Annotated in this window: 35 protein-coding genes (1 of these 35 cut by a window edge); 17 read left to right on the top strand and 18 right to left on the bottom strand. The window is 63.3% G+C overall.

Annotated features, from left to right (window positions below):
- The 3 genes from K1567_RS05155 to K1567_RS05145 all read right to left on the bottom strand — a co-directional run bounded on the left by K1567_RS05155 (window position 1) and on the right by K1567_RS05145 (window position 1,667).
- Window positions 1-378 carry a type II toxin-antitoxin system VapC family toxin gene (locus K1567_RS05155; protein WP_047882902.1) on the bottom strand — a complete coding sequence of 126 codons (378 nt, stop codon included), beginning with the start codon at window positions 376-378 and terminating at the stop codon, window positions 1-3.
- Window positions 375-593 (bottom strand): hypothetical protein, encoded by a 219-nt coding sequence (locus K1567_RS05150; RefSeq protein WP_080758715.1) that lies wholly within the window; start codon window positions 591-593, stop codon window positions 375-377. Before K1567_RS05150 ends, K1567_RS05155 begins: the two co-directional genes overlap by 4 nt.
- Before the next feature lie 141 nt (window positions 594-734).
- A complete protein-coding gene (locus K1567_RS05145; protein ID WP_047882911.1) occupies window positions 735-1,667 on the bottom strand; it encodes a LysR family transcriptional regulator in 933 nt (310 codons plus the stop codon).
- A 117-nt stretch (window positions 1,668-1,784) separates the two neighbouring features.
- Between K1567_RS05145 and K1567_RS05140 the strand changes: the two genes are divergently transcribed.
- From K1567_RS05140 to K1567_RS05130, 3 genes are all read left to right on the top strand, one after another.
- Window positions 1,785-2,273 carry a DMT family transporter gene (locus K1567_RS05140; protein ID WP_034113053.1) on the top strand — a complete coding sequence of 163 codons (489 nt, stop codon included), beginning with the start codon at window positions 1,785-1,787 and terminating at the stop codon, window positions 2,271-2,273.
- Between the two features lie 4 nt (window positions 2,274-2,277).
- Window positions 2,278-2,730, top strand: coding sequence for a DMT family transporter (locus K1567_RS05135; protein ID WP_034096940.1), 453 nt, complete (start codon window positions 2,278-2,280; stop codon window positions 2,728-2,730).
- An 89-nt stretch (window positions 2,731-2,819) separates the two neighbouring features.
- A complete protein-coding gene (locus K1567_RS05130) occupies window positions 2,820-2,990 on the top strand; it encodes a metallothionein (protein WP_080758716.1) in 171 nt (56 codons plus the stop codon).
- Window positions 2,991-3,051: 61 nt separating this feature from the next.
- Here the strand turns inward: K1567_RS05130 and K1567_RS05125 are convergent, their stop codons facing one another.
- On the bottom strand, window positions 3,052-3,324 hold the full coding sequence (locus K1567_RS05125; protein WP_034113054.1) for a hypothetical protein: 273 nt from the start codon (window positions 3,322-3,324) through the stop codon (window positions 3,052-3,054).
- Window positions 3,325-3,340: 16 nt separating this feature from the next.
- Window positions 3,341-3,583, bottom strand: coding sequence for a DUF6555 family protein (locus K1567_RS05120; protein ID WP_034113055.1), 243 nt, complete (start codon window positions 3,581-3,583; stop codon window positions 3,341-3,343).
- 116 nt (window positions 3,584-3,699) lie between these two features.
- Here K1567_RS05120 and K1567_RS05115 point away from each other — a divergent pair, with 116 nt between their 5' ends.
- The 3 genes from K1567_RS05115 (at window position 3,700) to K1567_RS05105 (ending at window position 5,714) form a co-directional block, all read left to right on the top strand.
- The gene (locus K1567_RS05115) at window positions 3,700-4,464 is read left to right on the top strand and encodes a helix-turn-helix transcriptional regulator (protein ID WP_094066887.1); all 765 of its coding nucleotides are present in this window, start codon (window positions 3,700-3,702) and stop codon (window positions 4,462-4,464) included.
- A gap of 89 nt (window positions 4,465-4,553) precedes the next feature.
- Window positions 4,554-4,727: a DUF1427 family protein gene (locus tag K1567_RS05110; RefSeq protein ID WP_080758717.1), complete on the top strand. Its 174-nt coding sequence runs from the start codon at window positions 4,554-4,556 to the stop codon at window positions 4,725-4,727.
- A gap of 27 nt (window positions 4,728-4,754) precedes the next feature.
- A complete protein-coding gene (locus K1567_RS05105; RefSeq protein ID WP_220698215.1) occupies window positions 4,755-5,714 on the top strand; it encodes a zinc-binding alcohol dehydrogenase family protein in 960 nt (319 codons plus the stop codon).
- A 55-nt stretch (window positions 5,715-5,769) separates the two neighbouring features.
- Here K1567_RS05105 and K1567_RS05100 read toward each other — a convergent pair whose 3' ends face one another.
- The 3 genes from K1567_RS05100 to K1567_RS05090 form a co-directional block, all read right to left on the bottom strand.
- Entirely contained in the window at window positions 5,770-6,792 is a 1,023-nt protein-coding gene (locus K1567_RS05100; protein ID WP_047882905.1) for a purine nucleoside permease, read from the bottom strand.
- A gap of 15 nt (window positions 6,793-6,807) precedes the next feature.
- On the bottom strand, window positions 6,808-7,755 hold the full coding sequence (locus K1567_RS05095; protein ID WP_220698214.1) for a nucleoside-specific channel-forming protein Tsx: 948 nt from the start codon (window positions 7,753-7,755) through the stop codon (window positions 6,808-6,810).
- A 172-nt stretch (window positions 7,756-7,927) separates the two neighbouring features.
- Entirely contained in the window at window positions 7,928-8,848 is a 921-nt protein-coding gene (locus tag K1567_RS05090; RefSeq protein WP_220698213.1) for an AraC family transcriptional regulator, read from the bottom strand.
- Between the two features lie 208 nt (window positions 8,849-9,056).
- Between K1567_RS05090 and K1567_RS05085 the strand changes: the two genes are divergently transcribed.
- Entirely contained in the window at window positions 9,057-10,382 is a 1,326-nt protein-coding gene (locus K1567_RS05085) for a sugar ABC transporter substrate-binding protein (protein ID WP_220698212.1), read from the top strand.
- Between the two features lie 16 nt (window positions 10,383-10,398).
- Window positions 10,399-11,172, top strand: a complete 774-nt coding sequence (locus K1567_RS05080; RefSeq protein ID WP_220698211.1) for an L-iditol 2-dehydrogenase — start codon at window positions 10,399-10,401, stop codon at window positions 11,170-11,172.
- Window positions 11,173-11,190: 18 nt separating this feature from the next.
- Here the strand turns inward: K1567_RS05080 and K1567_RS05075 are convergent, their stop codons facing one another.
- Window positions 11,191-11,883 carry an NUDIX hydrolase gene (locus tag K1567_RS05075; RefSeq protein ID WP_034096950.1) on the bottom strand — a complete coding sequence of 231 codons (693 nt, stop codon included), beginning with the start codon at window positions 11,881-11,883 and terminating at the stop codon, window positions 11,191-11,193.
- A 146-nt stretch (window positions 11,884-12,029) separates the two neighbouring features.
- Between K1567_RS05075 and K1567_RS05070 the strand changes: the two genes are divergently transcribed.
- Genes K1567_RS05070 through nadE form a run of 3 tightly spaced genes read left to right on the top strand, consistent with a single transcriptional unit; the run spans window position 12,030 to window position 14,723 of the window.
- Complete coding sequence (locus K1567_RS05070; protein WP_034096951.1) at window positions 12,030-12,677, top strand: nicotinamidase; 648 nt, start codon at window positions 12,030-12,032, stop codon at window positions 12,675-12,677.
- Window positions 12,678-12,688: 11 nt separating this feature from the next.
- The gene (pncB, locus tag K1567_RS05065; protein ID WP_047882908.1) at window positions 12,689-13,906 is read left to right on the top strand and encodes a nicotinate phosphoribosyltransferase; all 1,218 of its coding nucleotides are present in this window, start codon (window positions 12,689-12,691) and stop codon (window positions 13,904-13,906) included.
- Between the two features lies 1 nt (window position 13,907).
- Window positions 13,908-14,723, top strand: coding sequence for an ammonia-dependent NAD(+) synthetase (gene nadE, locus K1567_RS05060; RefSeq protein ID WP_034113073.1), 816 nt, complete (start codon window positions 13,908-13,910; stop codon window positions 14,721-14,723).
- A 1,037-nt stretch (window positions 14,724-15,760) separates the two neighbouring features.
- Here nadE and K1567_RS05055 read toward each other — a convergent pair.
- The 7 genes from K1567_RS05055 to K1567_RS05025 are packed head-to-tail and all read right to left on the bottom strand — an operon-like array spanning window position 15,761 to window position 22,197.
- Window positions 15,761-16,792, bottom strand: coding sequence for an ABC transporter substrate-binding protein (locus tag K1567_RS05055; protein ID WP_034096954.1), 1,032 nt, complete (start codon window positions 16,790-16,792; stop codon window positions 15,761-15,763).
- An 11-nt stretch (window positions 16,793-16,803) separates the two neighbouring features.
- A complete protein-coding gene (locus K1567_RS05050; protein ID WP_220698210.1) occupies window positions 16,804-17,901 on the bottom strand; it encodes an FAD-binding oxidoreductase in 1,098 nt (365 codons plus the stop codon).
- On the bottom strand, window positions 17,898-19,241 hold the full coding sequence (locus tag K1567_RS05045; protein ID WP_220698209.1) for an NAD(P)/FAD-dependent oxidoreductase: 1,344 nt from the start codon (window positions 19,239-19,241) through the stop codon (window positions 17,898-17,900). Before K1567_RS05045 ends, K1567_RS05050 begins: the two co-directional genes overlap by 4 nt.
- Entirely contained in the window at window positions 19,238-19,528 is a 291-nt protein-coding gene (locus tag K1567_RS05040; RefSeq protein WP_040268003.1) for a (2Fe-2S)-binding protein, read from the bottom strand. The genes K1567_RS05045 and K1567_RS05040 overlap by 4 nt, the downstream gene beginning before the upstream one ends.
- Window positions 19,528-20,322 carry an ABC transporter permease gene (locus K1567_RS05035; protein WP_034137844.1) on the bottom strand — a complete coding sequence of 265 codons (795 nt, stop codon included), beginning with the start codon at window positions 20,320-20,322 and terminating at the stop codon, window positions 19,528-19,530. Before K1567_RS05035 ends, K1567_RS05040 begins: the two co-directional genes overlap by 1 nt.
- Window positions 20,323-20,326: 4 nt before the next feature.
- Window positions 20,327-21,172, bottom strand: coding sequence for an ABC transporter permease (locus tag K1567_RS05030; RefSeq protein ID WP_034096959.1), 846 nt, complete (start codon window positions 21,170-21,172; stop codon window positions 20,327-20,329).
- Entirely contained in the window at window positions 21,169-22,197 is a 1,029-nt protein-coding gene (locus tag K1567_RS05025; RefSeq protein WP_034096960.1) for an ABC transporter ATP-binding protein, read from the bottom strand. Before K1567_RS05025 ends, K1567_RS05030 begins: the two co-directional genes overlap by 4 nt.
- Window positions 22,198-22,440: 243 nt before the next feature.
- Here K1567_RS05025 and K1567_RS05020 point away from each other — a divergent pair, with 243 nt between their 5' ends.
- The 3 genes from K1567_RS05020 to K1567_RS05010 all read left to right on the top strand — a co-directional run bounded on the left by K1567_RS05020 (window position 22,441) and on the right by K1567_RS05010 (window position 25,944).
- Window positions 22,441-23,271, top strand: a complete 831-nt coding sequence (locus tag K1567_RS05020) for an IclR family transcriptional regulator (protein WP_034096961.1) — start codon at window positions 22,441-22,443, stop codon at window positions 23,269-23,271.
- A gap of 103 nt (window positions 23,272-23,374) precedes the next feature.
- Window positions 23,375-24,730, top strand: a complete 1,356-nt coding sequence (locus K1567_RS05015) for an MATE family efflux transporter (protein ID WP_040268007.1) — start codon at window positions 23,375-23,377, stop codon at window positions 24,728-24,730.
- 41 nt (window positions 24,731-24,771) lie between these two features.
- Window positions 24,772-25,944, top strand: coding sequence for an MFS transporter (locus K1567_RS05010; protein WP_220698208.1), 1,173 nt, complete (start codon window positions 24,772-24,774; stop codon window positions 25,942-25,944).
- A 4-nt stretch (window positions 25,945-25,948) separates the two neighbouring features.
- Here K1567_RS05010 and K1567_RS05005 read toward each other — a convergent pair whose 3' ends face one another.
- Together K1567_RS05005 and K1567_RS05000 are read right to left on the bottom strand one after the other, a co-directional pair.
- Window positions 25,949-26,311 carry a type II toxin-antitoxin system HicB family antitoxin gene (locus tag K1567_RS05005; protein ID WP_034096964.1) on the bottom strand — a complete coding sequence of 121 codons (363 nt, stop codon included), beginning with the start codon at window positions 26,309-26,311 and terminating at the stop codon, window positions 25,949-25,951.
- Window positions 26,308-26,559 (bottom strand): type II toxin-antitoxin system HicA family toxin, encoded by a 252-nt coding sequence (locus tag K1567_RS05000; RefSeq protein WP_034096965.1) that lies wholly within the window; start codon window positions 26,557-26,559, stop codon window positions 26,308-26,310. Before K1567_RS05000 ends, K1567_RS05005 begins: the two co-directional genes overlap by 4 nt.
- Window positions 26,560-26,768: 209 nt before the next feature.
- Here K1567_RS05000 and K1567_RS04995 point away from each other — a divergent pair, with 209 nt between their 5' ends.
- The 3 genes in view from K1567_RS04995 to K1567_RS04985 are tightly spaced (at most 10 nt apart) and all read left to right on the top strand, a layout consistent with a single transcriptional unit that may run on beyond the window.
- The gene (locus K1567_RS04995; RefSeq protein ID WP_220698207.1) at window positions 26,769-37,715 is read left to right on the top strand and encodes a non-ribosomal peptide synthetase; all 10,947 of its coding nucleotides are present in this window, start codon (window positions 26,769-26,771) and stop codon (window positions 37,713-37,715) included.
- Window positions 37,716-37,718: 3 nt separating this feature from the next.
- The gene (locus K1567_RS04990) at window positions 37,719-45,497 is read left to right on the top strand and encodes a non-ribosomal peptide synthetase (protein ID WP_220698206.1); all 7,779 of its coding nucleotides are present in this window, start codon (window positions 37,719-37,721) and stop codon (window positions 45,495-45,497) included.
- Between the two features lie 10 nt (window positions 45,498-45,507).
- Window positions 45,508-57,671, top strand: the 5' portion of a protein-coding gene (locus K1567_RS04985; protein WP_310794491.1) for a non-ribosomal peptide synthase/polyketide synthase. 1,972 nt of this gene lie beyond the right edge of the window; 12,164 of the gene's 14,136 nt are visible here — the first part of the coding sequence; the start codon lies at window positions 45,508-45,510; its stop codon lies beyond the right edge, outside the window.

Genomic DNA, 57,671 nt, shown 5'->3' with positions numbered 1-57,671 from the left:
TCACACCAGGATCACCCATGCAGTGTATTGAGTCAGGCGCAGGTCGGCAGTCAACAGTTTGATCGGCTCATTCATAGCGGTTGCGACGATCAGGCGATCGAACGGGTCCTTGTGGTGATGGTCGAGATTTTTTACCGCGATGGCGTGCTCTGAGGTGATGGGCAGTTCCAGGAAGCCACTTTCCAGGCAGTATTCACGCATTTCTTCCAGGTCCACATCGAGTTTTCCCAGGCCGACCTTGATCGCCATTTCCCAGAATGTCGCAGCGCTGATGTAAATCTCTGTGGCACTTTCGATCAGTTTTCGGGCCTTGTGGGATAACTTCGAGTGGTCGCACAAGGCCCAGAGCAGGATATGAGTGTCCAACAACACTCTCATGGAAGGCTGCCCTCAAGCGCAGATAGCAACTCATCTGGCAGTGGATCATCGAAGTCATCGGGGATCTCCAGCTTTCCTTTCATGGCGCCAATCCGCCGACGTTGCGCGTCCTTTGGCCAGCTATAGCCAAAACCCTGTGAACTATCGGAAACGGACCCAGCATTTACCGCAGCGGCCCGCTCAGTGCGTGAGTGTTTTTTATAGGTCAAGCCCATGGCGCCTCTCCTGAAAAGATGTCGCCAAAGTCTGCCGTAACCCGTACTTGCCCTTAAATAGTGGCCCGTGAAATCAGAACGAGCCTACTTTTTTCCATCAGAAAAATCCTCAACAGTCGCACGCCTCGTCATAGGTACCGGTCACCTGTCCCAATACGGCACTGCGCCAAAACACTCCACAAAGTAATCGATCACCGTACGCACCTTCAGCGACAGGCGCCGGCTGCCCGGCCACAACGCGGCGATCTGTTGCGGTTCGAGGGTGGTTGCCACTTCGTAGTCGGTCAGTACCGCCTGCAAGGTCCCGGCACGCAGGCTGTCGCCAATCAACCAGGAGGGGAACACCACCAGCCCCAGGCCCTGTTCGGCGGCGTGGGTGAGGGTGTCGGCGTGGTTGCCGGTGATGGGGCCTTTGACGCTGTACGGCGTCCAGTCGCCCTGGGCGCGGCGAAAGAACCAGCGTTGCTGGCCGGTGACGCCTTTGTAGGCCAGGCACTGGTGCTGGACCAGTTCGTCGGGATGACTGGGCGTGCCGTGCCGGGCCAGATACGCGGGGCTGGCGGCGATGCGAAAGCGCTGCGGCGCGAAAATACGCGCCTGCATGCTGGAGTCGTTGAGCACGCCGATACGAAACAGCAGGTCGGTACCGTCCTGCAAGGGGTCGACGTAGGTGTCGGTTTGCTGGATATCCAGTTGCAGCTTCGGATAGCGCCGGCATAACTCGCCCAGCCATGGCGAGAGGTGGCGCTGGCCGAACACCATCGGCGCGTTGATGCGCACCAGGCCGCTGGGTTCGCGCTCCTGCTCCTGCAGGGCTTGCCCGGCGGCTTCCAATTGCTCCAGCACCAGGCGCGCATGCCGCCCGAGCAGGCGCCCGGCCTCGGTGGGGCTGACCGCGCGGGTGTGGCGATACAGCAACTGTTGCCCGAGGGCCTGCTCCATTAATTGGATCTGCCGCGATATCGAAGAGGGCGCCAGGCCCTCGCGACGCGCCACTTCGGAAAAACTGCCGTGGTCCAGCACCGCGACAAATAGGCGCAACGCCTTGAAACTCAGCTCATTCAAACCCTGCATGGCGGCTCCGTACTGTGCGTTTTGCGCAAAGGTGTTGTCCGCATACTCCCATTTATCGCACAGCGCGGCCACCGGATAATCCCCGCCATCTTTTCAATCTTGAAACGCGGGTGATGTATGCAGGCAAGTTCCATCGAAGACGCGGCCCAGGCCAGGCCGAAAAGAAATTTATTGCGCTTGCTGCTGTTGCCGCTGGTGATCCTGGCCGGCATGGGCTTATCGGTGGAAGCCGGTTTGCTGGGGCCGTTGGGCGAGCAGGTGGGGCATTTGTGGGCGACCTTAAGCATTTTCGGCGTGGGTGCGGCGATTCTGTTTTTGCTGCTGTTGTTCAGTGGCCCGCAAAAAGGCCCGGCGCTCACCGAACTGCCGCGCTGGCAGTTGATCGGCGGCTTCCTCGGGCCGATGTACGTAGTGGTGTTGACCCTGGCCACGCCGCACATCGGCATTGCAATGACGATGATCGCGATCCTCTCGGGGCAGGTGGGCAAGAGCGTGCTGATTGACCATTTCGGCTGGTTCGGCACGGCGCGCAAGCGGGTTAATGGCGAGCGCTGGATCGCGCTGGCGTTGATCGTGGCGGCACTTGTTTTGATTGCACGAGGGTAAGGCGATGAATCTGATTTTTTTACTGATATTGGTGATTGCCGCCGGCGCGGTCCTCAGCGTGCAGGCGGCGATTAATGGCCGCCTGGGGCAGACAGTCGGCGTGCTGCGCAGCAGCCTGTTGACCTTCGCGGTCGGTGCATTGACCACGGCGCTGTTGATTTTCTTCTTTGAGCCGGCCCAGGCCGTAAGCCTGCTGGACGTGCCGAAGTGGCAATTGACCGGGGCGTTGTTCGGCGTGGTGTACATGATGGTCATGGTGGGCGCGGTGCCGGTGGTCGGCACGGCGGTGGCCACCGTGGCGGTGATCGTCGGGCAATTGGGCATGGGCATGCTGATCGACAATTTCGGCTGGCTGGGCAACCCGGCCATCGAACTGTCCGGCAGCCGTCTCGTCGCCATGGCCTGTCTGGCCTTGGCGCTGGTGTTCATGTACCGCAGCAATACGCGCACCGACTGATGGTTGGAACGATCCGCGCAGGCTGGCAGTCAGTGCTTATGGTGCCGGCGCTCGCCGCACCGTGACGACCATGAACGAGGAGTCTGACCATGCCAGATCAAACCTGTGCCTGCCCACACTGCAAATGTGTGCTGGGCGTCGATGCGGTAATGAAGGACGGTAAGGGTTATTGCTGCCAGGGCTGTGCCGAGCACCATGCCCACGGTGAACCTTGTGCTTCGGCCACGGGGTGTGAGTGCGCCAAATCGGCGAAAACCTGAAGGCGCCGTAAGTTCGGTGATGGTGGCGAGCAGCCTTGCTCGCCACGCAGGCCTCCAGGCGTTACTGGGTCTCCAGCTCCAACCGCAGGCTATGGTCGGCCAGGCGCTGACGGTCTTTGACCACGGCGCTGGTGCGTCGACCCTCCAGTGCGAATACCACGGTCTGCGCGTCTTGAAGATCTTCAGGTAAAGGCTGGAACACGTCGAGTACCAGCCAATCGGGTGTGTGCTGAAGGCTGACCTGACATTCGGCATGTTTGGCCAGCGGACCGAACAGGGTGTCTTGGGTGTAATCGATCCGCGCCTTGCCGTTGACTCTTTGCGGTAAAACCATGGGGTTATCTCCTTGTTCACGCCTGGGCGCGCGCGTCCGAGCGGCGCCATTGCACATTCTGGATGCCGTATTTCTCAGCCTGGGCCGGGCTGGTTTTTTTCACCTGTTCCCGCGCGAAGCGGCCAATACGGCCGACGCCCGCGTCACAACTGGCCCAATGCCAGGCTTCCAGCATGTCGAGTTTTTCCAGGCGGATAATGAATGACTTGGCTTCGCCATGAAGGGTGTAGTCGATCACAAACAGTTTTGCGTTATTCATGGGGCCATCGTCCCTGGTGGTGTAAGCAAGTGATCCTGGGGCGCGCTAAAAATTCACTCGGACTGTCGAGCGGTGCTGTTTACCATGGCGGCTCATTCGCCACCGACTGACCGACCATGGCCCTGGCCTCGCCCCCCGACCTCACCGATCACGCCGTTCCCGTGCAGCCCTTGGCGCGCACTTACCCCCGCGGCCTGTACATCGAACCGCACCGCCACGATTGGGGCCAGTTGCTCTACGCCATGAGCGGCGTGATGTGGGTGGAAACCCCGCGCGAAGCCCTGGTGGTGCCGCCCCAGCGTGCGGTCTGGCTGCCACCGGGGGTGGAACACGGGATTCGCGTGGTGTCGGATTTGCAGATGCGCAACATCTACCTGCGCCCGGCGTTGGCGGCGACGCTGGATGCCGAGGTACAGGTGATTGAGGTCGCAGGGCTGCTGCGCGAGCTGATCGTCACGCTGGTGGAGCAGGGGGACAGCAGCGATGGCGCCTACTACGACGCGGTGGTGGGCCTGGCCCTGCTGGAACTGCACCGCGCGCGGCGTTCGTCGATCCGCATCGCCATGCCGGTAGACGCCGACCGCCGCCTGATCAACGCGTGCCAGGCGGTTATGGCGGCGCCGTCCCTGGCGATTGCGTTCGAGCAGCATGCCGAAGCGGCGGGTGCCAGTGTGCGTACCCTGGCGAGGTTGTTCCAGACTCACTTGGGTATGGGCTTCGCCGAGTGGCGACGTCAGGTGCAATTGGCCACGGCGGTGGCAGCGCTGATCCAGGGGCAGTCGGTGAGTGGCATCGCCCGCGCGCTGGGCTATTCGCCGAGCAGTTTCAGCGACATGTTCCGGCGCGAGCTGGGAGTGGCGCCGTCGCAGTACTGCAGTTGAAGAGTTGGCCGAAATCCTGAAGCAGTTGGCCGATGCCGGCGCGGCGCGCTGCCTAGACTGGCGCCTTCAACTGACACGGCGTAATCCCCATGGACTATCTGATTTCCCTTGCCATCGGCCTGCTGGTGGGCGTGCTCTACGGCGCCCTGGATTTCCGTTCGCCCGCACCGCCGGCCATCGCCCTGGTGGGCCTGCTGGGCATGCTGCTGGGCGAAAAGCTCTGGCCCATGGGCCGGCATCTGGTCAGCGGCTGGTTGTCCTGAAGCCTTTTCTTCTGCTGGAGAGTGAACATGAACGCATTGCAATTTTCCGCCACCGGCGACCTCGCCGCGCTGCGCCTGGTTGACATCCCCACGCCGGTTCCGGCCGCGGGTGACGTGCTGGTGCAGATCAAAGCCGCCGGCCTCAACCCCAGCGACGTCAAAAACGTGCTCGGGCGGTTCCCCTACACCACACTGCCACGTATCCCTGGCCGCGACTTTGCCGGCGTGGTGGTGCAGGGCCCCCAGGCGCTGCTCGGCCAGGAAGTGTGGGGCACCGGCCGGGACCTTGGGTTCTTTGCCGACGGCTCCCACGCCCAGTATCTGACCGTGTCGGCCCAAGGTGTGGCGCGTAAACCGGCGCAGTTGAGCTTTGCCCAGGCCGCCAGCCTCGGCGTGCCGTACACCACCGCGTGGGATGCGTTGGAGCGCAGCGGTGTCGGCAGCGGCACGCGGTTGCTGGTGATCGGTGCCAATGGCGCCGTGGGCCGCGCGGCCCTGGCCTTGGGGAAGATTCGTGGGGCCCAGGTACTGGCGGCGGTGCGCCGTGCGGATCAAGTCGAGACGTTGCAGGCCGAGGGGTACACCGCGATTGCCCTGGGCGAGCCTGATGCGCTGGGCGCCCAGGTGCATGGGGTGTTCGATGGCGGCGCTGAGGTGATCTTCGACACTACCGGTTTCTGGCTGCCGGCGGCGGTAGCGGGTCTGGCCCCGTTCGGGCGCATCGCGATCATCGCCGCGCCTGCGGACGGTCATGTGCAGCTACCGGCCCTGGCCCTGTATCGCAAGGGCGGCTCGGTGGTGGGCATCAATTCATTGCTCTACAACTGCGAACAATGTGCGGTGATGCTCGCGCAATTCGTGCGCTTCTTCGATGAAGGTACGTTGCCGCTGCCGACGGGCCTGCGCGAGGTGGCGCTGGCCGATGGGGTGGCCTGTTATGACGCGGTGAACCGGGGCAGCGCGGATAAATTCATTCTGCTGCCGTGAGAGGGCCAGGGCGCTTGCCTGCTAGAGCAAGCGCCCCTCGCGCGGGGCCATCCGCTCAGGCGTCTGGCACCCCTTTTTCCCACGCCGACCAGTTGTTCAAAATCGCCTGCACCAGCGGGTTACCGGCGCGGTACAGGTTCTCCAGCGCCGGCACGAAGCCGCCCTGGTCGGCGTACTTGAGCAGGTTATCCACCTCGCTGTAGCCGGGGTAGGGGCGGTCGAAGTCCGAGCCGGCGCGCACTACCGCCAGGCGCTGGATGTCTACCCGGCCCTCGCGGCTGGCGCGCAGCAGGGCTTCGTAGGTGGAGTTGTCTTCCTGCTGGGTGGTGCAGTACTCGCCTTTGTTGTCGGTCAGCAGCTTGGTCCAGACCTCGGCGCGTTCGCTCAGCCGCGTGCCGGAGAACCAGGTGTTGCCGGCCAGGGTGTCACAGCGAGTGACCTGCGGCGGCTGGTTGGCCGGGGCGGCGGGGTAGTGTTTGCGCCAGGCGGCCGACTCTTTGCTTTCACTCAGTTCGACCTTATGGGACAAGGCAAACGCCTTGGCCTGCAACGCCGGGTTTAGCTCGAATACTTCGGTCTTGTAGTCCAGCGGTGGCTTTTCGTTGGGGCCTTTGGTGTTGATACCCAGGTAACCGGTCGGCCAATCCTTGGGTGCATCCCGTGAATCCAACTCCCATTGAGTGCCGAATTCCACCAGGTAATGGGCCCACGCGGCGGTGCCGAGGGTGCCGTGCTTGGGGCTGATACCGGCGATACCGGCGACCAGGAAGTAGCTCTGGCGCAGGTCGAACTGCGGCGACAACGCCAGGGCCAGGGTGGACGCGGCGGCGTTGGTCTGGCCCATGCCGGTGACCAGCAGGCACACGTCCTGGGTGTTGCAGCGGATCACTGGATATTCGGCCGACAGACCCGGCACGCGCACTTCCTGCTTGAGCGCCAGACGGTCGATCCAGGTTTGCGCCTCGGGCGCGAACATGGTGATCAGCATCACTTTGGGCTTGATAGGCGCCTGTGCCAGCGCCACAGGGGCCAGCAAGGCGAGGCCGATGGCGATTGAGAGGCGGTTGAATACATTCATCGAGTGCTCCTTAGATCAGAATTGGTAGCCCACGCCGGCGTAATAACCCCAGCCGTCGGAACGCGCGCGGAAGTTGCCTTCGCCGAAATTCAACTCGCTGCCGTCCTCCCAGTTGCCGCCGTTGTGAAAGTAGCGGCCGACCAGGGTGAAGCGCAGGTGCGTGAACGAATACAGCAGCACGTTGGTCGCCACCAAGGCGTTGGCGGTGCGCGCCGGGTTGTCCTTGTGCAGGTCCGAGCCGAAATCGTAGTTGGTGAAGCCGATGTAGGTCAGCGAGGCGCCGTTGTCGAACTTGCCGATGGGCACGATGTACTTCATCTGCGCGCGGTAGCCGTCCCAGGAATATTCGTTGCTGGCCCCGTAGTTTTCCCACTGGTAGCGCCCGTAGAAGTTGGCCGACAGGTTGACCCGCGAATGGGTCTCGATGTCGGTGCCCAGCCCGCTGTACAGCGTATTGGCGCGGTTTTCCTTGTTGCTGCCGTGGTCGTAGATCCAGTCGAACGCCACGTACCATTCCTTGAACGGGCCGACGGCCAGGCTGCGGCCGGCCAGGTAGTCGATGGAGATTCGCGGTTCGTGCTCCATGAACACCGGCGAGCCATGGTCCCATACGCCTTTGTCATTGCTGTTACCGATGGTGAGGATCTTGGGCACATCGATATAGCCATACAGCTCGAACGGGCCTTTGCGGCCGAAATACTCGTATTCCAGGTAGATGTCATCGGTGGGCTTGGGGCCGAAGCTGATGTCTTTACTGCCGATCAGCGTGAGGTCCTGGTTGAACCAGTCCGACAGGTACACACCTTGTTTCGCCGGGCTGGCTTCGAGGGCCAGGGTTTCGCCCTGTGCTGAGTCATCGGTAGGCTTGGCCTGCGCCAAAATGGGTGCGCTGAGTAGTCCCGTAACGGCGGCCAGTAGTACAGAAACAGCCAAAGGAGCGGGGAGCCGAGAGGTGCGATGCATTGAAAATCCCTGTTCTTGCGCGGTTTGAACCCGATTCTTCGGGCAGCTCGGAACTTGTCTGGCAAGTTCTTAGCGCAAACGTTTGCACAGGCTGTACCAACTTTGGTTAGCGCACTGAAATAACTGGGAAATTCGGTTAATAGTCGACCTGCTGATCAACATTGGCTGGGTGTCATTTTTTGCTGCCGTCGAACAGGTGCACGGCGGTGTCGCGCCGATAGTCGCTCGGGGTTTGCTGCATCTCGATGCGAAAGTGCCGGTTGAAATTGGACAGGTTGGCGTAGCCCACTTCAAAGCAGATATCCGCCACCGACATCTCGCTTTGCAGCAGCAAGCGGCAGGCGCGCTGCACGCGAAATTTGCGCATCAGGTCGATAAAACCATGGCCGGTGTTGCGCTTGAAAAAACGCGAGAACCCCGGCTCGCTCATGTCCAGCTGACGGGCGATCTCCGACAGGCGCACGTCGCCGGTCAGTTCGCGCATGAGGTAGTCGAACGCCTTGTGGATGCGTTCGGCGCTGCGTGCGTCCAGGGTGGGGGCGTAGCAGGGGCTGGCCAGGGTTTGCATCTGATGCGTCGGGGCGTTTTTCAGGGTGTCGAGCAATTGCAGGAACAGGATCAAGCGTTGCAGGCCATGGGCGCGACCGATGTCTTCCATCAGGCACGCGGCCCGCACGGCGGTGTCGCCGCTGAAGGCCAGGCCGCGCCTCGCCTGTTCGAACAAGCGTTGTAAGTCGCCGAGTTCCGGCAGGGTGTTGCGCAAGGCGAGCAGGGCAGCCCCGTCGAATTGCAACACCACGTCGCGGCCGGCCAGGTATTCGCCGGGGGCGAGGTCGCCGATCCAGTCGTGGGGCAAATCGGGCCCGATCAGCGCGACGTGCCCGGCGTTGAACGCACCAATGTAATCGCCCGCCACCAACTTGCCGCTGCCGTGGCGGATCAGGTGGATTTCAAACTCGGGATGATGGTTCCAGCGCGCCAGTTCATAGGGATAGTCGTGTTCGAACCAGCGAAAGCAATGGTCCGGCTCGGGCAGGATCACTTCGCGCTCTGCCGGGCGATGGTCGAACAGGGTGGCGCGGCTGACGGGCATGGGGATGCCTCTTGTTGGAGGGGAATGCCTAAAAATACGCCGCTGGTCACCCGTGCGCTACCCGCGCCTCGGCCCGCCACTGATACTTTTTTGCCTCGGCGCCAAGGGTTAAAAAAGTACCAGAAGGGCATCCGCCATGGGTTTGTGAGGGCGTGACTAAGCTGATGTAATCGGCGCTCAACAACAAAAACAACAGGTGGAAACCGCCATGCTCCCAACCTGCAAAACCACACTTGCCCATGCGTTGTTCGCGCTCAGCGGCCTGGCCCTGGCACTGCCCAGCCAAGCTGCCGACACCGTGACCATCGCCACCGTCAACAACAGCGACATGATCCGTATGCAGCGCTTGTCCAAGGTGTTCGAGCAGCAGCACCCGGACATCAAACTCAATTGGGTGGTGCTCGAAGAGAACGTCTTGCGCCAGCGCCTTACCACCGACATCGCCACCCAGGGCGGGCAGTTCGACGTGCTGACCATTGGCACTTATGAGACACCGTTATGGGGCGCCAAGCACTGGTTGGAGCCGCTCACTCAACTGCCGCCCGACTACGATGTCGACGATATCTTCCCCTCGGTGCGCCAGGGCCTGTCGGTCAATAACACCCTGTACGCCTTGCCGTTCTACGGTGAAAGCACCGTGACCTACTACCGCACCGATCTGTTCCAGCAAGCCGGGCTGAGCATGCCCGCGCACCCTACCTGGAGCCAGCTCGGCGAATTCGCCGCCAAACTCACCGACAAAGCCCAGGGCCAATACGGGATGTGCCTGCGCGGTAAAGCCGGTTGGGGCGAGAACATCGCACTGCTGAGTACCATGGCTAATGCCTTCGGTGCGCGCTGGTTCGACGAGCAATGGACGCCGCAACTGACCAGCCCCGAGTGGACGGCGGCGGCCAATTTCTACGTTGACACCCTCAAGCAGTACGGGCCGCCGGGCGTGTCCAGCAATGGTTTCAATGAAACCCTGGCGCTGTTCAACAGCGGTAAATGCGCCATCTGGGTTGATGCCAGCGTGGCCGGTTCTTTCACCACCGACAAAAGTCAGAGCAAGGTCGCCGACCGCGTAGGTTTCGCGGCGGCGCCCACCGAAGTCACCGACAAAGGCTCTTCCTGGTTATACGCCTGGTCATTGGCGATTCCGGCTACGTCCAAGCACAAGGATGCGGCCAAGGCCTTTATCACCTGGGCTACGTCCAAGGACTACATCCAATGGGTCGCCGATCAAGACGGCATCACCAACGTACCGCCGGGCACCCGCCAGTCCACCTATAGCGCGGCCTATCTGAAAGCTGCACCGTTTGCTCAGGTGACCCTGGCGATGATGCAACACGCCGACCCCGCCCATCCGTCGCTTAAACCGGTGCCGTACGTGGGCATTCAGTACGTGACCATCCCCGAGTTCCAGGCCATCGGTACGTCGGTCGGCAAGCTGTTCTCGGCCGCGTTGACCGGCGGCATGTCGGTCGACCAAGCCTTGCAGCAGGCGCAAACCAGCACCGAACGCGAGATGAAACGCGCCGGCTATTCTAAATAATGATCAGGACATCACCATGAAACGACTCGACGGTAAGAGCGCGCTGGTCACCGGCTCGGCGCGGGGCATTGGCCGCGCGTTTGCCCAGGCCTATATCGCAGAAGGCGCGACGGTCGCTATCGCCGACATCAACCTGCAACAGGCGCGGCAAACCGCGGCCGAACTGGGCCCCCAGGCGTATGCGGTGGGCATGGATGTGACCGAGCAAGCCTCCATCGATGCGGCCATTGGCGCCGTGGTGGCCCACGCCGGCAAGCTGGATATTCTGATCAACAACGCAGCGTTGTTCGACCTGGCGCCCATCGTCGACATCACCCGCGAAAGCTTCGAACGGCTGTTCTCGATCAACGTCGCCGGCACCCTGTTCACCCTGCAGGCGGCTGCGCGGCAGATGATCCGCCAGGGCCACGGCGGCAAAATCATCAACATGGCCAGCCAGGCTGGACGGCGCGGCGAACCGCTGGTGGCGGTGTACTGCGCGACGAAGGCGGCGGTGATCAGCCTGACGCAATCGGCGGGGCTGAACCTGATCCAACACGGCATCAACGTCAACGCCATCGCCCCCGGCGTGGTGGACGGCGAGCACTGGGATGGCGTCGACGCGCTGTTCGCCCGGCATGAGGGCCTGGCGCCGGGCGAGAAGAAAAAACGCGTGGGGGCCGAAGTACCGTTCGGGCGCATGGGCACTGCCGAGGATCTGACCGGCATGGCGATCTTCCTGGCGACCAAGGACGCTGATTACGTGGTGGCCCAGACCTACAACGTCGACGGGGGTAACTGGATGAGCTGAGCCAGCCGGGCAGCCAGGCTACTCGGCAAAACTGCGATCAAAAAAGTACACCGCCCCAGGCTTCAGTTGTTGCAGCGTCGCCTGGGGCCTGCCGCCTTCGCCCGGCTTTTTACGGCCAGTCTCGCGCAGGTAGCCCGCCTCGGTCAGCTTCAACAAACGCTGACGAATACTGGTCTTGAGCACCGGTCTGCCCAGTACCACGGAAAAGATCGCCGTCGCTTGCGGCGCGCTGAATTCGTGCCCGAGGAACATCAACGGCAAGCTGCTGTATAGCGACTTGGACAACAACCGCTCCAGCACGGCTGCGACGATCAGGTTGTGATCGAATGGCAGCCGGATCCTGCCGTCCGCCACGGCATTGAGTGAAAACCAGCCCTGACGCTCACCCAGGCTGACCTCACCCGCCACGATTGCCAGGTAATACGTCGACGACGACCAGCAGCGCGGGTCGCGAAACGCATCGCCCACCGTGCCGACCTGTTCGCACCAGGCCAGTTCCAGGCCGACCTTGTCACTGGCGCGCAATCGCTCCACGGCATCTTTGAGGCTCAGATCTTGCACGTCGCCATTGACCACCACCCCCGGAAGCGCCCAGTGCTCGGCGAACGGTTCGGCTTCGCGCTGATTCAGCAGCAGTTTGATCTCTCCCGACTCGCGGCAATAAAACAGCACGCACAGGTCGACGGTGTGGAGGTAGGGGCTGAGTGACATGGGGCATCCTTCTAAACAGCGGTGGGGCACAGTCTAACGGATCGAAAAAATATGTCATGTACTTGCACCGATACTTATTGATAAATGTTTCTTGCAATGAAAGTACATGACGTGTACTTTTGTTTCCAGGCCACAGGAGAACCGCCATGACCCTTTCCAAAACTGCCATTGCTTCATTCGACGTCGATGCCCAGAAGAGCTTTACGCCCCTGTGCCCCAACGAGTTGCCCGTGGCCGGCGGTGATCAGATCGGTGCCGAGCTGAACTACATGGCCAGCCTGGTCGGCCATCGTATCGGCAGCAAAGATGCGCACACCCCTAACGCTCCGTGGGTGGTCCAGCAGCAGAGCGACATGATGCAAGCCACCGGCCTGGAGCACGCCGACCTCACCTGGGTCAGCCACTGCGTGCCGGGCACCGAAGGCTTTACCTTGCTCGACGAACTGCCCACCCCGTATGACTACGATTACTTCGTCTGGAAAGGCGTCGAACCCGACCTGCATCCCTACGGCGCCTGTTACCACGACCTGCACGACAAGCTGTCCACTGGTGTCATCGAATATTTGAAAGCCCACGGCGTGGCCCGTGTGATCGTCGGCGGCCTGGCCCTGGATTTCTGCGTCAAGACCACCGCCTTGCAACTGCTCAAGGCCGGCCTGGAAGTGGTCCTGCACCTGCCGGCGTGCCGTGGGATCAGCGAGGAGGGCGGTGTGCAGGCCGTCAATGAGTTGCTCAAGGCGGGGGCCGTTATCAGCCGCACCCGCGAAGAACTGGCCGCGATGGCCACGCGTTAAGGAGAGACACCATGGAAAGTGCATACGACTACGAATCCCCGGTGATTCAGGGCTTGCTCGACACCGACTACTACACCTTCACCATGATGCAAGCGGTGTTGCACCAGCACCCCAACGTGGATGTCGAATACAACTTCATCGTGCGTTCCAAGGAAAAGCTCGGCCACTTGATCCCCGAACTGCGCGCCGAGCTGGAAAAACTCGCTGGCCTGCAAATGCGCGAAGGCGAGCTGCGCTTTTTGTTCAACCCGCGTTTTCGCGAATACCTTACACCCGACTACGAGCGCTTCCTCGGTCTGTTCCGCTTCAACCTACGCTATATCCATGTGAGTGAAGCGGACGGCCAGCTCAACATCCGCGTGATCGGCCCGATGCTGCACTGCATCATGTTCGAGCAACCGGTGCTGGCCCTGGTCAGCGAACTGCGCAACCGCGATAAATACCCCGACGTGACTCTGGAAGACGTCACCCGCAAGCTCTATCAGAAATTCGACTGGCTGGAAAAAAACCTCAGCCGCGAGGAACTCGCCGACCTGCGGGTGTCCGATTTTTCCACCCGTCGGCGCCTGTCGTTCAAGGCCCAACGCGAAGTGGTAGACATCATGCGCCGCGATTTCCCCGGCCAGTTTGTCGGCACCAGCAACGCCCACCTGGCCTACGAGTTTGACCTGCCGCTGATCGGCACCATGGCCCACCAATGGCTGATGGTGCACCAGCAACTGGGGCGCCTGCGCGAAAGTCAGAACGCCGCGCTGGAAAATTGGGTACGTGAATATCGCGGCCGCCTCGGCATTGCCTTGACCGACTGCATCAGCACCGATTTTTTCCTCAAGGATTTCGACCTGTACTTCGCCAAGCTCTACGACGGCCTGCGCCAGGACTCCGGTGATCCCATCGTGTGGGCCGATAAAGTGCTGGCCAGATACAAGGAACTTGGCATCGACCCCATGACCAAAGACCTTATGTTTTCCGATGGGCTGAACTTCGAAAAATGCCTGCCGATCCTGCGCCACATTCGCGGCAAGGCCCGCTTCGGTTTCGGCATGGGCACCAGCCTGGCCTGCGATGTGGACGGCGTGGAGCCGCTGAGCATTGTGATGAAACTGGTGCGGGTCCACGGCGAACCGGTGGTGAAGTTTTCCGATGACCCGGTGAAAAACGTCTGCGAAGACGCCTCGTTTTTGCAGTACGCCGCGCAAGTCTTCAACGTTGGCAAAGTGGAGGTGTGACATGCAAACCCAGGACCGCATCGCTCAGGAACTGAACATCAACCGCGCGCTGGTCAAGGGCGGTGAGCCCCAGGAAATCCAACGTCGCATCGATTTCATCACACACACATTGCGCCAGTCCGGCTGCACAGCGCTGGTGCTGGGCATCAGCGGTGGCGTCGACTCGCTGGTGGCAGGCCGCTTGTGTCAGCTGGCCGCCGAACAACTGCGTGACGATGGTTATCCCGCGCGGTTTATCGCCATGCGCCTGCCTTACAAGAGCCAGGCCGATGAGCACGATGCTCAGGCCTCCCTGGACTTCATCAAGCCGGACCAGATCGACACCCTGAATATCGCCGCCAGTGTCGACGGCTTGATGGCCAGCCTGGCGGCCAGCGAAGCCAGCGCTGCGCAGGTGGATTTCATCAAAGGCAACGTCAAGGCCCGTGCCCGCATGATCGCGCAGTACGCCGTGGCCAACCTGCACAACGGCCTGGTGGTGGGTACTGACCATGCCGCCGAAGCGCTGATGGGCTTCTTCACCAAGTTCGGCGACGGCGCTTGTGACCTGGCGCCGCTGTCCGGCCTGACCAAGACCCAGGTACGCCTGCTCGGCACCGCACTGGGCGCCCCGGCCAACCTGGTCAAAAAAGCCCCCACCGCCGACCTCGAAGAACTGGCGCCGGGAAAACTGGACGAAGTCGCTTACGGCTGCACCTATGACGATATCGATGCCTACCTGATGGGCGAACCCGTCAGTGAGCAGGTACGCACGATAGTGGAAAGCGCCTACCGCAAGACCGCACACAAACGCGCGCTGCCCATCGTCCCCCTCTAACCTCGTACCCTGTCCGGGACGAGTGGGCTTGCTTATGGTGAACAGGCTCGCAGGTGGTGAGCGAGCCCGCTCCCACAGTTAAACTCCTCTGGGCCACCACCCGGCAACCGGTGCATCTGGCCCCAATAGCCATAGATCTCTACACACGTTTCAAAGGCTGAAATAACTCTGTGGTGAGCGGGCTTGCCCCGCGCTGGGCCGCGAAGCGGCCCCATTCCAGGCGATGTGGTTTAGCTGACACACCGAGGTGCCTGGGTTTGGGGCTGCTTCGCAGCCCAGCGCGGGGCAAGCCCGCTCACCACAGCAATCCCCCTCCCAGAGTTAGATTCCTCTGGCCACCCCCCAGGCAACTCGGTGCATTTGGCCCCAATAGCCATAGATCGCTACACAAGTTTTAAGGCTGAAATAACTCTGTGGTGAGCGGGCTTGCCCCGCGCTGGGCCGCGAAGCGGCCCCATTCCAGGCGATGTGGTTTAGCTGACACACCGAGGTGCCTGGGTTTGGGGCTGCTTCGCAACCCAGCGCGGGGCAAGCCCGCTCACCACAGCAAGCCCCCTCCCAGAGTTAGATTCCTCTGGCCACCCCCCGGCAACTCGGTGCATTTGGCCCCGATAGCCATAGATATCTACACAAGTTTTAAGGCTGAAATAACTCTGTGGTGAGCCCCTCCCAGAGTTAAATTCCTCTGGGCCACCACCCGGCAACTCGGCGCATCTGGCCTCAATAGCCATAGATCTCTACACACGTTTCAAAGGCTGAAATAACTCTGTGGTGAGCGGGCTTGCCCCGCGCTGGGCCGCGAAGCGGCCCCATTCCAGGCGATGTGGTTTAGCTGACACACCGAGGTGCCTGGGTTTGGGGCTGCTTCGCAGCCCAGCGCGGGGCAAGCCCGCTCACCACAGCAAGCCCTCTCCCAGAGTTAAATTCCTCTGGGCTACCACCCGGCAACTCGGGGCATTTGGCCCCAATAGCCATAGATCTTTACACACGTTTCAAAGGCTGAAATAACTCTGTGGTGAGCGGGCTTGCCCCGCGCTCTACCGCTCAATCGACCGACTCCACCGCGCATTCCACTCCGGCCGCGCCTGGTTCACCTGGTCCCAATCAATCGAAATCGCTGTCTGCAAATAACCCTGCATCGCCTCCACCCGCGCGCGGGTTTTGTCGGTGGTCGGCGTGGTCGGGTTCGAGGGGATTTGGTCACCTTCCTCCAGCGCCGGCGCCTGGGCTTCGGCGCTCAGCAGGTAGGCCGCGAGTTTCTGCGCCAGCTCCGGCTGGTCGTTGCGGGCGATTACGCATTCGGCGACGTTGAGCACGACCGCGCCTTCCTTGGGTTGCGCATATTCCATCGGTACGCCGAGCAGTTTCTGGGTAGCGACCTGGGTTGGGGTGAGGGGGAAGATCGCGGCTTCGTCGGTCTGCACCATCTCGGAGATTTTCGCCGAGCTGGCGATGTATTCCAGTACGTTGGGGCCGACGGTTTTCGGCCAGGCCTTGAAGCCGGGGTCCACGTTGGTCTCATCGCCGCCCTGCAAACGGTTGAACATCAAGAAACCGTGCAGGCCGAAGGTGGAGGAGGCCAGGGACTGGAACACCACTTTGTCCTTGAAGCGTGGGTCGGCCAGGTCCATCCACGACGTCGGGGCGGCCCAGCCTTTTTCCTTGAACAGCCTGGCGTTGTAGCCCAGGCCGGTGACGCCCAGGGTCACGGCCACCGCTTGGTCCTTGATTTTCGCCTTGGCCGGGATTTGCTCCAGGGTCGGGCTGGGCGTGAGTTTGTCGCACAGGCCCATGGAAATGGCGCGGTACATGATGCCGTCGTCGAGGAACATCACGTGCATCTGCGGGTTGTTTTTATTGGCCTGGACCTTGGCGAGAATGTCCGACGAGGTGCCGGGTACGATCACCACTTTGACGTTGTTGGCCTTCTCGAACGCGGGCAGTACTTTATCGGCATACACCCGTTCCATGGTGCCGCCGTTCATGCCCAGATACAGGGTCGGCGCGGCATGGGCACCGGCGGCGAACAGGGCGAGGGTCAAGCAGGACAGTGCATTACGTGGGTTCATGGTTTTTCCTCTCAGGCTTGGAATCGACGGATGGAAAACGCTTCGATGGGCTGACGGCTGGCGCCTGAGCAGACGATCTCTGCCAGGGCTTCACCGACGGCGGGGCCGAGCTGGAACCCGGCGCCGGCAAAGCCGAAACCGTGGAGCAGACCCGGTGTGGTGCTGCTGGGACCGATCACCGGTTCATGATCGGGCAAGTAACCTTCGGTGCCGCTCCAGGTGCGAATCGCCTGGGCGCCCTGGAGAAACGGATACAGCTCGGCGGCATTGCGCAGAATCTCCAGCACTGCCGCTTGCCCAGGGCGTGCCTGACGCGGCCCGAGGGCAAAACCACGCCCGCCACCCAGGATGCAATTGCCTCGCGCCACCTGGCGCGCATAGATCCCGCCGCCTTCGACGCCGGTGCTCACGTCCATCACTATCGGCAGCGGCTCGGTCACCAGCATCGCCGGGTGCGCCGAGGTGATCGGCACCGGTTCACCGAACTGTGCGGCCACGCTGCCGGCCCAGGCACCGGCACAGTTCAACAGCCATGGCGCGTGCAAGTGCAGGCCATTGGCACAGTGCACTTGGAACACGCGGCCATCGTGCTCGATGCGTACCACTTCGGCCTGTTCGTGCACGACCGCACCGTGACGCTGCGCCGCGCGGGCAAAGGCCGGTGACACCAGGCGCGGGTTGGCATGCCCGTCTTCCGGGCACAGCGAGGCGCCGACCGCCACGTCGCCCACCCACGGAAAACGCGCGCGCAGTTCGGCGCGATCCAGCAGTTGCAGGCCCAGATCAAACTCGCGGGTGCGCTCGGCGTAGGCGTGCAGCGCGGCGAAATCGGCGGCGCTGCGGGCTAATTTCAGATGCCCGCAGCGCACGTATTCGCCGTCGATGCCGATCAAACTCGGTAACTCGCCCCATAACTGATGGGCGCGCTGCGACAGTGGCAATTGATGCAGGGGCCGACCCTGGCGGCGCACGCCGCCGTAATTGACGCCGCTGGAATGGGAGCCGCAAAAGTCACGCTCCACCAGCGTCACGCGCTGGCCTTTTTGGGCGAGCATCAACGCCGCCGACGCGCCAACAATACCGCCCCCCAGTACGATCACGTCGCTCATGGCTGCGCCTGCACGCCAAACGGCAGCGGCTTGATCGGGGCTTGACCACGTAGGCGACCGACGTCCTCCACGCTGCGGCCGCTGCGCTCAGCGACAATCTCCGCTGCCGCCAACCCACACAACCGGCCCTGGCAGCGCCCCATGCCGACGCGGCAGTGGGCTTTGACCCGGTTGATTTCCCAGTGACCGTCGTCCACCACCGCGCGGATATCGCCGGCGCTGACTTCTTCGCAGCGACACACGGTCAGATTGTCCGGCGCTTGTGCCGCCCACTTTTCTGGAAAGGGAAACGCGGTCTCCAGGCCCAGGCGAAAGCGCTGGATGCGCGCCAATTGCTGTTCCAGCACGGCGGGCCTGTGCCGATCAATGGCGATGCCGACGTCTTCCAGTAGCGCCAGCGCCGCGCGTTCGCCGGCCATTTGCGCAGCGTCCGCGCCCATGATTGCGGCGCCGTCACCTGCCAGGTACACGCCGTTTACGCTGCTGCGTCCGGCGCTGTCGCGGGTGGGCAGCCAGGCGCGGTTCAAAGGGTTCCAGGCAAATGCACAACCGAGCAGATCGGCCAGTTGGGTTTCGCTGCGCAGGGCATGGGCGAAGGCGACGGCGTCGCAGGCGAGGGTGTGGGCGCCCCAACGAATGCCGCTGACCCGTTGCACACCGTCGATCTGCGCCAGCGTCGCGCCCTGATGCACGGGCACCCCGTGGGCCGTCAGCCAGGCGCGGTAGTACATGCCCTTGGCCAGCGTCGCCGGTTGCCCAAGCAGGGCCGGCAGCGCGCGGCACTGGGCGCTGAACGGGGCGCTGTCGAGCACCGCTACCACCGTCGCGCCGGCCTTGGCGTATTGGTACGCCACCAAATACAACAAAGGCCCGCTGCCACACAGCGCCACCTGCTCACCGATGGCGCAGCCCTGATACTTCAAGGCGATCTGCGCTGCGCCCAGGCTGTAGACACCGGGCAAGGTCCAACCGGGCACCGGCAGGATACGGTCGGTGGCACCGGTGGCGACGATCAGCCGCGAATACTCGACGCTGTCGGCGCGGTTATCCGTGAGCAGGTCCAGGCGCTGGTCCTCGGCATTCCACACCAGGGTGCGTGGCCGATAGTCGATCAAGGGGGCCAGCTCATCCAGGGTGCGATGCACGGCCTGGGCCTTGCCCGCTTCGAAGCCATAGAGCTGCTGGGCGGTGCGCTGGAAGCCTTCGGGTTGGCGCCGATAAATCTGCCCGCCGCCGCGCAGACCTTCGTCCACCAGGCAGGCGCGGATGCCGTAATCGAGCAGGGTGCGCGCCGCGCTGATGCCCGCCGGGCCTGCGCCCACAATCACCACAGGCTTCATGCTGTACGCCCCGGATCGCGGCGGATCGCCTGGCCTTCTTCCAGCAGGGTCGAACAGGCCCGCACGCGCCGGCCGTCCTCCAGCCGCACCCAGCAATCCTGGCAGGCGCCCATCAGGCAAAACCCGGCGCGGCGTTCGGCGCTGAAGTCGCTGCCGCGCAGGTGTTCGCTGCAGGTCAGCACGGCGGTCAGCAGGGTGTCGCCGAGCAAGGCGCTGGCCGGCTGACCGTCGAGGGTAAACGCGACCACAGGGCGCGCGGTGTCGGCCAAGCGTTTGAACAAGCCCATCAATGTTTCCCCACCAGTACGCGGTCCAGGCCGTAGACCCGGTCCAGCAGAATCATGGTCGCTGCCGTCAGCGCGATCACCAGCGCCGACACCGCCGCCATCATCGGATCGATGGATTCGGTGGCGTACACGTACATGCGCACCGGCAGGGTTTGGGTCGCCGGCGAGCTGACGAAAATCGACAAAGTCACTTCATCGAAACTGTTGATAAACGCCAGCAGCCAGCCGCCGGCCACGCCGGGCAGGATCATCGGCAGGGTGATCTGGCGAAACAGCGTAAAGCGGCCGGCCCCCAAGGATTCGGCGGCCTGCTCGGCGCTGCGGTCGATGCCGATGGCCGCCGCCAGCACCAGGCGCAGCACGTACGGGGTGATGATCACGACGTGGGCGAGCATCAGCCAAGTGAAGCTGCCGTTCACCCCCATCAGGGCGAACAGGCGCAGCATCGCTACCCCCAGCACTAGGTGCGGAATGATGATCGGCGACAGGAACAAGGCGCTGAAAAAGTCGCGCCCCGGAAACGAGTAGCGACTGATCGCCAACGCCGCCGGCACTGCGATCAGCGTGGCCAGGGTCGCGGCGCTGAACGCCAGGATCAGGCTGTTGTAGAACGCCTGGATAAAGTCGGCACGCTCGAACACCGCGCGGAACCAGCGCAGGGAGAACCCCTGGGTCGGCAGACTCAAGGTGTTCTCCGGGGTAAACGCCACCAGGCATACCACCACCAGCGGCGCCATCATGAACAGCACCACCAAGCCATGGAAGCCGAGGGCCAAAGGACCGTTTCTGGACATGTGTCTAAACCCCCAGGGACTTTTTGTAACGGCTTTCGAGCAGGCGGTTCCAGCTCAGCATGATCAGCAGGTTGAGCAGCAACAGCACCACCGCGATGGTCGCGCCCATGGGCCAGTTGAGTTCCGAGAGGTACTGGTCGTACACCACGGTGGCGACCATTTTCAGGCGGCGTCCGCCGAGCAGGCCGGGAATAGCGAACGAGCTGGCGGCCAGGCCGAACACAATCAGGGTGCCGGACAGCACCCCCGGCATCACCTGGGGTAACACGATCTTGCGCATCACCGTGGCCTGGCTGGCGCCGAGGGACAGCGCCGCCTGTTCGGCCGACGGGTCGAGCTTTTGCAGCGAGGTCCACACCGGAATGATCATGAACGGCAGCATCACATGCACCAGCGCGATGATCACCGCGAACGGCGTGTACAACAGCTTCACCGGCCGTCCGCCGAGCACTTGGATCAATTGGTTGACCAGGCCATCGGCCCCCAACAGCAGGCTCCAGCCGAACGCGCGCACCACCACCGATATCAGCAGCGGGGTGAGGATCAGGATCAGAAAGATCGAGCGCCACGGTGTGCCCATGCGGCTGAGGATGTAGGCCTCCGGCACGCCGATCACCACGCACAGCAAGGTGACCAACGCGCTGATCCAAAAAGTGCGCCAGAAGATCTCGTAGAAATACGCATCGCTGAACAGCGCCAGGTAATGGGCGAGGGTCCACTCATGGGCCTTCACCCCCACTTGGTAGTCGAACACGTTGAACGACAGCACCAGGGTCAGCCCCAACGGCAGGATCAGCAGCCCGGTAAACAGCAGCAGCGCCGGCAGCGACAGCAGATAGCCCCGACTCATGGGCGTACCTCGTCGGCAGCCAGCACCCGCAGCAACTCGGCCGGCCACTCAAGGCCCACCGCTGCGCCGTTGCCCAGCGGTGCGCTGCCATCGTTGGCGCGCACCACGGTGATTTCACCCAGCGAAGTGTGGATGCGGTACAGCCATTGGCTGCCGAAGAAGAAGCGGTCGAGTACCTGGCCTTGCAGGCGGCCGCTGCCGGCATTCACCAGTTGGATTTTCTCCGGGCGCAGGCTGAGGGTCAGTTCGCCGTCGCCGCTTGCCTGCCGCACTTGCGGCGTGCCAAGGGCGTCGTAATCACCGGGCAACAGGTTGGCCTTGCCTACGAAGTCAGAAATAAAGCGTGTGCGCGGGTGTTCGTAGAGGGTGTAGGGCGCGTCGATCTGGGTCACGCGGCCGGCCTCCATCACCACCACGCGGTCGCTGATGGACAGCGCTTCGGCCTGGTCGTGGGTGACCATCAGCGTGGTGATGCCTACCGCGCACTGGATGCGGCGGATCTCGAACTGCATCTCTTCGCGCAGGTTGGCGTCGAGGTTGGACAGCGGCTCATCCAGCAGCAGCACCGGCGGTTCAATCACTAAGGCGCGCGCCAGGGCCACGCGTTGGCGCTGGCCGCCGGACAGCTCACGGGGGTAACGCTCGGCGTGGGGAGCCAGGCGCACCAGGTCGAGCACGGTCTTGACCTTGCTGGCGATCTCGGCGGCGGGCACTTTGCGCATCTTCAGGCCGAAGGCGACGTTGTCGCGCACGCTCATGTGCGGGAACAGCGCGTAGCTCTGGAACACCACGCCCAGGCCACGGCTGGCGGGCTTGGCGTGGGTGATGTCGCGCCCATCCAGCAGGATCTGGCCGCTGGTCACCTCGACGAAGCCGGCAATCATTTGCAGGGTAGTGGTCTTGCCACAGCCCGAAGGGCCGAGCAGGGAAACGAACTCGCCTTTTTCCACGGCCAGGTCGGTGGCGACCACGGCGTCGACGGCGCCGTAGCGTTTGCTCAAGGCGTTGAGTTGGAGAAATGCCATGTCTGCGTTCCACCTTTTTCAGTCGCGTCGAAACGCGCTTTTTTTGTTTTGGGCAGATGCGAAAAGCGTATTGCGGGTGCGTTGGCGCTCGATCTTGAGTCGGCTGCCGCGTGTTGTTCGTTTTCGCCCCTGTGGACGCAGATTAGGACGAAGACTAGGATGCGCGAAAGATGGAATTTCACTGAACGAACTACTTTTTTCAGTTTTATTCATTCACCAGAATTAATAGCGAGAAGACGCGGTATGGATTCCACTGAGCGGAATGAAAATCTAAAGGAAGTTGGCGCCGGTGCTGTGTCGCGCGTGTTTGCGTTGTTGCGCGCATTGGGCGAAGTCTGCGAAGGCGGCGAACGGGTAACGCAGCTCGCGCAACAGGTCGGCCTTTCGCAACCCACCACCCACCGCCTGCTACGCAGCCTGATGGAAGAGGGCATGGTGGAGCAGGATGCGCGCAGCAAGCGCTATCGCCTGAGCCTGGAGTTCTTCGCCCTGGCGGCCAATGCGGGCAAGACCGGCAACCTGCGCGACCTGGTGCGACCGAGTCTGTTGCGCCTGAGCGCCTCCTTGGGCGATTCGCTGTTTTTGCTGGCGCGCAGCGGCTTCGATGCGATTTGCCTGGACCGCAGCGAAGGTCCGTACCCGATCCGCACCTTCACCGGCGACATCGGTGGGCGCGTGGCCCTGGGTGTGGGGCAGGGCAGCCTGGCCATCCTGGCCTACTTGCCGGAGGAAGAACGCGAAACCGTGATCCGCTACAACCTGCCCCGGCTCAAGGACTTTCACCTCTACGACGAAGTGCTGCTGCGGTCGGAAGTGGAGAATGTGCGCACCCTGGGCTATGCGGCGCGTAACACCGGGGTGCTGGAAGGCATGGCGGGCCTGGCGGTGCCGATCCTCAATCGCGAGGGGCACGCGGTGGCTGCGTTGAGTGTGGCGACCATCAGTGATCGCTTGGGGCCGAGCCGCTTGCCGATGGTGGTGGAATTGCTCAAGCGCGAAGCCGCAGCCATCGGGCCGAGGATCAATCCCTTTGATCCGACGTTACGCAGGCCGTCGAAGACGTTTGGCGATTGAGCCTGGCCGATCATCCTGTCGATAAAGGACAAACCTCGGGAAGATAGGATCCAATTACGGTATAACCCTCGGACGCTCTAGCTCTCCGAGGCCCGGTTTTTTCATGCAAAGCCCTTTGCAACGTCCGCTGTGGCAGGTCTACCTGATCTTTCTCGCACCGATGGTGCTGTCCAACTTCCTGCAAAGTTTGTCCGGCACCCTCAATGGCATCTATGTCGGGCAAATGCTCGGCACCCAGGCTCTGGCAGCGGTGTCGGGGATGTTCCCGGTGGTGTTCTTTTTCATCGCCCTGGTGATCGGCCTGGGGGCGGGCGCGTCGGTGTTGATCGGCCAGGCCTGGGGCGCTCAGGAAACGGCAATGGTCAAGTCCATCACCGGCGCTACGCTGGCCCTGGGCGCGCTGGTGGGCGTGAGTGCGGCGGTGCTGGGCAGTCTGTTTGCGCGCTCGGCGTTACAGGCCCTTGGCACGCCGCTGGATGTGCTCGACGATGCGGTCGGCTATGCGCGGATGATGATGCTGATCATGCCGTTACTGCTGGTGTTCATCCTCTACACCCAACTGTTGCGCGGCGTCAGTGACACCATTTCACCCTTGCTGGCGCTGATGGTCTCGACCCTGGTGGGCCTGCTGCTGACTCCCGCGTTGATTGGCGGCTGGGTCGGCCTGCCGCCCTTGGGCATCCAGAGCGCGGTGTACGCCGGTCTGGTGGGCAACGGGGCGGCGATGCTGTTTTTGATCCTGCGCCTGCGCCGCAAACAGCATGTGATGGCGCCGGATCGCGAGTTACTTGCGGCTTTACGCCTGGACCGCGCGATTCTCGGCAAAGTGCTGCGCATCGGCTTGCCCACCGGCCTGCAAATGGTGGTGTTGTCGCTGTCGGAATTGGTCATCCTGGCGCTGGTCAACGGCCACGGCTCCCAAGCCACTGCGGCTTATGGCGCGGTGACGCAGATCGTCAACTACGTGCAGTTCCCGGCCTTGTCGATAGCCATCACGGCCTCGATCCTCGGCGCCCAGGCAATCGGCGCCGGGCGCCTGGAGCGCATCGGCCCGATCCTGCGCACCGGCCTGCTGATCAACACCTGCCTGACCGGCGGCCTGATTGTGCTCGGCTATGCACTGTCGCACTGGTTGCTGGGGCTGTTCATCACTGAGGCGCAGGCGCGGGTCAACGCTGAACACCTGTTGCACATCATGTTGTGGAGCATCCTGGTGTTCGGCTTTCAGGCTGTGGTGGGGGGCATCATGCGCGCCAGTGGCGTGGTGCTGATGCCGGTAGCGATTTCGATTTTCTGCGTGCTGTGCGTCGAGTTGCCGATGGCCTACCTGTTCAATGCGCATTTCGGTCTGGAAGGGGTGTGGATGGCCTTCCCGGTCACCTACCTGGCGATGCTCGGGCTGCAGACCGCGTATTACCGGTTGGTATGGCGGCATAAGCAGATCAAACGGTTGGTGTGATGGAAAAAATGCGCACATTCGGCACAGAAGGCGTCTGAGTCATGGCAAACCCTTACGCGGATTTATTCCAGGTTCCCGGCGCCCGCGCCTTTGTGCTGGCGGGCATGCTTGCGCGCATGCCAGTGTCGATGACCGGTATCGGCCTGATCACCATGCTCTCGCAAGTGCAGGGTGGCTATGGCCTGGCGGGCTCGGTGGCGGCGGTGTTTGCCCTGGCCACGGCGTTCTGTGCGCCCCAGGTCTCGCGCCTGGTGGATCGCTACGGGCAGGGTCGGGTGCTGCCGATCGCTGCGTTGATTGGCGGCGGCGCGTTATTACTGTTGTTGTTATGCACGCGCCTGCAGGCGCCGACCTGGACGCTGTTTGTATTTGCCGCGCTGTGCGGCTGCATGCCGAACATGTCAGCCATGGTGCGAGCACGCTGGACCGAGGTGTATCGCGGCCAACCCCGATTGCGCACGGCGTTTGCTCTGGAGTCGGTGCTCGATGAGGTGTGCTTTATCATTGGCCCGCCGATTTCGGTCGGGCTGAGCGTCGTAGTGTTTCCCGAGGCCGGGCCGTTAGCGGCGGCGCTGCTGCTGGCCGTAGGTGTCACCACCTTCGTGTTGCAGCGCGAGACCGAACCGCCGGTGCATGCGCATCAGGATCATCACGGCCGCTGGCTGATCGCGTCGCCCTCGGTGCTGATCCTGATGATCCTGCTGCTGGCCATGGGCGTGATCGTCGGCGTGGTGGATGTGGTCAGCGTGGCGTTCGCCCAGCAGCAGGGCCAGCCGGCGGCGGCGAGCATTGTGCTGTCGGTGTATGCCATCGGCTCGTGCCTGGCCGGGCTGGGCTTCGGCGCCCTCAAACTCAAGGCGTCCTTGCCACGGCAGTTCCTCGCTTGCGGGGTGGCGACGGCGCTGACCACCGTGCCGTTGCTGTGGGCAAGCAATATCCCTGGCCTAGCCGTGGCGATTTTTATCTCCGGGCTGTTTTTCGCGCCAACGCTGATCGTCTCCATGGCCCTGGTGGAGCGCCTCGTCCCGCCCAGCCGCCTGACCGAAGGCATGACCTGGCTGATCACCGGCCTGAGCATCGGGGTAGCCATTGGCGCCGCGAGTTCCGGCTGGATGATCGACCACTTCGGTGCCGCCAGCGGGTTCTGGGTGGCGCTGGCCGCGGGGGGCGTGGTGCTGGGGGCGGCATTACTGGGGTATCGGCGGTTGGGGTAGTTTGCTATGCGCTGGGGTGAAGTTCTGCGAAGTGATGTTGCAGGAACTCACTCAGCGCCTGACGCGTCAGGTCATTGAGCGTGACTTTCTTGCGGGTCGCCGCCAGCGCCGCAGCCAAATGCAGGTCATGTCCAACCCGCACATTGAAAGAGCCCTTGCATGGCTTTTCCGGGGTTTGACCAAGGTTCTGGCACGTCACGAGATAGTCGTCCACGGCCGCCTGAAAAGCGGCATCCAAATCAGCGACGGTTTTTCCTTCGTAGCTGATCAGCGCCTTGATGAACAAGATCTTGCCGAACAGGCAGTTGTCTTCAAGGCTGGCCTCGATAGAGCCGATGTAGCCTTTGTGTTTGAGTTGGTTGTTCACTGAATCAGTTCTCCTGATTTCAATTGTTCGATGATCTGGCGTCGAATGTAGTGCTTCAGTTCGTTGCCAGGGTGAGGCTTGTGCAGCGTGATCATGGCAGTGGGGTCGCCACTGTCGAACTTGACGCGGCTTCCAGCCCCTTCGATCTGTGTGTAGCCCAGGCGACGCAGCAGCGTGACGAGTTCGGGCCATGTAAATGCCATTTGCTCATTGAGCAGTTTGGCCAGCAGCTTTTCATTTTTGGACACGGCGTTCCTTGCGTGTAACTAAATGTAGTTGCAGAGAGTGGTTTGCGTCAATGCTAGCTCGGTTACGTGCAGCTTTCCCGTCACAGGTGTAACCCTTGATGACGCTCGGTTTCGCGCCTGCATCCCCTCGCTAATTTTTCCTTTCGCGATTCGTTTTATAGGGACGACGTGCCTTTGTGCTTCCTGCCTATTGCTCCGGATCCCAAGAAATGAATGCTGAAGACTCCTTGAAACTTGCTCGCCGGTTTATCGGGTTGCCCCTGGAAAAACGCCAGCGGTTCTTGCAGGCCTTACAGACAGAAGGCGTGGAGTTTTCGCGGTTTCCGATTCCGGCTGGGGTGCAGGCGGAGGATCGCCAGGCGTTGTCCTATGCGCAGCAGCGCATGTGGTTTCTTTGGCAATTGGACCCGACCAGTGGCGCCTATAACTTGCCGGGCGCGGTGCGGCTCAAAGGCACGCTGAGCTTGCGGGCTATGGAGCAGGCGTTCGCCAGTCTGGTCGAGCGCCACGAAACCCTGCGCACGGTGTTTCAGCGCCAGGCTGATGAACGCTTGTCCCAGGTGGCCATCGAGCCCTCGGTGGTGGTGGAGCAGCTCGACCTGAGCGACCTGCCGCCGGCCGAGCGGGAGCAGGCGGTGAGCGACGCGGCGGTGCGCCAGTCGCTGTTGCCGTTCGATCTGGAGCATGGTCCGCTGCTGCGCGTGCAACTGCTCAAACTCGCCGAGCAGGAGCATGTGCTGCTGCTGACCCTGCACCATATCGTCTCCGACGGTTGGTCGATGAATGTGCTGATCGACGAATTCATCCGCTGCTACGACGCCTACGAACGCAACGAAACACCCCGACTGCCGCCGCTGCCGATCCAATACAGCGACTACGCCCTGTGGCAGCGCCGCTGGCTGGAAGCGGGGGAGCAGGCGCGGCAACTGGATTACTGGCAGGCGCGCCTGGGGGATGAGCACCCAGTGCTGGAACTGCCCACCGACCGCCCGCGCCCGGCCATGCCCAGCTACCAGGGCACTCGTCATCACTTCGCGATTGATGCGGACCTTGCCGCGCAATTGCGCAGTTGTGCGCAGCGCCACAATGTCACTCTGTTCATGCTGTTGCTGGGTGCGTTCAACGTGCTGCTGCATCGCTATACCGGCCAGAGTGATATCCGCGTCGGCGTGCCGATCGCCAACCGCAACCGCACGGAAGTCGAGGGGCTGATCGGCTTCTTCGTCAACACTCAGGTGCTGCGCACCGAATTGACCGGGCAAACCCGCGTCGCCGAACTGCTGCAAGCCATCAAGGAACATGCCCTCGGCGCCCAGGCCCATCAGGAATTGCCCTTCGAGCGCCTGGTGGAAGCGCTGCACGTCGAACGCAGCCTGAGCCATACGCCGCTGTTCCAGGTGATGTACAACCACCAACCGGTGGTGGCCGATATCGCCTCGGTCAGCACCGCGTCGGGCCTGGAGCTGGCCCTGGTGGAGTGGCAAGGCCGTACTACCCAGTTCGACCTGACCCTGGATACCTACGAAAAATCCGGCACCCTGCACGCTGCGCTGACCTACGCCAACGACCTGTTCGACGCGCCGTCCATCGAGCGTATGGCCCGCCACTGGATCAGCCTGCTGCACGCCATGGTGGGCGATGGCGAGCAGCGTATCGGCGAGTTGCCGATGCTGGACGCCGACGAACTTCAACGCGTGACCCACACCTGGAACCAGACCGCGCAAACCTATCCCACTGAGCGCGGCATCCACCACCTGATCGGAGACCAGGTACGCGCCACCCCAGATGCCACGGCCTTGCAGTTCGGCGATACCACCCTGAGCTATGCCCAGCTCGATACCCGCGCCAACCGTTTGGCCCATGCGTTGATCGAGCAGGGCGTTGGCCCGGATAGGTTGGTCGGGATCTGCGCCGAGCGTTCGGTGGAAATGGTCATCGGCCTGCTGGCGATTCTCAAGGCGGGCGGCGCCTATGTGCCGCTCGACCCCGAATACCCCCAGGAGCGCCTGGCCTACATGCTTGAAGACAGCGGCGTCCAACTGCTGCTTACCCAGCAGAGCCTGCTGCCGTCGTTGCCCACTGCGGGTATCCGGGCGATTGCCCTCGATCAGCCTGGCGATTGGCTGGAGGGCTACAGCAGCGCATCGCCCGAAGTGACCGTGCACGCGCTGAACCTGGCCTACGTGATCTACACCTCCGGCTCCACCGGCAAACCCAAGGGGGCCGGTAACAGCCATCGCGCTTTGGTCAACCGGCTGTGCTGGATGCAGCAAGCCTATGGCTTGGGCGTGCGCGACGCGGTGTTGCAGAAGACGCCATTCAGCTTTGACGTGTCGGTCTGGGAGTTCTTCTGGCCGCTGATGACCGGCGCGCGCCTGGTGGTCGCGGCCCCCGGCGAACACCGCGAACCGGCGCGCCTGATCGAGAGCATCGAACGCCATGCCATCACCACCGTGCACTTTGTGCCGTCGATGCTGCAAGCGTTTATCCACGAGCCGGGCGTGCAGGGTTGCGCGAGCCTCAAACGCATCGTGTGCAGCGGCGAAGCCTTGCCGCTGGAGGCGCAGCAGCAGGTGTTCGCCAAGCTGCCGAATGCCGGCCTGTACAACCTTTACGGCCCGACCGAAGCCGCCATCGACGTGACCCACTGGTCCTGCGTCGACGAAGGCGCCGACTGCGTACCCATCGGCCGTCCTATTGCCAACCTCGGCACCTACGTGCTCGACGCCCAGCTCAACCCGCTGCCCGCCGGGGTATCCGGCGAGCTGTACCTGGGCGGCGTCGGCCTGGCACGCAGTTACCATCGGCGTGGCGCGCTGACCGCCGAGCGCTTTGTGCCCAGCCCGTTCGGCGCGGGGGCGCGTCTGTACCGGACCGGCGACCGTGTGCGCCAGCGTGCCGATGGGGTGATCGAATACCTCGGACGCCTCGATCATCAGGTCAAGCTACGGGGTCTGCGTATCGAGCTGGGGGAAATCGAAACCCGTCTGTTGCAGCACCCGTCAGTGCGCGAAGCCGTGGTGCTGGTGCAGGGCGGCAAGCAATTGGTGGCCTATCTGGTGCCGCAGGGTGACGCGCCGGACGACCTCAAGGGCTGGCTGCTCAACAGCCTGCCGGAATACATGGTGCCGACCCATTGGGTGCACCTGGCCAAACTGCCGGTGACCGCCAACGGCAAGCTCGACCGTAAAGCCTTGCCGCTGCCGGACGCCGCGCCACAGCAGGCTTACAGCGCCCCGCAGAATCCCATGCAACAGGCGCTGGCGGCGATCTGGAGTGATGTGCTTGGCGTATCCCAGGTCGGCCTGGACGACAACTTTTTCGAACTGGGCGGCGATTCGATCATCTCCATCCAGGTGGTCAGCCGCGCGCGTCAGGCCGGTATCCGCCTCAGCCCGCGGGACCTGTTCCAGTACCAGAGCGTGCGCGGCCTGGCGCAGATCGCGAGCTTTGAGCAACTGGCGGTGATCGACCAAGGCCCTGTCAGCGGCGACGTGATCCTGACCCCGGTGCAGGCCAGCTTCTTCGAGCAGGCGATCCCGGCGCGTCAGCACTGGAACCAATCGCTGCTGCTGACCCCGCGCGAAGCGTTGGTACCGGCACGCCTGGAAGCGGCCCTGACCCGGTTGATCAACCATCACGATGCCCTGCGCCTGCGCTTCGTCGAGCGGGACGGCCAATGGCAGCAACAGCACGCCGCGCCTATCACTGAGGCAGCATTGTGGCAAACCCAGGTCGCCGACGATAACGAGCTGGCCGCACTGTGCGATGAGGCCCAGCGCAGCCTGGACCTGGCACGCGGCCCGTTGCTGCGCGCCGTGCTGCTGACAATGACCGATGGCACGCAGCAGTTGCTGCTGGTAATCCATCACCTGGTGGTCGACGGCGTGTCCTGGCGCGTACTGCTGGACGATCTGCAACAGGCTTATCGCCACGCCGCATTGCCAGCCAAAACCAGCGCCTACCAACAATGGGCGCAACAGTTGCAGGCCCATGCACTGACCCTTGATGCCCAACTGCCGTACTGGCAGGCGCAGTCCATGGCGACGGAGCTGCCCTGCGACAACCCTCACGGCGGCCTGCAAAACCGCCTGGGCCGCACCCTTGAAATCCGCCTCGACGCCGAGCACACCCGCCAGCTCTTGCAGGATGCTCCAGCGGCTTATCGCACCCAGGTCAACGACCTGCTGCTGACCGCCCTGGCGCGCGTCATCAGCCGTTGGAGCCAGCAACCTGCGGCGTTGATCCAACTGGAAGGCCATGGCCGGGAAGACCTGTTCGACAGCCTCGACCTGAGCCGCACCGTGGGTTGGTTCACCAGCCTGTTCCCGCTGCGCTTGCAGGCCAACGGCGAGTTGTCGAGCGCGATCAAGGCGGTCAAGGAACAGCTGCGCGCCGTGCCGCACAAAGGCATCGGCTATGGCCTGCTGCGCTACCTCGGCACCCCGGACGCCCGTGCAAGCCTGGCGAGCCAGGCCGCGCCGCGCATTACCTTCAACTACCTGGGCCAATTCGACCGCCAGTTCGACGAGGCGGCGCTATTCGTCCCGTCGCCACGGGGCAGCGGCCAGGCCCAGGACCCCGAGGCGCCGTTGGCCAATTGGCTGACAGTGGAAGGGCAGGTGTACGGTGGCGAGCTGGCGTTGCGTTGGGGCTTTAGCAGCGAGATGTTCGACGAGACGACCGTTCAGCGTCTGGCCGACGACTATGCCGCCGAACTCAAGGCCGTGATCGAGCTGTGCTGTGCCACACCGGCGGGGCAGGTCACGCCGTCGGATTTCCCCCTGGCGCGCCTGAGCCAGGCGCAATTGGACGGGTTGCCTGTGGCGGGGCCGCAGATTGCCGATCTCTACCCGCTGTCGCCGATGCAGCAGGGCATGCTGTTCCACAGCTTGTACGAACCCGAGGCCCAGGCCTATATCAACCAACTGCGTCTGGATATCGAAGGCCTGGACCTGCTGGCGTTCGGGCGTGCCTGGCAGGCCGCCCTGGACCGCCATGACATCCTGCGCAGCAGCTTTCATTGGCTGGGCCTGCACAGCGCCCATCAACTGATCCAGCGCCATGTCGATTTGCAGTTGCAGGTGATCGAAGACACGGGCGCCGATCTGGATGCACTGGCCGAAGCCGAGCGCGACAAGGGCTTTGCCCTCGACGCGGCGCCGCTGTTTCGCCTGATGCTGGTGCGCGGCGCCGGCCACGGGTGGCACCTGATATTCACCAGTCACCACATCCTGATGGATGGCTGGAGTAACGCCCAATTGCTTGCCGAAGTGATCGCTCACTACGCCGGCCATGCCGTCCCTGCGCCGGCAGGGCAGTTCCGCGATTACCTCGGCTGGTTGCAGCAACAGCCCAGCGGCGAAGCGTTCTGGAAAGCCGCATTGGCACCGCTGGAAGCGCCGACCCTACTCGCCGACACGCTGCGCACACCGGTCAACGGCACCGGCATGGCCGATTACTCCATGGTGCTGGACGCCGACTTCACCCGCGCCCTCGGTGAATTTGCCCGCGCACGTAAAGTCACCCTTAACACCGTGCTGCAAGGTGCCTGGGCCTTGCTGTTGCAGCGTTACACCGGCCAAGCCTGCGTGGCCTTCGGTGCCACGGTGGCCGGGCGTTCGGCACCGTTGCCGGGGATCGAGCAGCAGTTGGGCCTGTTTATCAATACCTTGCCCATCGTCAGCGCGGCGTCGCCTTCGCAGTCGGCCGCCGATTGGCTCAGCGCGTTGCAAACCCTCAACCTGAGCCTGCGCGATCACGAACACGTGCCGCTCTATGACATTCAAGGCTGGGCCGGCCAACAGGGTGCGCTGTTCGATACCTTGCTGGTATTCGAAAACTTCCCGGTGGCCGAAGCCCTAAAACAGGGCGCGCCCGCCGGGCTGACGTTCGGACCGTTGCACAACCACGAACGCACCCATTACCCGCTGACCCTGGGCATAGAGCTAGGCGCGAGCCTGCGCCTGGAATTCAGCTACGACCGTGCACGTTTGAGTGCCGAGCAGGTCGGCCGACTGGGCGCCAACCTGCGGCATCTGCTGGTGCAACTGCTCGCCGATGCCCAGGCGCCGTTGGGCAGCCTGCAGCTGCTGGCGCCCGACACCCGGCGCGAACTGCTCGCCCGCAGTCAATCAGCTGCCGCTGCCCAGAGCCGCGCGCGCGTGCATGAACGCATCGCCGCCCAGGCCGCCAGCACCCCCGACGCACTGGCCGTGCAGGCGGCTAACGAACAGTTGAGCTACGCACAGCTCAACGCGCGAGCCAACCGTCTGGCTCATCGTCTGCTGGAGCTTGGCGTTGCTCCCGGCCAGCGCGTGGGCCTGGCGTGTCGCCGTGGTCCGCAGTTGATCGTCAGCCTGTTGGCCGTGCTCAAGAGCGGCGCGGCCTATGTGCCGCTGGACCCCAAGTACCCCGCCGAGCGCTTGGCCTACATGCTGGCCGACAGTCGCTTGAACCTGCTGCTCAGCGAAACCGGGCTGCTTGCCGACCTGCCGTTGCCCGAGGCCCTGACCCGCTTGGACTTCAGTGCCGAGGGGGCGGAGCTGGCGGGCTACTCGGCGCTCAATCCGCCCAACCATGCCGCCGCTGCCGACCTGGCCTACTTGATCTACACCTCAGGTTCCACCGGCCAGCCCAAGGGCGTGGCCATCGACCATGCCGCTCTCGGCCAGTTCTGCGACAGCGCCGCCCGCTATAGCCAGTTGCGTAGCGATGACCGTGTGCTGCAGTTCGCCACGTTCAGCTTCGACGGCTTTGTCGAGCAGTGTTACCCACCGCTGTGCATGGGCGCGGCGCTGATCATGCGCGGTGACGAGCTGTGGGACGCCGGGCAACTGGCACGGGAAATCGTCGAGCAGGGCGTGACCCTGGCCGACCTGCCAGCGGCCTACTGGTACCTGCTGGCCAAGGAGTGCTCCGTGGATGGCCGAACGCTGGGCAACCTGCGCCAGGTGCATGTGGGGGGCGAGGCGATGTCGGTGGAAGGGCTGCGCGCCTGGCACGCCGCTGGGCTGGGCGCTGTGCGCCTGGTCAACACCTACGGGCCGACCGAGGCCACCGTGGTGTCCAGCGTGCACACCTGCCAACTGGCGGATGCCAGCGAAGCGTTTGGCGTACCGATTGGCCGCGCCATCGAAGGCCGTGGGCTGTATGTGCTCGACAGTGCCTTCGACCTGCTGGACAGCGAAGGCGTCGGCGAGCTATGCATCGGCGCCGAAGCCGGCCTGGCCCAGGGGTACTTCGACCGCCCGGCGCTGACCGCTGAACGCTTCCTGCCCGACCCGTTTTCCAGCACGCCGGGTGCGCGGCTCTACCGCAGTGGCGACCTGGCCCGCTACAACGCGGCGGGCGCCCTGGAGTATGTGGGGCGTATCGACCATCAAGTCAAAGTGCGTGGTTTCCGTATCGAAATGGGCGAGATCGAAGCCCATCTGCAAGGCTTGCCGCAGGTACGTGAGGCGGCCGTGATCGCCCAGCCGAGCGCGACCGGTGCGCAACTGGTGGCCTACGTCGTACCGGCCCTGGAGCAGCCGCTGAATACCCAGGCCCTGGCGGCGACCTTGCAGCGCTCCCTGCCGGACTACATGGTGCCCGCGCACTGGGTGGTGCTCGATGCGCTGCCCTTGAACCCCAGCGGCAAACTCGACCGCCGCGCGCTGCCGGCCCCGGACCTGAGCCAATCGCCCCAGGCCTACCGTGCCGCGCAAACCCCGCTGCAACAGCAACTGGCGGCCATCTGGCAGGCGGTGTTGCAGGTCGAGTCGGTGGGGCTGGATGACCACTTTTTCGAACGTGGCGGCCACTCCTTGCTGGCCACCCAGGTGATCTCTCGGGTGCGTCACGACCTCAAGCGGGAAGTCCCGTTGCGCGTCTTGTTCGAACAGCCGACGCTGGAAGCGTTTGCCGTGGCGTGCGCGGACGTGCAGGCCGACACCGCGCCGCCGATGGTCAGCGTGTCGCGCGAGCAGCCGCTGGCACTGTCCTATGCCCAGGAGCGCCAATGGTTTCTGTGGCAACTGGACCCGACCAGCGCGGCGTATCACATGCCCAGTGCATTGCGTCTGCGGGGGCCGTTGAATGTCGATGCGCTGCAACAGGCCCTGGATGCCCTGGTCGCTCGCCACGAAAGCTTGCGCACCCATCTGCTCCAGGAAGCCGAGCGCACTGTGCAGGTGATCAGCCCGCAGGTACACCTTGCCATGGCCGTGCTCGATACCGATGAAGCGCACCTTGAAGCCACACTGCAAGCCTGTATCGCGCAACCTTTCGACCTGCGTGCGGGGCCGCTGATGCGGGTCAACCTGCTACGCCTGGCCGAAGATGAGCATGTGCTGGTGCTGGTACAGCACCACATCATTTCCGATGGCTGGTCGATGCAGGTGATGGTCGACGAGCTGGTGCAGCTCTATGGCGCTTGCAGTCAGGGCCAGCGCCTGCAATTGCCGGCGCTGCCGATTCAATATGCCGATTACGCGGTGTGGCAACGCCAGTGGATGGAGGCGGGCGAGAAGGCGCGTCAGCTGAGCTACTGGCACGAGCTGCTGGGCGGTGAGCAACCGGTGCTGGAGCTGCCGTTCGATTATCAACGCCCGGCGGTACCGAGCCATCGTGGCGCGCGTTTGTCCATTGACCTGTCGAGCCCGCTGCTCGACGACCTCAGGGCCCTGGCTCAGCGTGAAGGGGTGACCCTGTTTATGCTGTTGCTGGCGTCTTATCAGGCGCTGCTGCACCGCTACAGCGGCCAACAGGACATTCGCGTTGGCGTGCCGATTGCCAACCGCAACCGGGTGGAAACCGAGCGTCTGATTGGCTTCTTCGTCAATACCCAGGTACTCAAAGCCGAGATCGATGGTCACGTCAGCGTGCGCCAATTGTTGGCCCAGGTGAAAGAGCGTGCCCTGGAAGCCCAGGCCCATCAGGACCTGCCCTTCGAGCAATTGGTCGAGGCCCTCCAGCCCGAGCGCAGCCTGAGCTTGAGCCCATTGTTCCAAGTGGCGTTCAACCACCATATCAGCCAGTCCGGCCAGCACCTGCAGCGTCTGGCGCATTTGGACATGACCCCGGTGACGTGGGGCGACACCAATGCGCATTTCGATCTGGTGTTGGATATCGATGAGTCCCAGGAGCGGCTCAACGCTTCGTTGAGCTACGCCACCGACCTGTTTACCGCCGCCACCATCGAACGTATGGGCCGCCACTGGCATAACCTGTTGCAGGCAATGGTGGCCGACCCGCAGCAGAGCATCGGCCAGTTGAAATTGCTGGATGACGCGGAGCAACAGCACATTCTGCACCTATGGGGCCGCAGCGATGCCGGCTTCTCGGCCCAGCGCCTGGTGCACGAATTGTTCGCCGACCGCGCCCGGGAAACCCCCGATGCCGTAGCGGTGAAATTCGACACCCAAACCCTGACCTACGGCGAGCTGGACCGCCAGGCCAACCGCCTGGCCCATGCGTTGATTGCCCGTGGGGTTGGCGCCGAGGTTCGCGTGGCTATCGCCATGCCGCGCAGTGCCGAGATCATGGTGGCGTTCCTGGCAGTCATGAAGGCTGGTGGAGTGTATGTGCCGCTGGATATCGAATATCCGCGTGATCGGCTGCTGTATATGTTGGAGGACAGCTGCGCTCAGTTGCTGCTGACGCATTCGACGGTGCAGCCGCGCTTGCCGATCCCGGATGGCCTGCATGTCCTTGCAATTGATCACACACCGCTCTGGTCCGACAATCGCGATACCGCCCCCAACGTCGCACTGGACGGCGCCAACCTCGCCTACGTGATCTACACCTCCGGCTCCACCGGGATGCCCAAAGGCGTGGCGGTGGCCCACGGCCCTTTGGTGGCGCATATCATCGCCACTGGCGAACGCTACGAAACCGGCCCGACCGACTGCGAACTGCACTTTATGTCGTTCGCCTTCGACGGTTCCCACGAAGGCTGGATGCACCCGCTGATCAACGGCGCCAGTGTGCTCATCCGCGACGACAGCCTGTGGCTGCCCGAGCACACCTACGAACAGATGCACCGTCACCACGTGACCATGGCGGTGTTCCCGCCGGTGTACCTGCAACAACTGGCCGAGCATGCCGAACGCGATGGCAACCCGCCGAATGTGCGCGTGTACTGCTTTGGCGGCGATGCGGTGGCCCAGGCCAGTTACGACCTGGCCTGGCGCGCGCTGAAACCGACGTACCTGTTCAATGGCTATGGCCCGACCGAAACCGTGGTCACGCCCTTGCTATGGAAAGCACGGCGCGGCGACCCGTGCGGTGCGGTGTATGCGCCCATCGGCACCTTGCTGGGCAACCGCAGCGGCTACGTACTGGACGCGCAGCTCAACCTGCAACCCATCGGCGTGGCTGGCGAGTTGTACCTGGGCGGCGAGGGCGTGGCGCGGGGTTACCTGGAGCGCCCGGCGCTGACCGCCGAACGCTTTGTGCCGGACCCGTTCGGCAAACCCGGCAGCCGCGTGTACCGCAGCGGCGACCTGACCCGCGGGCGTGCGGATGGTGTAGTGGATTATCTCGGGCGGGTCGACCACCAAGTGAAAATCCGCGGCTTCCGTATCGAACTGGGCGAGATCGAAGCGCGTCTGCGCGAGCAGGACAACGTTGGCGAAACCGTGGTGGTGGCCCACGACGGCCCGTCCGGTAAGCAACTGGTGGCCTACGTGGTGCCGGCCCGCGCCACCGACGACGGCGCGCTGCGCGACAGCCTGCGCCGCGCCCTGAAAACCCGCCTGCCGGACTACATGGTGCCTACGCACTTTATGTTCCTGGCGCAGATGCCGCTGACCCCCAACGGCAAGCTCGACCGCAAGGGCCTGCCGGCGCCGGACGCGAGCCTGATGCAGCAGACCTACGTGGCTCCTGAAACCGAACTGGAACAACAGATCGCCGCGATCTGGGCCGAGGTGTTGCACCTGCCCCAGGTGGGCCTGAACGACAACTTCTTCGAGGTGGGTGGGCATTCGCTGCTGGCGATCCAGATCACCTCGCGGGTCCAGGCCGAACTGGGCCTGGACGTGCCGCTGGTGGAAGTGTTCCAGACCGAAACCCTGCGCGCCTATGTGCAGGCCGCAGCCACCTTCCGTGCCGGCAGCGCGGAAGACTTTGACGACCTTCGTGACTTTTTGAGCGAACTAGAGGCGATTTGAAGCATGCTTACCAACCCTAATATCGATCTGGTTTCGCGCTTTCTTCGCCTGCCTCTGGAACAGCGCCAGCAGTTTTACCAGCGCTTGCAAAGCCGAGGCATGAGTTTCGCGCAATTGCCCATTGCCTCGGTTCGCGAGGCCGACCAACACCTGCCGCTGTCCTACGCCCAGGAGCGCCAGTGGTTTCTGTGGCAGTTGGACCCGGACAGTGCCGCCTATCACGTGCCCGGTGCCCTGCGTCTGTGCGGGATGCTGGACAAGGCCGCCCTGCGGCGCAGCTTTGCCAGCCTGGCAGCACGACATGAAAGCCTGCGCACCCGCCTGCACCTGGACGACGAATCGCGCACCCAACAAGTGTTACCCCATACCGACATCCAGATCCTTGAAGACCGTACCGACGAGGCGCAGCTCAAGGCCCGGGTCGAGGCCGAGATCGCCCGTCCGTTCGATTTGCGCCAAGGCCCGCTGTTGCGGGTAACCCTGTTGGAACTCAATGCACAGGAGCATGTGCTGGTGCTGGTGCAGCACCATATTGTGTCCGATGGTTGGTCTATGGGCGTGATGGTGCAGGAACTGATGCAGCTATACGCCTCGTACAGCCAGGGTCAGGACTGCACCTTGACGCCGCTGCCGATCCAGTACGGCGACTATGCGTTGTGGCAACGCCGCTGGATGGAGGCGGGCGAGAAAACGCGCCAATTGGACTATTGGCGTCAACTGCTGGGCGGTACGCAGCCGGTGCTGGCGCTGCCCCTCGATCGTCCGCGCCCGGCGCAACAGCGCTTTCTCGGTGCCCGTCAGGACATCCAGCTTGACCCTGGGCTGGTGACCGGTTTGAAGGCCCTGGCCCAACGCGAAGGCGTGACCCTGTTCATGCTGTTGCTGGCATCGTTCCAGCTGTTTTTGTACCGCTACAGCGGGCAGCGCGATATCCGTGTCGGCGTGCCGATTGCCAACCGCAACCGTGTCGAAACCGAGGCGCTGATCGGTTTCTTCGTCAACACCCAAGTGCTCAAGGCCGACCTTGATGCTGCCATGAGCTTCGCCGAACTGCTCCAGCACACCAAGCGTCGTGCGCTGGAAGCCCAGGCCCATCAGGATTTACCCTTCGAGCAGCTGGTGGAGGCCTTGCAGCCTGAGCGCAGTCTTAGCCATAACCCGTTGTTCCAAGTGATGTTCAACCATCAGGCGCAGGTGCGGACGGCCATACAACAACTGCCGGGCCTGCGGGTGGTCAGCCTGGAGCATGAGACCCGCACCGCGCAATTCGACTTGAGCCTGGACACCCAGGAGACCGAGGACGGCCTCTGGGCGTCGCTGACTTACGCCACGGACTTGTTCGATGCCAGCACCGCCGCGCGCATGCTCCGGCACTGGCTGGGCCTGCTGCGTGGGGCGGTGGCCGACACGACGCGGCCCTTGCAGGACCTGGCCATGCTGGACATGACCGAGCGCCAACAAATACTTGAACAGTGGAACGCCACCGCCCGCGACTACCCGCAAAACCAGTGGGTGCATCACCTGATCGAAGCCCAGGCCGAGCGCCAGCCGCAGGCCACGGCCCTGGTGTTTGCCGAGCAACGTATCGACTACGCCGAGCTCAACCGCCGCGCCAACCGCCTGGCCCATCGCTTGATCGAGGCCGGTGTCGGTCCGGATGTGCGTGTGGGGCTGGCGGTGGAGCGCTCCTTCGACATGGTTATCGGCCTGCTTGCGGTGCTCAAAGCCGGCGGCGCCTATGTGCCGCTGGACCCCGACTACCCACGCGAACGCCTGGCCTACATGCTCGACGACAGCGGCGTGCAACTGCTGCTGACCCAAGCGCCTTTGCTCAGTCAGTTGCCGATTCCGCAAGGCTTGGAAACCCTGGTGCTGGGCGAGTCGAGTTACGAGCAATACAGCGAGCAAAACCCGGCTGTCGCGCTGGACGGCGAAAACCTCGCGTACGTGATCTATACCTCGGGCTCCACCGGCCAACCCAAGGGCGCGGGCAACCGTCATTCGGCCTTGCTCAACCGCCTGCAATGGATGCAGGAAGCCTATGGGTTAAGCGCGGCCGACAGCGTATTGCAAAAGACCCCGTTCAGTTTCGACGTGTCGGTGTGGGAGTTCTTCTGGCCGCTGATGACCGGCTCGCGGCTGGTGATTGCCGCCCCTGGCGATCACCGCGATCCGGCCAGATTGATCCACTTGATCAACGCCGAACAGGTCACCACGCTGCACTTTGTGCCGTCGATGTTGCAGGCGTTCTTGCAGGATGCGGCGGTGTCCAGTTGCCGGAGCCTGCAACGCATCGTGTGCAGCGGCGAGGCGTTGCCGGTGGATGCGCAGCAGCAGGTGTTCGCCAAGCTGCCGCACGCCGGGCTGTACAACCTGTATGGCCCGACCGAAGCCGCCATCGACGTGACCCACTGGACCTGCGTCGACGAAGGCCGCGACACGGTGCCGATTGGCCGTCCGATTGCCAATCTGGGCTGCTACCTGCTTGACGACAATTTCGAACCGGTGCCGGTCGGCGTGCTGGGCGAGCTGTACCTGGGCGGCGCGGGCCTGGCCCGTGGTTATCACCGCCGTCCTGCATTGACCGCCGAACGCTTTATCGCCCACCCGTTCGTGCACGGCGAGCGCCTGTACCGCACCGGCGACCTGGCGCGCTACCGCGAAGACGGAGTGATCGAATACGCCGGACGTATCGACCATCAGGTCAAGCTGCGCGGCCTGCGCATCGAGCTGGGCGAGATCGAAGCGCGGTTGCTGGAACACGAGCAGGTCCGTGAAGCGGCGGTGCTGGCGGTGGACGGCAAGTACTTGGTGGGTTACCTGGTGCTGCACCATGCCCACGGCGATTGGCGCGAGGTGCTCGGTGCGCACCTGGCCGAACACCTGCCGGATTACATGGTGCCGGCGCAGTGGGTACTGCTGGAGCAGATGCCGCTGAGTCCCAACGGCAAGTTGGATCGCAAGGCGTTGCCCAAACCTGAGGTGACGCATCACTACATCGCCCCGCAGAGCGCATTGGAGCAACAGATCGCCGCGATCTGGGCCGATGTGCTGGGCGTCGAGCAAGTGGGGGTCAACGACAACTTCTTCGAACGCGGCGGGGATTCGATCATCTCGATCCAGGTCGTCAGCCGCGCGCGTGCTGCCGGCATCCATTTCACCGCCAAGGCGCTGTTCCAGCACCAGACCGTGCGCAGCCTGGCGCGGGTGGCACAGCTGCACGCTGTGGCAGTGATCGACCAGGGGCCGGTGCAGGGTCAGACGCCGCTGCTGCCGTTCCAACAGTTGTTCTTCGAAAGAGACCTGCCGCAGCCGCACCACTGGAACCAGTCACTGCTCTTGACGCCGCGCCAGCCTCTGCAGGCCGCACGCCTGGAAGCGGCCTTGCAGGCGCTGATGCTGCACCACGATGTACTGCGCCTGCGCTTCAGTCAGCACGGTTCAGCGTGGAAAGCCGTGCATGCCGAGCCTGCCAGCGGACTGCTCTGGCACGCCACGGTGCCGGATACCCAGGCCCTGACGGCGCGCTGTGAAGAGGCCCAGCGCAGCCTTGCACTGAACGGGCCGCTGCTGCGTGTATTGCTTGCCGATCTGCCGGACGGCAGCCAACGGTTGCTGCTGGTCATGCACCACTTGGTGGTGGATGGCGTGTCCTGGCGGGTGGTGCTTGAAGACCTGCAAAGTCTGTATCGCCAGCATGCGCTACCAGCCAAGACGACGTCGTTCAAAGCGTGGGCCGAGCGCGTGCAGGGCTATGCCCACAGCGAAGCGATCCAGTCGCAAAAGCACTTCTGGTTGCAGCAACTCGATGGCGAGCCCACGGACCTGCCGTGCCGTGACCCCCACGGCGCTCGGCCAGGTCGACTGGCGCGCACGCTGGTCAGCCGACTGGACGCCGAACGCACCCGGCAATTGCTGCAACAGGCACCGGCGGCCTATCGCACACGGATCAATGACCTGCTGCTGACCGCCCTGGCGCGGGTGATCTGCCAATGGACCGGGCATGCCAGCAGCCTGATCCAGCTGGAAGGCCATGGACGTGAGGACCTGTTCGATGACATCGACCTGAGTCGCACTCTGGGGTGGTTCACTAGTCTGTTCCCAGTGCGCCTGACGCCGGCCGACTCCCTGGCCGATTCCATCAAGCAGATCAAGGAGCAACTGCGTGCCATTCCAGACAACGGTCTGGGGTTCGGTGCCCTGCGTTATCTGGGAGATAATGCGACGCGCCAAGCGTTCAGCCGCTTGCCGGTGCCGCGCATCACTTTCAACTACCTGGGCCAGGTCGACGCCAGCTTCGATCAGCCGGACGGCCTGTTTGCCACTGCGTCGGAAAGTGCCGGTGCCGAGCAGAGCCCGGACGCGCCACTGAGCAACTGGTTGACCGTCAACGGCCAAGTGTATGGCGGCGAGTTGCACATGGGCTGGACCTTCAGTCCGCTGATGTTCGACCCTGAGGTGATCGAAGCTGTGAGCGTGGCATTCAGCCGCGAACTGACGGCGTTGATCGCGCATTGCTGCACGCCCGGCAACAGCGGCGTCACCGTGTCGGACTTCCCCTTGGCGCGGTTGAGCCAACAGCAACTTGAGTCGCTGCCGCTGGCCGCCGATGCCATCGAAGACCTCTACACCTTGTCGCCCATGCAGCAGGGCATGCTGTTCCACTCCCTCTATGAGCAAGCGGCGGGCGACTACATCAACCAGATCCGGGTCAGCGTCGATGGCCTGGACGTGCCACGATTCCAGCAAGCCTGGGACGCGACGGTGCAGGCGCATGACGTGCTGCGCAGCGGGTTTTTCTGGGAAGGGCAATTGGACTGGCCATGCCAGGTGGTGTACCGCGCGGCCCGTTTGACCGTCGAGGTGCTTGACTGGCGCGCCATGCCGGAGTGCGAACAGGCTCTACAGGATTTGCAGCAGGCCCAGCGTCGGCAGGGCTTCAACCTGTCCCACGCGCCTTTGATGCGCCTGCTGCTGGTGCGCACCGACGAGCAGCGCCATGAACTGATTTACACCCATCACCACATCCTGATGGATGGCTGGAGCAATTCCCGCTTGTTCGGTGAAGTACTGCAACGCTATGCCGGGATCGCGGTGCCCGAAACCGCCGGGCGCTATCGCGATTACATCGGCTGGTTGCAACAGCGCGATAGCGCGGCGACCGAAGCCTTCTGGCGCGAACAGGTGGGCGCGTTGCAAGCGCCGACCCGCCTGGGCACCTATCCGCCAACGTCGCAGACGGGGCAGGGGCAGCATCAGTTGTCGCTTGACCCCGGCTTGACCGCGCGCCTGGAATCCTTCGCGCGTAGCCACAAGGTTACCCTCAATACCTTGATCCAGGCGGCGTGGCTGATCCTGCTACACCGCCACAGCGGGCAACCGGTGGTGTCATTCGGCGCCACGGTATCCGGGCGTCCCGCTGAACTAGTGGGGGTGGAACAACAGGTTGGATTGTTTATCAACACCTTGCCGGTCATCTGCGCGGTGGATGAGCAGGCGTCGGTGGCCGATTGGCTGCAAGCAGTGCAGTCGCAGAACTTGTCCCTGCGCGAGCATGAGCACTGTGGGCTGTACGATATCCAGCGGTGGGCCGGGCAAGGCGGGGAAGGGCTGTTCGACAGCATTTTGGTATTCGAAAACTACCCGGTGTCCAAAGCCCTTGAGCAGGGCGGCGGCAGTGGTCTGCGATTTGGCGCGCCACAGGCCCATGAACAAACCAGTTTTCCATTGACGGTATTGGCGGACGTCGGTGAAACGCTGTCGGTGCAATTCAACTTTGCCCGTGCGCATTTCACCATGCCCATGGTGCAGGGCTACGCCCGGCATCTGGCCAACCTGCTGGGTGGCATGCTCCAAGGCGGTGAGCAAAGCCTTGGCGAACTGGCCATGCTGGACATGACCGAGCGCCAACAAATACTTGAGCAGTGGAACGCCACCGCCCGCGACTACCCGCAAAACCAGTGGGTGCATCACCTGATCGAAGCCCAGGCCAAACGCCAGCCGCAGGCCACGGCCCTGGTGTTTGCCGAGCAACGTATCGACTACGCCGAGCTCAACCGCCGCGCCAACCGCCTGGCCCATCGCTTGATCGAGGCCGGTGTCGGCCCGGATGTGCGGGTGGGGCTGGCCGTGGAGCGCTCCTTCGACATGGTTATCGGCCTGCTTGCGGTGCTCAAGGCCGGCGGCGCCTATGTGCCGCTGGACCCCGACTACCCACGCGAACGCCTGGCCTACATGCTCGACGACAGCGGCGTGCAACTGCTGCTGACCCAAGCGCCTTTGCTCAGTCAGTTGCCGATTCCGCATGGCTTGGAAACCCTGGTGCTGGGCGAGTCGAGTTTTGAGACCTACAGCGAGCAAAACCCGGCTGTCGCGCTGGACGGCGAAAACCTCGCGTACGTGATCTATACCTCGGGCTCCACTGGCCAACCCAAGGGCGCGGGCAACCGCCATTCGGCCTTGCTCAACCGCCTGCAATGGATGCAGGAAGCCTACGGGTTAAGCGCGGCCGACAGCGTATTGCAAAAGACCCCGTTCAGTTTCGACGTGTCGGTGTGGGAGTTTTTCTGGCCGCTGATGACCGGCTCGCGGCTGGTGATTGCCGCCCCTGGCGATCACCGCGATCCGGCCAGATTGATCCACTTGATCAACGCCGAACAGGTCACCACGCTGCACTTTGTGCCGTCGATGTTGCAGGCGTTCTTGCAGGATGCGGCGGTGTCCAGTTGCCGGAGCCTGCAACGCATCGTGTGCAGCGGCGAGGCGTTGCCGGTGGATGCGCAGCAGCAGGTATTCGCCAAGCTGCCGCACGCCGGGCTGTACAACCTGTATGGCCCGACCGAAGCCGCCATCGACGTGACCCACTGGACCTGCGTCGACGAAGGCCGCGACACGGTGCCGATTGGCCGGCCGATTGCCAATCTGGGCTGCTACCTGCTTGACGACAATTTCGAACCGGTGCCGGTCGGCGTGCTGGGCGAGCTGTACCTGGGCGGCGCGGGCCTGGCCCGTGGTTATCACCGCCGTCCTGCATTAACCGCCGAACGCTTTATCGCCCACCCGTTCGTCCACGGCGAGCGCCTGTACCGCACCGGCGACCTGGCGCGCTACCGCGAAGACGGAGTGATCGAATACGCCGGGCGTATCGACCATCAGGTCAAGCTGCGCGGCCTGCGTATCGAGCTGGGCGAGATCGAAGCGCGGTTGCTGGAGCACGAGCAGGTCCGCGAAGCGGCGGTGCTGGCGGTGGACGGCAAGTACTTGGTGGGTTACCTGGTGCTGCACCATGCCAGCGACGACTGGCGCGAGGTGCTCGGTGCGCACCTGGCCGAACACCTGCCGGATTACATGGTGCCGGCACAGTGGGTGTTGCTGGAGCAGATGCCGCTGAGTCCCAACGGCAAGTTGGATCGCAAGGCGCTGCCCAAGGCCGATGCCAGCCTGATGGCCCGCGAGTACGTTGCGCCCCAGAGCGAACTCGAACAACAGGTCGCCGCGATCTGGGCCGAGGTCTTGCACGTTCAGCGTGTCGGCCTGCACGACAACTTCTTCGAGCTGGGCGGGCATTCGTTGCTGGCTACGCAAGTGGTGGTGCGCCTGCGCGAGCGCTTGCACGCCGAGTTCGACGTCAAGTCGATCTTCACCGCACCCACCCTGGCTGATTTCAGTGCTTACGTCGCGGCCCAGCAAACAAATAATTCGCCGGTGCAGGACGCATTGGCTAAATCCTTGGAGGCCCTCAAACGTCTATCAGCAGAAGATTTGGATAAATTGATTTCCTGAGGGGCGTGGCGTGCAAGCATTAATCGAGTCGGTGGGTTCACTTTCTGCGCAGCAAAAGAAAGCGTTGGCGGTCATGCTCAAGCAACAAGGCATCAACCTGTTTGAGATCGCCCCGGTTTTCAAGCGTCAGGAAGGCGAGCCGCTTCGACTCTCTTATGCGCAGGAGCGGCAGTGGTTTTTGTGGCAGTTGGAGCCGCAGAGCACCGCATACCACGTGCCTCGGGCGCTGCGTCTGGTGGGAGAGCTGGACGTAGCAGCCTTGCAGCGCAGCTTCGACACTCTGGTTAGCCGGCATGAAAGCCTGCGCACGCACATTGAGCCCGATGGTGACAGCGCCTTGCAGGTCATTGTCGAAAACGCGCGGGTGGAAATCACCTTGGTCGAGGCCCAGGCATTCCAGGTCAAAGACTGGGTGCAGGCCGAAATTGACCGGCCGTTCGATTTGCAGCAAGGCCCGTTGCTGCGAGTGAAACTGCTGCGCCTGGCGCCGCAGGAGCATGTGCTGGTACTGGTGCAACATCACATCGTCTCCGATGGCTGGTCGATGCAGGTCATGGTCGACGAGCTTGTGCAATTGTATGCCGCCCATGTCCAGGGGCTCGAACCGCAGCTACCGGCCTTGCCAATCCAGTACGCCGACTATGCACTGTGGCAGCGCAGCTGGATGGAAGCCGGCGAGCGCGAGCGGCAACTCGCGTACTGGGAAAACCTGCTGGGCGGTGAGCAGCCCGTGCTGGAATTGCCGATGGATCGCCCACGGCCTGCGATACAAAGCTACCGCGGTGCACGTCTGGACCTGGCGCTGGATGCCGCGTTGGTCACCCGCCTCAAAACCATGGCGCAGCGCGAAGGTGTGACGCTGTTCATGCTGCTGCTGGCTTCATTCCAGGCGGTGTTGTATCGCTACAGCGGTCAGGGGGACATTCGCATCGGCGTGCCGGTGGCCAACCGCAATCGCGCGGAGACCGAGGGCCTCATCGGCTTTTTCGTCAACACACAGGTTCTCAAGGCTGACATCGACGGGCAGATGAGCTTTCGCGAGCTGTTGCACCACACTCGTGAGCGCGTGGTGCAAGCCCAGGCCCATCAAGACTTGCCTTTCGAGCAATTGGTCGAAGCGCTGCAGCCGGAACGCAGCCTGAGTTATAACCCGCTGTTCCAGGTAATGTTCAACCACCAGACCGATACCCAGCGCGTCGGCGCCAGCGCAACGGGTCTGCAGGTCCAGGGGTTGGAGTGGGACAGCAAGACCGCGCAATTGGATCTCAACCTGGATACTCAGGAATCGGTCGAAGGCATTCAGGCGTCCCTGACCTATGCCACGGACCTTTTCGACGCCCCCGGCATGCAGCGCCTGCTTGCACATTGGCTGCGTTTGCTGCACAGCGTCAGCCAGGATTGCACCCGCCGTGTCGGTGAATTGCCGCTGCTGGAGGATGCCCAGTTGCAGCACATGGTGCATGACTGGAACGCTACCCAGCGGGCGTTCGCCCAGGATATGGGCGTGCATCGCCTGTTCGAAGACCAGGCTCGGCTGCGCCCGGATGCGACGGCACTGGCGTGCAACGGCCAAGTGCTGAGCTATGGCGAATTGAACCGACGTGCCAATCGACTGGCCCACCGTTTGCGCGGCGCTGGCGTCGGCCCCGACGTGCTGGTGGCGGTGGCTTTGGAGCGCTCGGTCGAGATGGCGGTGGCGCTGTTGGCAACCCTGAAGGCCGGCGGTGCCTACGTGCCGCTCGACCCTGGTTTCCCGCCTGATCGATTGGCCTTTATGCTCGAAGACAGCCGCGCGCACGTTGTGCTGACGGCCGGCAGCCTGCGTCAACAGTTGCCGTTGGCGGTCGGTCAGCAGGTGCTACTGATGGACGAAGACGCGGATGGGCGCTACAGCAGCGTCAACCCAGACGTCGAACTCAGTGGTGAGCACCTGGCATATGTGATCTACACGTCCGGCTCCACCGGCAAACCCAAGGGCGTGATGGTGCGCCATGCCGCGCTGAGCAGCTTCACCCAGGGCATGGCCGACACCTTGGGCATTGATGCACAAGCACGCCTGTTGTCGTTGACCACCTTCTCTTTCGATATTTTTGCCCTGGAGCTTTACGTTCCCCTGGCGGTGGGCGCGACGGTGGTCCTGGCCGACAAGGACACGTCCCTGGACCCGGAGGCCATCCTCGACCTGGTGCAGCACGCAACCATCGACGTGCTGCAAGCCACGCCATCGACCTGGCGCATGCTGCTGGACAGCGAACGTTGCGCCGTACTGCGCGGAATCAAATGCCTGTGTGGTGGTGAGGCGCTGCCCGCCGACCTGGCCGAGCGCATGCTCGCCTGGCAAGGCACGCTGTGGAACCTGTACGGCCCGACCGAGACGACCATCTGGTCGGCCGCCTATCCATTGCTTGAGCCTGTGCCGTTTGTAGGGCGACCGATTGCCAATACGTCGCTGTTCATCCTCAACGCCACGCTTACGCCTTGTCCGCTGACGGTGCCCGGTGAACTGCTGATAGGTGGCGTCGGTTTGGCTCGCGGTTATTTCGGCCGGGCGGCCATGACGGCCGAGCGCTTTGTGCCCAACCCGTATGGCGGTCCTGGCGAACGCTTGTATCGCACCGGCGACCTGGCGCGCTATCGCGAGCAGGGGGTGGTGGAGTACATCGGCCGCGTCGACCATCAGGTTAAGGTGCGGGGTTTCCGTATCGAATTGGGCGAGATCGAGGCGTGCCTGCGCGAGCAGCCAATGGTGCGCGAAGCAGTGGTGATAGCTGACCATGAGCAGTTGCTTGCCTATCTGGTCACCCGCCAACCGCTGGCCGAGCAGGAACAGACCGCACTGCGGGAACAGCTCAAGACAGCCTTGCGTGCACGATTGCCGGAATACATGGTGCCGAGCTATCTGGTGCTGCTGGAGCGGATGCCGCTGACCCCCAATGGCAAGCTGGACCGCAAGGCCCTGCCAAGGCCCGACGCTGGCGCGTTGCAAAAACATTACGTGCCACCCGTGACCGCACGCGAGTGCCAGGTGGCGGCGATCTGGGCCGAAGTGCTGGGCGTGGCCCAGGTCGGTCTGTCGGATCACTTCTTTGAAATCGGCGGGCACTCGTTGCTGGCGACACGCGTTGTGTCTCGCGTGCGCCAGGCATTGGCAATCGATGTGCCACTCAAAGCGTTGTTCGAGCAGCCCGAGCTGGGGCGCTTTGTGCAGGCACTCTCCGACAGCGTGCTGGACGTGCAGCCGATTGCCCGCTGCGCGCGCGATCAACCGCTGGCATTGTCCTATGCCCAGGAGCGCCAGTGGTTCCTCTGGCAGTTGGAGCCTCACAGCGCGGTGTATCACATCCCCGCAGCCCTGCGTCTGCAAGGCGCACTGGACCGCCAGGCGCTGCAACGCAGTTTCGATGGCTTGCTTGCACGCCATGAAAGCCTACGCACGGTGTTTGTCACGGAGGGTGAGCGCACCGTGCAGCGGATGGCTGCGCCAGCGGCGTTGCGGATCGAAGAGCAGACCCTCGCTACCGATGATCCGGCCGTGGTGAGGGCCCAGGTCGAGGCGGCAATCGCCGAACCGTTCGATTTGCGCACCGGGCCGTTGTTGCGCGTCCGGTTGTTGCAACTGGCAGCGGATCAGCATGTGCTCGTCCTGGTGCTGCATCACATCGTCAGCGATGCCTGGTCGATGCAGGTGATGGTCGAGGAGCTGGTGCAGTCCTATGCCGCGCTTAAGCTGGGCCTGGAGCCGCAGTTGCCAGCGCTGCCGATTCAGTATGCCGACTATGCGGTGTGGCAGCGCGACTGGTTGCAGGCCGGTGAGCAGGCGCGCCAGTTGGCCTATTGGCGTGAGCGTTTGGCCGGCGAGCAACGGGTGCTGGACTTGCCGCTCGATCATCCCCGCCCCCCGGCGCAAAGCCACCGCGGTGCGCGTGTGGAATGGCTGTTGGACCCCGCGTTGCTGGAGGCTTTGCAGGGCCTGGCCCAACGGCAAGGCGCGACGCTGTTTATGGTGTTGCTGGCTGCGTTCCAGGCATTGTTATATCGCTATACCGGCCAGTCGGATATTCGCGTGGGCGTGCCGATTGCCAACCGCAATCGGGTGGAAACCGAGCGGTTGATCGGTTTTTTTGTCAACACTCAAGTCCTCAAGGCCGACATCAGCGGCGAGCTGTCGTTTGTCGAGCTGCTCCAGCAGGTCAAGCAGGCGGCCTTGGAAGCCCAAGCGCATCAGGACCTGCCGTTCGAACAACTGGTCGAAGCGCTGCAGCCGGAACGCAGCCTGAGCCATAGCCCACTGTTTCAAGTGATGTTCAACCATCAGATCGATGCGCGCGGCACTGCGGCGCCGCAGGCGATGGGGCTACAGGTTGATGCTCTGGAATGGGACAGCCACACCGCGCATTTCGATGTGAGTCTGGATACTCAGGAAACCGTCGATGGGCTTTGGGCGACATTGACCTACGCCACCGATCTGTTCGAGGCCGCCACGATTGAGCGTATGGCGCAACACTGGCTAAGCGTATTGCGGGCCGTGGTTGAACGCCCTAACGAACACCTTGCAGACCTGCCGATGCTGGGTGCCAGTGAGCGTCAGCGTCTTACGCAGACCTGGAACGCCGGCGCACCGGCCGCGCCTTGGACGGGCGGGGTGCAGCGTCTGTTCGAGGCGCAGGCACGGCAGCGCCCACACGCGGTAGCGTTGGTGCTCGATGGCGTATCGCTGAGCTATGCCGAACTGAACCTGCAGGCCAATCGCCTGGCCCATTGCCTGGTGGCCCACGGCGTCGGGCCGCAAGTGCTGGTGGGGATTGCCGTTGAGCGCTCCTTCGCCATGGTGGTCAGCCTGCTGGCAGTGCTCAAGGCGGGCGGGGCCTACGTGCCCCTCGACCCGAGTTACCCGCGCGAGCGTCTGGCCCACATGCTTGAAGACAGCGGTGTGCGTCTGGTGCTGACACACGCCCACGTGCCTATCGTGCTTCCCGAAGGGGTCGCAGCCTTGGCCATTGACCAGGCAGGACTGGCCGAGTACTCCGGTGAAGACTTGGCCTTGGCGATCGGCGCGGATCATCTGGCCTATGTGATTTACACCTCCGGCTCTACCGGCAAACCCAAGGGCGTTGCCATCGACCATGGCGCCCTGAGCGAATTCGCGAGCATTGCCGCCGGCTATTCGCAGCTGACGCCCCAGGACCGTGTGCTGCAATTCGCCACGCTTAACTTCGATGGTTTTGTCGAGCAACTGTATCCGGCCTTGACCCACGGCGCGGCGGTGGTCCTGCGTGGCGCGTCGCTATGGGACAGCGGCCGGCTGTATACCGAGATCTTGAGCCAGGGGATTACCCTGGCCGATTTGCCGACCGCCTATTGGCACCTGTTTGTGCTTGATTGCCTGGCCGCCGGGCCCCGTTCGTATGGTGCCTTGCGCCAAGTGCACATCGGCGGCGAAGCCATGCCGCTGGACGGGCCCGCACAATGGGTACGCGCTGGCCTGGGCCATGTGCGTCTGCTCAATACCTATGGGCCGACCGAGGCGACGGTGGTGTCCAGTGTGCTGGATTGCAGCGCAGCGGATGAAGCCCTGAGCGCTACCGCCAGCCCTATTGGCCGCTCGTTGCCAGGGCGCGCCCTGTATGTCCTGGACCGCGATCTCAACCTCGCACCCCTGGGGGCGGTGGGCGAGTTGTATATCGGCAGCGCCTGCGGCCTGGCTCGTGGGTATTTGAATCGTGCAGGGTTGACGGCCGAGCGTTTTGTCGCCAATCCGTTCGCTGACGCTGGCGAACGCCTGTACCGCACCGGTGACCTAGCCCGTTATCGTGCCGACGGCGTGATCGAATACGTCGGGCGTGTCGATCATCAAGTCAAGATTCGTGGCTTCCGTATCGAATTGGGTGAGATCGAGACGTTGCTGCTGGCCCAGGCCAATGTCCGCGAAGCGGTGGTGCTGGCCGTCGATAACCTACTGCTCGCGTACCTGGTGGCGGATCAGCAGGAGACTGCGGCGCTGGGTGAAACCCTCAAGGCGGTATTGCGTGAACAACTGCCGGATTACATGGTGCCGGCGCACCTGGTCTTTCTTGACCGCTTGCCGTTGAACCTCAATGGCAAGCTGGATCGCCAAGCCCTGCCCAAGCCTGACGCGCATCTTTCGCAGCCGGCCTGGGTGGCACCGGTCAGCGCCGTCGAGCAACAAGTGGCAGCGATCTGGGCCGATATTCTGGGGGTGGCACGGGTCGGGCTGACGGATCACTTCTTCGAGCTGGGCGGGCACTCGTTGCTGGCCATGCAGGTGACTTCGCGTCTTCGCCAGGCGCTGGCCCTTGAGGTGCCGCTCAAATTGCTGTTCGAGCAGCCGCGCCTGCAAGGTTTCGTCGCAGCGTTACCCGCCTGCGTGAGGGCCGACCAAGGGCGCGCGCCGGCGCTGGTTGCGTTGGCGCGTGACGGTGAGGTACCGCTGTCATATGCCCAGGAGCGCCAGTGGTTCCTCTGGCAGTTGGACCCGGACAGCCGCGCCTACCACGTGCCGAGTGTGCTGCGCCTGAAGGGGCCGTTGGACATTGGCGCGCTGCAACGCAGCTTTGATCATCTGGTGGCCCGTCATGAGAGTCTGCGCACCGTGCTGCGCCACGGCAGCGATGGCACCGTGCAAGTCGTGCGCGAGCCTGCGCCGGTGGTCATCAGTCACAGTAATGTCCAGGAAGCTGATCTGCAGACGTGTGTGGAAGCGAAAATCGCCCTGACCTTCGATCTGGAGCAAGGGCCGCTGCTGCGCGTGGATCTGCTGCGCCTGGCCGAGGATGATCACGTACTGGTGCTGGTGCAGCACCATATCGTCTCCGACGGTTGGTCGATGCAGGTGATGGTCGAGGAATTGGTGCAGGTCTACGCCGCCTTTAGCCAAGGCCAAGAGGTGCGACTGCCGCCACTGCCGATTCAATATGCCGATTACGCGATGTGGCAACGCCAGTGGATGGAGGCGGGCGAGAAGGCGCGTCAGCTGAGCTACTGGCGCGAGCTGCTCGGCGGTGAGCAACCGGTGCTGGAGCTGCCGTTCGATTATCAGCGCCCGGCGGAGCAGAGCCATCGCGGCGCGCGTTCGCACATAGAAATACCCACGTCGCTGTTGGTCGACCTCAAAGCCCTGGCCCAGCGCGAAGGTGTAACGCTGTTCATGCTGTTGCTGGCCTCGTTCCAGGTTCTGTTGCACCGCTACAGTGGCCAACAGGACATTCGCGTTGGCGTGCCGATTGCCAACCGCAACCGTGTGGAAACCGAGCGTCTGATTGGTTTCTTCGTCAACACCCAGGTGCTCAAGGCCGAGATCGATGGGCAAACCACTGTTGGCGGCTTGCTGCAGCAGGTCAAGCAGCGGGCGTTGGAGGCCCAGGCCCATCAGGACCTGCCCTTCGAGCAATTGGTCGAAGCGCTGCAGCCGGAGCGCAGCCTCAGTCTGAACCCGTTATTCCAAGTCATGTTCAATCACCAGGCCGAACGACGGCAGGGGATGTCGACTGCGGCCTTGCATGAGCTGCGCGTCGAAGGGCTGGCCTGGGAAAGTCATACCGCACATTTTGATCTGGACCTGGATGTGCATGAGTCGAGCGAGGGGCTGGCAGCCTCTCTGGGCTACGCCACCGACCTGTTTACCGCCGCCACCATCGAGCGCATGGGCCGCCACTGGCACAACCTGTTGCAGGCAATGGTGGCCGACCCGCAGCAGAGCATCGGCCAGTTGAAATTGCTGGATGACGCGGAGCAACAGCACATTCTGCACCTATGGGGCCGCAGCGATGCCGGCTTCTCGGCCCAGCGCCTGGTGCACGAATTGTTCGCCGACCGCGCCCGGGAAACCCCCGATGCCGTAGCGGTGAAATTCGACACCCAAACCCTGACCTACGGCGAGCTGGACCGCCAGGCCAACCGCCTGGCCCATGCGTTGATTGCCCGTGGGGTTGGCGCCGAGGTTCGCGTGGCTATCGCCATGCCGCGCAGTGCCGAGATCATGGTGGCGTTCCTGGCAGTCATGAAGGCTGGTGGAGTGTATGTGCCGCTGGATATCGAATATCCGCGTGATCGGCTGCTGTATATGTTGGAGGACAGCTGCGCTCAGTTGCTGCTGACGCATTCGACGGTGCAGCCGCGCTTGCCGATCCCGGATGGCCTGCATGTCCTTGCAATTGATCACACACCGCTCTGGTCCGACAATCGCGATACCGCCCCCAACGTCGCACTGGACGGCGCCAACCTCGCCTACGTGATCTACACCTCCGGCTCCACCGGGATGCCCAAAGGCGTGGCGGTGGCCCACGGCCCTTTGGTGGCGCATATCATCGCCACTGGCGAACGCTACGAAACCGGCCCGACCGACTGCGAACTGCACTTTATGTCGTTCGCCTTCGACGGTTCCCACGAAGGCTGGATGCACCCGCTGATCAACGGCGCCAGTGTGCTCATCCGCGACGACAGCCTGTGGCTGCCCGAGCACACCTACGAACAGATGCACCGTCACCACGTGACCATGGCGGTGTTCCCGCCGGTGTACCTGCAACAACTGGCCGAGCATGCCGAACGCGATGGCAACCCGCCGAATGTGCGCGTGTACTGCTTTGGCGGCGATGCGGTGGCCCAGGCCAGTTACGACCTGGCCTGGCGCGCGCTGAAACCGACGTACCTGTTCAACGGCTATGGCCCGACCGAAACCGTGGTCACGCCATTGCTATGGAAAGCGCGACGCGGCGACCCATGCGGCGCGGTGTACGCGCCGATCGGCACCTTGTTGGGCAACCGCAGCGGCTACGTACTGGACGCGCAGCTCAACCTGCAACCCATCGGCGTGGCCGGTGAGTTGTACCTGGGCGGGGAGGGCGTGGCGCGGGGTTATCTGGAGCGCCCGGCACTGACCGCCGAGCGCTTTGTGCCGGACCCGTTCGGCAAACCCGGCAGCCGCGTGTACCGCAGCGGCGACCTGACCCGCGGGCGTGGGGATGGAGTGGTGGATTACCTCGGGCGTGTGGACCACCAGGTGAAAATCCGTGGTTTCCGTATCGAACTGGGCGAGATCGAAGCGCGCCTGCGCGAGCAGGACAACGTCGGCGAAACCGTGGTGGTGGCCCACGATGGCCCGTCCGGTAAGCAACTGGTGGCCTACGTGGTGCCGGCCCGCGCCACCGACGACGGCGCGCTGCGCGACAGCTTGCGCCGCGCCCTGAAAACCCGCCTGCCGGACTACATGGTGCCTACGCACTTTATGTTCCTGGCGCAGATGCCGCTGACCCCCAACGGCAAGCTCGACCGCAAGGGCCTGCCGGCGCCGGACGCGAGCCTGATGCAGCAGACCTACGTGGCGCCCGAAACCGAACTGGAGCAGCAAATCGCCGCGATCTGGGCCGAGGTGCTGCGCTTGCCCCAGGTGGGGGTGAACGACAACTTCTTTGAGCTGGGGGGCGACTCGATCATTTCGATCCAGGTGGTCAGCCGCGCGCGGCAGGCTGGTATTCGCTTCACGCCCAAGGATTTGTTCCAGCACCAGACCGTGCAAAGCCTCGCCGCGGTAGCTCGTCAAGGCGAGGGCGCAGTGGTGCTCGATCAGTCCGCCTTGACCGGCGAGCTGGCGCTGCTGCCGATCCAACAGGCCTTTTTTGCCGATCAGATCCCTCAGCGTCACCACTGGAACCAGTCTGTGGTCCTGCGCCCGCACCAGCCGTTGCAGCCGACCATACTGGGGGCCGCCTTGCAGGCGTTGATCGTGCACCATGACGCCTTGCGCAGTGCGTTCGTCCACGGGGCGAGCGGTTGGAGCGCTGCCTATCGCGATGCCGCGCAGCATCAGGCCGAGCAAGTACTGTGGCACGTCCAGGTGAACGATACCGAGGCGTTGGCAGCGCTGGGCGAACAGGCCCAGAGCAGTCTCGACCTGGATGCAGGCCCGCTGTTGCGTGTGGTGCTGGCGGACCTGGCCGACGGCTCGCAACGCTTGCTGCTGGTGATTCATCACTTGGTGGTGGACGGTGTTTCGTGGCGCATCCTGCTGGAGGATTTGCAAACGGCTTACCGCCAGATTGCCCAGGACGGCCGCGCGGTACTGCCGACCAAAACCAGTTCGATTCGCGCCTGGGCTGAGCGGCTGCGCCGGTATGCCGGCAGTGCTGCGTTGCAACAGGAACTGGCCTGGTGGCAACAGCAGTTGCACGCCAGCCCGGACGGCCTGCCTGGAGCGAACCCACAGGCCAGCCTCAGTAATCGCCATGCCTTGAATGTAACGACCCACCTCGACCAACGCTGGACCCGACAGTTACTGCAGGAAGCCCCAAGCGCCTACCGCACCCAGATCAACGATCTGTTGCTGACGGCCCTGGCCCGGGTGATGGTGCGCTGGACGGGAACCCCGTCGATGCTGATCAGGCTGGAAGGCCATGGCCGCGAAGACGTGTTCGATGACATTGACCTGACGCGCACGGTCGGCTGGTTCACCAGCCTCTACCCGCTGCAACTGGTGCCGGCGCCGAGCCTGGCGGATTCGCTCAAAGGCATCAAGGAGCAACTGCGCGCAATTCCTGACAAGGGCCTGGGCTTCGGCGCGCTGCGCTACCTGGGCGAGCATGCTGCGCAGCAAGCATTGAGCCAACTGCCACGTCCGCGCATCACCTTCAACTACCTGGGCCAGTTCGACGGCAGTTTCGACGACGCCGGCCAAGGCAGTCTGTTTGCACCGTCGGGCGATGCTGCCGGTGCCGATCAAAGCCTCGACGCGCCACTGGGCAACTGGTTGGAAATCAACGGCCAGGTGTACGGCGGCGAGCTGAGCTTGAGCTGGAGTTTCAGCCGCGAGATGTTCGACGAGGCCACCGTGCAACGCTTGGCGGATGATTATGCCGAGGAGCTCAAGGCGCTTATTGAGCACTGTTGCCTGCCGATCAATCGCGGCGTGACGCCGTCGGACTTTCCATTGGCCGGGCTGACTCAGGCGCAATTGGACACGTTGCCGCTGGTGTTGGCAGAGGTCGAGGACCTGTATCCGTTGTCACCGATGCAGCAGGGTCTGTTGTTCCAGTCCTTGTACAGTGAGGGCTCGGGGGACTACATCAATCAGATGCGCGTGGATGTGCGCGGTCTGGATGTGCCGCGTTTTGAGCGCGCCTGGCAAGCGGCGGTGGACCGCCACGAGGTGCTGCGCAGTGGCTTCCTCTGGCAGGCTGAGTTGAACCAGCCATTGCAGGTGGTCTACAAGCATTTGCACGTGACAGTGTTGGAGCACGATTGGCAGGGGCGTGAGGATCGCGCCGCCGCGCTTGATGGTCTGGCCGCTACGCAACGCGCCCAGGGCTTTGCCCTGGAACAGGCGCCATTGCTGAATCTGGTGCTGGTGCGTACCGGGCCGTCCAATCATCATTTGATCTACACCCATCATCACATCCTGATGGATGGCTGGAGCGGTTCGCAGCTGTTTGGCGAGGTGCTGCAACACTATGCCGGGGAGCCTTTGCGTCCGGCGCTCGGACGTTACCGTGATTACATCGGTTGGTTGCAGGGCCAGGACAAAGTCGCCAGCGAAGGATTCTGGAAAACCCAGCTGGCCGCGTTGCAAGAACCCACACGCCTGGCCCGTGGCGCGTCGACTGGCCTTGATGGGCTGCCGATGGCCAACGGTGAACACACACTTAACTTCGAACCGGCGCAGACCCAGCGCTTGAAAGCTTTTGCCCAGGGCCACAAAGTCACGCTCAACACGCTGGTGCAAAGCGCGTGGCTGCTGCTGTTGGCGCGCCAGACTGGCCAGGCGACTGTGGCCTTTGGCGCCACGGTGGCGGGGCGTCCGGCGCAATTGCAGGGAATCGAGCAGTTGGTCGGGTTGTTCATCAACACCCTGCCGGTGGTGGCTACCCCGGACCCGCAAATGTCGATCGGCCAATGGCTGCAGCAGATCCAGGCGCAAAATCTCAGGTTGCGCGAGCAGGAACATACCCCGTTGTTCGACGTACAACGCTGGGCTGGTTTAGGCGGCGAGGCGCTGTTCGACAGCATCCTGGTGTTCGAGAACTACCCGGTGTCCGAAGCCTTGGAGCAGGGCTCGCCTACGGGGCTGCAGTTTGGCCCAGTGCAGAATCTGGAACAGACCCACTATCCGCTGACGGTGCTGCTGGGCGTCGGGCAGACTCTGGGGCTGGAGTTCAATTACAGCCG

The organism is Pseudomonas sp. S5F11, assembly GCF_019641515.1.
Classification (GTDB): domain Bacteria; phylum Pseudomonadota; class Gammaproteobacteria; order Pseudomonadales; family Pseudomonadaceae; genus Aquipseudomonas; species Aquipseudomonas rhodesiae.
The sequence above is the reverse complement of the archived record's forward strand: the minus strand, read 5'-3'. Positions and strand labels throughout refer to the sequence as shown.

Coding starts and splice junctions, on each gene's coding strand:
- K1567_RS05155 (WP_047882902.1), bottom strand. CDS start 378: ATGAGAGTGTTGTTGGACACTCATATCCTGCTCTGGGCCTTGTGCGAC.
- K1567_RS05150 (WP_080758715.1), bottom strand. CDS start 593: ATGGGCTTGACCTATAAAAAACACTCACGCACTGAGCGGGCCGCTGCG.
- K1567_RS05145 (WP_047882911.1), bottom strand. CDS start 1,667: ATGCAGGGTTTGAATGAGCTGAGTTTCAAGGCGTTGCGCCTATTTGTC.
- K1567_RS05140 (WP_034113053.1), top strand. CDS start 1,785: ATGCAGGCAAGTTCCATCGAAGACGCGGCCCAGGCCAGGCCGAAAAGA.
- K1567_RS05135 (WP_034096940.1), top strand. CDS start 2,278: ATGAATCTGATTTTTTTACTGATATTGGTGATTGCCGCCGGCGCGGTC.
- K1567_RS05130 (WP_080758716.1), top strand. CDS start 2,820: ATGCCAGATCAAACCTGTGCCTGCCCACACTGCAAATGTGTGCTGGGC.
- K1567_RS05125 (WP_034113054.1), bottom strand. CDS start 3,324: ATGGTTTTACCGCAAAGAGTCAACGGCAAGGCGCGGATCGATTACACC.
- K1567_RS05120 (WP_034113055.1), bottom strand. CDS start 3,583: ATGAATAACGCAAAACTGTTTGTGATCGACTACACCCTTCATGGCGAA.
- K1567_RS05115 (WP_094066887.1), top strand. CDS start 3,700: ATGGCCCTGGCCTCGCCCCCCGACCTCACCGATCACGCCGTTCCCGTG.
- K1567_RS05110 (WP_080758717.1), top strand. CDS start 4,554: ATGGACTATCTGATTTCCCTTGCCATCGGCCTGCTGGTGGGCGTGCTC.
- K1567_RS05105 (WP_220698215.1), top strand. CDS start 4,755: ATGAACGCATTGCAATTTTCCGCCACCGGCGACCTCGCCGCGCTGCGC.
- K1567_RS05100 (WP_047882905.1), bottom strand. CDS start 6,792: ATGAATGTATTCAACCGCCTCTCAATCGCCATCGGCCTCGCCTTGCTG.
- K1567_RS05095 (WP_220698214.1), bottom strand. CDS start 7,755: ATGCATCGCACCTCTCGGCTCCCCGCTCCTTTGGCTGTTTCTGTACTA.
- K1567_RS05090 (WP_220698213.1), bottom strand. CDS start 8,848: ATGCCCGTCAGCCGCGCCACCCTGTTCGACCATCGCCCGGCAGAGCGC.
- K1567_RS05085 (WP_220698212.1), top strand. CDS start 9,057: ATGCTCCCAACCTGCAAAACCACACTTGCCCATGCGTTGTTCGCGCTC.
- K1567_RS05080 (WP_220698211.1), top strand. CDS start 10,399: ATGAAACGACTCGACGGTAAGAGCGCGCTGGTCACCGGCTCGGCGCGG.
- K1567_RS05075 (WP_034096950.1), bottom strand. CDS start 11,883: ATGTCACTCAGCCCCTACCTCCACACCGTCGACCTGTGCGTGCTGTTT.
- K1567_RS05070 (WP_034096951.1), top strand. CDS start 12,030: ATGACCCTTTCCAAAACTGCCATTGCTTCATTCGACGTCGATGCCCAG.
- pncB (WP_047882908.1), top strand. CDS start 12,689: ATGGAAAGTGCATACGACTACGAATCCCCGGTGATTCAGGGCTTGCTC.
- nadE (WP_034113073.1), top strand. CDS start 13,908: ATGCAAACCCAGGACCGCATCGCTCAGGAACTGAACATCAACCGCGCG.
- K1567_RS05055 (WP_034096954.1), bottom strand. CDS start 16,792: ATGAACCCACGTAATGCACTGTCCTGCTTGACCCTCGCCCTGTTCGCC.
- K1567_RS05050 (WP_220698210.1), bottom strand. CDS start 17,901: ATGAGCGACGTGATCGTACTGGGGGGCGGTATTGTTGGCGCGTCGGCG.
- K1567_RS05045 (WP_220698209.1), bottom strand. CDS start 19,241: ATGAAGCCTGTGGTGATTGTGGGCGCAGGCCCGGCGGGCATCAGCGCG.
- K1567_RS05040 (WP_040268003.1), bottom strand. CDS start 19,528: ATGGGCTTGTTCAAACGCTTGGCCGACACCGCGCGCCCTGTGGTCGCG.
- K1567_RS05035 (WP_034137844.1), bottom strand. CDS start 20,322: ATGTCCAGAAACGGTCCTTTGGCCCTCGGCTTCCATGGCTTGGTGGTG.
- K1567_RS05030 (WP_034096959.1), bottom strand. CDS start 21,172: ATGAGTCGGGGCTATCTGCTGTCGCTGCCGGCGCTGCTGCTGTTTACC.
- K1567_RS05025 (WP_034096960.1), bottom strand. CDS start 22,197: ATGGCATTTCTCCAACTCAACGCCTTGAGCAAACGCTACGGCGCCGTC.
- K1567_RS05020 (WP_034096961.1), top strand. CDS start 22,441: ATGGATTCCACTGAGCGGAATGAAAATCTAAAGGAAGTTGGCGCCGGT.
- K1567_RS05015 (WP_040268007.1), top strand. CDS start 23,375: ATGCAAAGCCCTTTGCAACGTCCGCTGTGGCAGGTCTACCTGATCTTT.
- K1567_RS05010 (WP_220698208.1), top strand. CDS start 24,772: ATGGCAAACCCTTACGCGGATTTATTCCAGGTTCCCGGCGCCCGCGCC.
- K1567_RS04995 (WP_220698207.1), top strand. CDS start 26,769: ATGAATGCTGAAGACTCCTTGAAACTTGCTCGCCGGTTTATCGGGTTG.
- K1567_RS04990 (WP_220698206.1), top strand. CDS start 37,719: ATGCTTACCAACCCTAATATCGATCTGGTTTCGCGCTTTCTTCGCCTG.